This is a genomic window from Ruegeria sp. AF7, from assembly GCF_056541885.1.
Genome location: NZ_JBQFYX010000005.1, coordinates 1 through 56,636, shown reverse-complemented (window position 1 = coordinate 56,636; position 56,636 = coordinate 1). Strand labels below are relative to the sequence as shown.

The window sequence follows — 56,636 nt, the reverse complement described above, 5'->3', positions numbered from 1 at the left end:
GGTGTTTATACCGCGGATTGGGCCGAAACCGCCAATGGGCGCGACTTCCTGATGGCGATGACCCGCGCCCATACAGAGCTAGAGGCAAAGAACGCCCCCCATCCCCGCACAGCGCAATTCCGAAGCACACTGGTGCTGGCCTGGCCTGATGGGCATGATGAAGTGTTTGAAGGCATTGCCCCCGGTCATTTGGTCTGGCCCATCCGCGGCGAAGGTGGATTCGGCTATGACCCGATGTTTGTTCCCGAAGGATACGACATTACCTTTGCCGAGATGGATCGCTGGGAAAAGAACAAGATCAGCCATCGCGGTCGCGCGGTTGAGAAGTTCGTGAAAGGCTGCTTTGGCGGATGATTGGCGCAACGGGGGCTTTGGCCTGTACGTGCATTGGCCCTTTTGCGAGGCCAAATGCCCCTATTGCGACTTCAACAGCCATGTTTCCAAAACTATCGATCAAAAACAATGGCTTGACGCCTATCTGAGCGAATTGCGGCGCTCGGCCGTCGAAACCCCGGATCGGGTGCTGAACACGATCTTTTTCGGTGGTGGAACCCCGTCGCTGATGGACCCGGAAACCGTTGCCGCCGTAATTGAAACCGCCCGCGCCCTGTGGCGCCCCGCCAATGACATGGAAATCTCTCTCGAGGCCAATCCCGGTTCGGTCGAGGCCGGACGGTTCGCGGCCTATCGTGACGCAGGCGTCAACCGGATCTCGATGGGCGTGCAGGCGCTCAACGACGAAGACCTGCGCCGCTTGGGGCGGATTCACACTGTGGCCGAGGCCCGCGCTGCCTTTGACATCGCCCGTGATTGTTTTGAACGGGTCAGCTTTGACCTGATCTATGCCAGACAGCACCAAACGCTGGATGCCTGGCGGTCCGAGTTGAACGAAGCTCTGTCCATGGCTGTGGATCACCTGTCGCTGTATCAACTGACAATCGAAGATGGCACCGCTTTTGGCGACCGGTATGCTGTCGGAAAACTGCGCGGCTTGCCCGAAGATGACAGTGCGGCCGACATGTACCTTGCAACACAAGAGATTTGCGAGAAACACGGCCTGCCCGCCTATGAGGTGTCCAACCACGCCCGCCCCGGTGCAGAGTCGCAGCACAATCTGGTCTATTGGCGTTACGGGGATTATGTCGGCATTGGTCCCGGCGCTCATGGGCGGATTACTGTGGATGGTCAAAAACACGCGACCGAGACCCATCTGAACCCGCAACGTTGGCTTGACGCCGCCACGAAGGGTTGCGGAGAAAAGAAACGCTATGTCCTTTCGCTTGAAGATCAGGCGAGCGAATACCTTATGATGGGCATGAGGATTTCAGAAGGACTAGATGTAGATAGGTGGGAGGCCCTGTCGGGCCCTCCACTTCCAGACGAAACCGTGGACCATCTGGTCGGCATTAATATGATTGAACGTGAGAACAACAGACTCAGAGCAACACCAGCGGGGCGCGCCGTGCTGAATGCTGTAATCCGGGAATTGATGGGCTAGATATGCAGTATCTTTGGGCGGGGCTGGGATTGCTTTGCGTTGCGATGGCCGCGATTGGGGTTGTTCTGCCTCTTCTTCCAACGGTTCCATTTTTGTTGCTGGCAGCGTTTTTCTTTGCGCGATCCTCTTCACGGTTGCACAACTGGCTTCTGTCGCACCGGATTTTCGGGCCAATGATACTGGATTGGCAGAGTTCGGGCGCAATACGTCCGGCCGCAAAAAAGGCAGCAACCTTATCGGTCGCCGCCGTTTTAGGGGTGTCTTTGCTCCTATCCGTTCCGCCCTTCGTGCTGATCCTTCAGGTCATTGTTCTGGGCGGCGTCCTGATATTTATCTGGACGCGCCCTAACGGCTGAGCTTTGCACAAAGATCGTCAAGCTGATCCAGGTTTTCATATGTCAGAACAACCTGACCGGATTCCGTTCCCGCCTTGTGGTTGATTGATACTTTCATTGCCAGAATCGCAGACAGGTCTTTTTCCAGCGCGCGTGTATCAGCATCTTTTCCGGCATCCAGATTCCTGGATCTGGGAGCAGGTCGTGCAGTGTCGCCCTGCTGCTGTTTCTTGACCAGCGCCTCGGTAGCGCGCACAGACAGACCATCCTTGACGATCAGTTTTGCCAATTCCGAGGGATTTTCCGCCGTAATCAGCGCCCGCGCATGACCAGCCGATAATTTCCCTTCAATTACAAGAGTTTGCACGTCAATTGGCAGAGACAAAAGCCGCAACAGGTTCGCAATATGGCTGCGGCTTTTCCCCAAAGCCTCAGCAAGCTTTTCCTGCGTGTGGCCAAAGCGATCCATCAACTGCCTGTATCCGGCGGCCTCTTCCACTGCGTTCAGATCAGCGCGCTGGATGTTTTCGATGATCGCAACTTCCAGTACCTCGGTATCATCGAATTCGCGCACAATCACAGGGATCTCGTGCAGCTGCGCCATCTGAGCAGCCCGCCACCGGCGTTCACCAGCGACGATTTCGTATTCTCCAACCCCTGTTGGACGTACGATCAAGGGTTGGATGATACCTTTTTCCCGAACCGACGCGGCAAGCTCATCCAATTGTTCGGGCTGAAATGTGCGTCGCGGCTGATTTGGGTTTGCCTTCAGCTTTTCAATCGGAACCTTCAGATCAGGTCTGCGCACGTCAGATGGTACTCGGTTGCCCGCCTCTGGATTAACGTCCGCCATGAGTGCGGATAATCCGCGGCCCAACCCTCTGGATTTCGCTTTCCTGGTGCTCATGTCGGCCTCCTCTCCACCGCTCATGCTGCGGTCTTGTTGTTCTTATGCATGATCTCACGGGCCAGATGCCGATACGCCATCGCACCAAGTGATCCCGAGTCATACTGCAATACCGGCAGCGCATAGGATGGCGCCTCGCTGACCCGCACATTCCTGGGTATCTTTGTTTTAAAAACCATCTCGCCCAAATTGTCACGCGCATCCTTTTCGACCTGGCGGGACAAGTTGTTGCGGTTGTCATACATAGTTAACACAACACCTTCGATTCTCAGGTCTGGATTCGCGGTTTGCCGGACCTCCCGAATTGTCAGCATCAATTGCGAAAGACCCTCCAGCGCAAAGAACTCACTTTGCAGCGGTACTAGGACAGAATGGGCGGCAACCATCGCGTTTACCGTCAAGAGGTTCAGTGACGGCGGGCAATCTATCAGGATGAAATCCAGCTCAAACGCGTCCACCGCCGTCTGACGCAGCGCATCATGCAAAAGATAACTGCGTTTTTCGTTGGAAATCAGCTCGATATCCGCCGAGCTCAGGTCGACCGTTGCAGGGACAACCAAAAGGTTCTCGATCTCCGTCTCTTGAACCACTGCCTCCAAAGGCGCGTCGTCCAGAATGAGGTCATAAGTGGTCCAATCCCGATCTTCGACCCCTAATCCGGTGGATGCGTTCCCTTGTGGATCGAGGTCAACCACTAACACCCTGCAACCAGCTTCGGCCAGTCCTGCCGCCAGGTTGATCGCTGTGGTTGTTTTCCCTACTCCGCCCTTCTGATTGGCAACCGCAATTATCCGGGGTCCGGACGGTCGAGACAGATCAACCACGTGATACTCCTTTGATCTTAAGGATAACGGCCTGAGGTTCAGTTAAACTTGTAATGGCCTCAGCATCGAAATTCCATTCCCCGCGCGCTTCTTCCAGCTCTTTTTTCCAGTTTGCACCTTTGGGCAACAGCGCGGTCCCGTTTTCACCTAAATGTCTGTCACAAAACGATAACAATGTACGCAAATCCGCCAGCGCGCGCGCCGAAACGATGTTTGCACCCAGGGGTTCAACCACCTCAATCCGCTTGGTAATCACTTTACACGACACGCCACATTTACGGGCGACGTTACGAAGAAAAGCCGATTTTCTCTGGTCGCTCTCCACAAGAGAGAAACTGGCGGCCGGAACCTCCTCGGCAGCAATGATGGCGCACACCATTCCGGGGAACCCGCCGCCACTGCCAAGGTCCACCCAGGTGTCAAACGTTTCAACGCATCGAAAAACCTGGACAGAATCCAGAATATGTCGGTCCCAGATGAATTCCAGACTATTGCGTGAAACAAGATTTATCCTGGGGTTCCAGCGGTTCACCAGATCAACATAGATTTTCAGACGCTCAAATGTTTCACGTGAAACATTCAAGCCATCAAACTTGGAATAATCGACCGTCATGCCTGGCGTGCTCGTTGATCCCGGCGCAATTTCGCCAGAACAAGGGTCAGGGCAGCCGGAGTAACGCCTTCGACACGGCTTGCTTGCGCTATGTTTGATGGCTTGGCCTGCGACAATTTTTGCTTCATCTCAGAAGACAGCCCGTCCAAGCCAAAATAGTCAAACTCACGTGGGATAACATAGGATTCATCCCGCTTCATGGCCTCAACATCGCGCTTTTGCCGATCGATATAGTTTGCGTAAAGCGCGTCGCGTTCGATTTGAAGCCGGATCGCCACGTCTACATCTTGTAGATCAGGTATCAGAGGGATCAAGTCTTCGAAGGATGTATCCGGAAATGCCAGAATCGCCATTCCATCTCGGCGGTTTCCATCCTGGTTGACGTTGATCCCGGCTGAAAGAACTTCCTTGGGTGTGTATGTGCGTGCGGTCAGCTTGGATTTCGCCGCATCAAGCTGGCTCATTTTCATTTCAAAATGCGTCTGACGCTTCTCTCCGACGCAGCCAAGTTCCAACCCAATCGGCGTCAACCGTTGATCGGCATTGTCTGCGCGCAAAGACAGACGGAATTCAGCCCTTGAGGTAAACATTCGATAGGGCTCTGCCACACCACGAGTCGTCAGGTCGTCTATCATCACGCCAATATAGCTGTCTGATCTTGTGAAAAAGACCGGTTCGCGGCCCTGTACGTCCAGCGCCGCGTTGAGACCGGCAACCATCCCTTGTGCCGCTGCCTCCTCATATCCTGTGGTTCCGTTGATCTGCCCTGCCAGATATAGTCCCGGAACGTCGGGTAGCGACAAGGACGCGGTTAAGATACGAGGGTCCACATAATCATATTCAATCGCATAGCCCGGTTGCAGAATATCCGCTTTTTCAAGCCCTTTGATCGACCGAACATATTCCAATTGCACGTCCTGAGGCAGTGACGTTGAAATACCGTTGGGATAAATCGTGTGGTCATTTACGCCTTCGGGCTCAAGGAAAACCTGATGCGAGTCCTTATCTGCAAAGCGCACAATCTTGTCCTCGATCGAAGGGCAGTATCTTGGGCCTATGCCATCGATATGGCCACCATACATCGCCGATTTTGAGAGGTTTGCTTCGATGATTTCATGCGTCTTTTCATTGGTATGTGTAATACCGCAGGAGATCTGAGGCGCGACAACCGATGTTGACAGGAAAGAAAACAAGGTCGGGTCCTCATCCCCGTCTTGTTTTTCCAAACCCGACCAGTCGATCGTACGCCCATCCAGACGCGGCGGTGTGCCGGTTTTCAAGCGTCCCAGCGGAAGGTTAAAGCTATCCAACCTCTCGGCCAGTTTTATTGACGGGCGATCTCCCATCCGCCCACCAGCCCGTGACACGTCGCCGATATGGATGACGCCGCGCAGAAAGGTTCCGGAAGTCAGAACAACGGCTTTGGCGTGAATTTCCGACCCATCTCCGAGCACGACACCGGCGACACGGTGTCCATCCATCAGAAAATCTACAACCTCCCCAACGATAACGGACAGGTTTTCCTGATTGCTGATTTCGTTTTGCATCGCCGCCCGGTACAAGGCGCGATCAGCCTGCGTTCTGGGACCCTGAACAGCCGGACCTTTTCGCCGGTTTAACAGTCGAAACTGAATACCAGCCTGGTCAGCGACACGGCCCATTACACCATCTAGCGCGTCAATCTCTCGTACCAGATGTCCCTTCCCCAACCCGCCGATGGCCGGGTTGCAGGACATGACCCCGATATCGGTCGCGGATAATGTCACCAAAGCGGTTTTCGCACCCATCCTGGCAGCGGCGTGCGCAGCCTCCGTACCGGCATGACCAGCCCCAACCACGATGACATCAATGTTTGAATGTTTCACGTGAAACAATCCTTATTTTCCCAAACAAAAGCTGGAGAAGATTTCATCCAACAGTGTTTCGACATCTATTCTGCCAACCAGAGATTCAAGTCCCCGTATGGCGGTTCTTAACTCCTCCGCAGCGATATCATACAGGTCCGGGCCTGATTCCAGAACCGTGATCGCAGCAGCAAGTGAATCCGATGCCTTATTCATCGCAGCGCGGTGGCGCTCACGCGTGGCAATACCATGTGTTGTGGTTCTATCACTCAAGACCCACGAAATCTGGTCTACAAGCGCGTCAATCCCCTGTCCTGTCTTTCCTGAAACACCTTCAGCAGCGCCCTCTCGCAAGTCCGCTTTGGGTAGAACGTGGATATCGCCATCCTGCATGGCCACACCCAGATCTTCCGGTGCTTCAGCCAGGAAAACGCGCAGGTCCGCCGCATCTGCCCGTTTTCGAGCCAGCTCGATCCCAAGATTTTCGACATGATCTTCGGTATCCCGCAACCCGGCCGTATCCAGCAATGTCACCGGCAAACCAGCCAGATCCATTCGAACCTCGATCACGTCCCGGGTCGTGCCTGCGTATTCCGAAGTAATCGCAGCCTCGCGCCCCGCAAGCGCGTTCAGCAGGGTTGATTTTCCTGCATTGGGAAGACCGACAATAGCCACTTCAAATCCGGTACGAATACGCTCGGCGATCTTTACCCCATCAGCTTCTCGACGAAGATCTGCCAGAACACCGCTTGTCAAACTACGGACTTCCGGCGTGACGTCAGTGGGGACGTCTTCATCAGCGAAATCTATGACCGCTTCCAGCAACGATGCCGCGCGGATCAAATCGCGCCGCCAGCGCTCGGCCAGCGTGCCAAGCTCACCGGCCAGAATGGTTTGGGCCTGCTTACGCTGTGCCTCGGTTTCCGCGTCAATCAGATCTGCCAGGCCTTCGACCTGTGTCAGATCCATCTTGCCATTTTCAAGGGCCCGGCGTGTAAACTCACCCGGGTCCGCCAGTCGCAGCCCATCGGTGTTCGACAAACAACGCAGAACCGCATTGACCGAGGCCGTGCTGCCGTGGATCTGAAGTTCTGCCACGTCTTCACCGGTGAAACTTGCCGGTGCCTGAAATGTCAGAACCAGACCATCATCTAGATGTGATCCATCCTGATCCCGCAGGGTGCGCAAGACCATTCCCCGCTTGGGCAGTTCCGCGCCGCACAGATATGCGGCTGCGGAATGCGCTTCGGGGCCAGAGAGGCGAATGACCGCCACCCCTGCTTTGCCTTGCGCGCTGGCCAAGGCGAATATCGTATCCATTCGAAGGCCTCGCTGGGGTCTAAGACCTGTGTCAGGTGTTCATCGAATCGAAGAACTCGCCGTTTGTCTTCGTCTGTTTCAACTTCGACAACAAGAACTCGATTGCGTCGGTGGTGCCCATCGGATTGAGGATACGGCGCAGAACGAAGGTCTTGGCCAGATCGCCCTTGTCGACCAGCAGGTCCTCTTTCCGAGTACCGGATTTAAGGATGTCGATCGCCGGGAACACGCGTTTGTCTGCAATCTTGCGGTCCAGAACGATTTCCGAGTTACCAGTACCTTTGAATTCTTCAAAGATCACCTCGTCCATCCGGCTGCCGGTATCGATCAGCGCGGTGGCGATAATGGTCAGCGATCCACCCTCTTCAATATTCCGGGCCGCACCGAAGAAACGCTTGGGCCGCTGCAACGCATTCGCATCCACACCACCGGTCAGAACTTTACCCGAGGACGGAACAACGGTGTTAAACGCCCTACCAAGTCTTGTGATCGAGTCGAGAAGAATAACAACATCTCGTTTATGTTCGACCAAACGCTTGGCCTTTTCAATGACCATCTCCGACACGGCCACGTGACGCGTTGCGGGCTCATCGAAGGTTGACGACACAACCTCACCCTTAACCGAGCGCTGCATGTCGGTCACTTCTTCCGGGCGTTCGTCGATCAGCAGGACGATCAGATAACACTCCGGGTGGTTCTGTTCGATCGAATGCGCGATGTTCTGCAGGATCACGGTTTTACCGGTCCGCGGCGGTGCCACGATCAATGAACGCTGACCTTTACCGATCGGCGCAACCAGATCGATCACGCGCGCTGACTTATCCTTGATGGTGGGGTCTTCGATTTCCATCTTCAGACGCTCATCCGGGTACAGAGGCGTCAGGTTGTCGAACAGGATCTTGTGCTTGGCCTTTTCGGGATCTTCAAAGTTGATCATGGTGACTTTGGTTAGCGCGAAATAACGCTCATTCTCATCCGGCGCCTTGATCTCGCCTTCGACCGTGTCCCCGGTCCGCAATGAGTGCAGACGGATCATATCGGGCGAGACATAGATATCATCAGGGCCCGGCAGATAGTTCGCCTCGGGCGAGCGCAGAAAGCCGAACCCGTCCTGTAGCACTTCCAGTACGCCATCACCGCCGACGGTCCAGCCATCATCGGCACGTTCGCGCAGAATCTGGAACATCATTTCGCCCTTACGCATAGTCGAGGCGTTTTCGATCTCCAGCTCTTCGGCCATGGCCAGAAGGTCTTTGGGGCTTTTGGCTTTCAGGTCGGCCAGATTCAGGGATTCATTGGACATGATACATACCTTCACCGCTGAGAACGCGGCTTGAAGTGGAATTTCAGTACGGAAAATACGCCGCCCGGACGGGCGTGTTGTGATCTACATAAGCGCAGCGACGTTCGGAGTCAAACAGGCGTTCAGAACTTCAGAATGACCGCCAGAACGATGGCAACCATCAGAATGGTCGGAACCTCGTTCATCATGCGATACTGCCGCCCAGTGAGCTTATTCTGGCCTGCCAGGAAATCCTTCCTTCGGGCCATAAGCCAATGGTGGAACCAGGTCATCGCGATCACGCCCGCACCTTTGACCCAGGGCCATGCAAAATCCCATCCGACGATCCCCGGTGTGAACACCATGATCAGCCCGCATACCCAGGTTACAACCATCGCGGGGCGCATGATCACCCGCAGCAGCTTGTCTTCCATTTCAAAGAAGATGTCTTGCGCGCCCTCTACGGCCTGCGCTTTTTCGACGTGATAAACAAACAGCCGTGGTAAATAGAACAAGCCCGCCATCCATGAGATTACGGCCATGATATGTAATGACTTCACCCACGGGTAAATCGTGAAAAGAAGGTCTGTCATGCCGGCTCCGAACGTTGTTCGGAACTCTCCCTAATAAAAAAATATGAAAAGAAAAAGGATGATGGTTTTGTAGGGTGCCAAAAATCCGTGGATTACTTTTTTACCCTAGCGTTTTCCCCAAGGGGACAGAATATCTGAGATCGCCAGTGATTCTGTTAATAGTGGGAAATTAATATAAAGATCAAATATTTACAATGGTTCTACCATACTTGATCTGTGGATAACCCGATGGGTATCGCTGGATAGATCTGTTATCCCAAGAGTTGGAGTTATCCTTGTCCCAACAGGATGAGATTTGAGCGACTCGGGGATCTTTGCCACAAAATTCCCGGGGTTGCGTGTCAACCGGAAAACCATACAAAACACCCCAGAACTCTCATCGATTTGCACACGGGGTTTTCCACATGTCTGTCCCCATTCTTCTGGCTTCGGGATCCGTTATTCGCGCGCAGTTGCTCAGGAACGCAGGTGTGCCGTTTGTGGTTCAAACGGCGCGCGTGGATGAAGAGGCGGTCAAAAGGGCGTTGCTGGCAGAGGATGCCGCACCACGCGATATTGCCGACACGCTGGCCGAGATCAAAGCGCGTAAGGTCAGCGACAAGAACCCCGGCGCCATGGTGATCGGGTGTGATCAGGTGCTGGATTTCGAAGGGCAGCTGCTGTCAAAGCCCGAAACCCCGGAACAGGCGCTGGCCCAACTGAAAGCCATGCGCGGCAAGCGGCACATGCTTTTGTCCGCAGCTGTGATCTATCAGGACGGTGAGCCGATCTGGAGGCATGTAGGGCAAGTGCGTCTGCGGATGCGGGCCAGTTCCGATGCCTATCTGAAAGACTATGTTGCGCGGAACTGGGACAGCATTCGCCATGCCGTCGGAGCCTACAAGCTGGAAGAAGAAGGTGTCCGCCTGTTCGCCACCATTGACGGCGACTATTTTAACGTTTTGGGTATGCCCCTGTTAGAGCTTCTCAATTTTCTGGCTGTCAAAGGGATGATCGAGCAATGACGGACAATCGGGTTCCTTTGGCCGGAGTGATTGGGCATCCCATCGGGCATTCGCGCTCTCCTAAGCTGCACGGGCATTGGTTAAAGACCTATGGGCTTGCCGGGCATTATATCCCGATGGACGTCGCCTCTGCTGATCTGGAGACTGTGCTGCGAACCCTGCCCAAAGCGGGCTTTGTCGGGGCCAACGTGACCGTTCCGCACAAAGAAGCGGCGTTGAAGATCGCAGATCATGTTTCTGACCGTGCAACCGTGATTGGTGCTGCAAATACACTGGTGTTCCGAACTGATGGTTCGATACATGCAGATAACACCGACGGGTACGGGTTTATGGAAAACCTGCGCAGTGGCGCACCTGACTGGAATGCGAAAGATGGCCCGGCGGTTGTGTTTGGTGCCGGGGGTGCTGCCCGTGCCGTTTTGCAGGCCTTGTCTGATGCCGGGGTGCCGGAAATCCTGCTGACCAACCGAACCCGCGCCCGCGCGGATCATCTGAAGGAAGAGTTCGGCCAACGCATTCGCGTGGTCGATTGGGTTCAGGCGGGGAATGTCATCGAAAATGCCGAACTGGTGGTCAATACGACCTCACTGGGGATGCAGGGCCAGCCAGAGCTGCGCGTGCCGCTGGATGGGTTGCAGCCTGGTGCCGTGGTAACGGACCTGGTCTATGCCCCGTTGAAAACCCGCCTGCTGCAAACTGCCGAGGAGGCCGGATGCACCACAGTCGATGGTCTTGGGATGTTGCTGCATCAGGCCGTTCCCGGGTTTGAACGATGGTTTGGGGTCCGCCCCGAAGTAGACGCGGATACGCGCGCGGCGGCCCTGGCATGAGTTTTGCGCTTGGCCTGACAGGCTCAATCGGTATGGGGAAAAGCACCACGGCGCAGATGTTCGTTGAAGAAGGGTGCGCATTGTGGGATGCGGATGCGGCGGTGCATCGGCTGTATGCCATTGGTGGAGCAGCGGTTGAACCAATGCGGGCAGCCTTTCCTGATGCGATACTTGACGGGGCGGTTAGCCGAAACGCGTTGAAACGGATTATCGCGGATGACCCGACCACGTTGAAAACGATTGAGGCGATTGTGCATCCACTGGTCGCTGCTGACCGCGCAGAATTTCGCGAAAGCGCTACAAGCGACATCCTGGTGTTCGATATTCCGCTTTTGTTTGAAACGGGCGGTGATGCAGCAATGGATGCGGTGGCCTGTGTTTCTATCCCGGCCGAAGACCAAAAACGGCGCGTGATGGAACGGGGCACGATGACCGAGGCGCAGTTCGAGCAAATCCGCGCCAAGCAGATGCCGAACGATGAAAAATGCGCGCGGTCGGATTTTGTGATCGTGACCGATACTCTGGACCACGCCCGCGCGCAGGTGCAGGATGTGGTCAGGCAGATACGGGCGGGGATGGCACATGCGTGAGATTGTACTGGATACCGAAACCACCGGGTTTGACCCCGAAAGCGGGGATCGGATTGTGGAAATCGGCGCCGTTGAGCTGTGGAACCACGTTGCCACCGGTGAAACCTATCACGTCTATATCAACCCCGAACGCTCGATGCCGGAAGAGGCGTTTGGCGTGCATGGTATTGGTCCCGATCTGCTGGACACCCCGCGCCCGCCAGAAAAGGGCGAAGTGACACTGAAAGACAAGCCGGTCTTTGCAAAGGTTGGCCACGGGTTTCGCGAATTTGTTGGCGATGCGCGGTTGGTGATCCACAACGCCTCATTCGACATGAAGTTCCTGAATGCCGAGCTGAAATGGATGGGTGCCCCGCTTATCCCAATGGAGCAGGCGTTGGATACACTGGCAATTGCCCGCAAACGGTTCCCCGGTTCGCCAGCGTCACTGGATGCGCTGTGCCGTCGCTTTAATATCGACAACTCGAACCGTGTGCTGCACGGCGCGTTGCTCGACTCGGAAATTCTGGCCGAGGTTTACCTGGAATTGATCGGTGGACGGCAGCCTGATTTTGGTCTGTCGACATCCGCATCTTCTGTGGATGGTGGCAGCGATGATTGGCGAGCCACACCGCGCAGCACACCATTGCCATCTCGGATCACCGAGGATGAGCGCGCAGCACATGAAGCTTTCGTGGAAAAACTGGGCGAGAACGCCTTGTGGACCCGCGCCTGATCCGGACAGGCGCGGGTTAAAACCTTACGCGTCGGCTTTTTGGGCCTGTTCGGCCTGACGGCGCATCAATTCATTGCGATAGAGCGCAACGAAATCGATATTGTCCAGGTTGACCGGCGGGAAGCCGCCATCGCGGGTGATGTCGCTGACGATGCGGCGCAGGAACGGGAACAACATGCGCGGGCATTCGATCATCAGGAACGGGTGCAGCTGATCTTCTGGCACACCTTCCACGTGGAACATGCCGCAATAGTCCAGTTCGCACAGGAACAGAATGTCATCCATGCCTTTGGCTTTGGATGTCAGGTTCAGCTTGATCGAAACTTCGAACTGATGGTCCGCCGCGCGCTTCTTGGCGTCCAGGTTCACCTGAACGGCGATTTCGGGTTGTACGTCTCCGGAAACGCCTTTTTGCGCCATCACGTTTTCAAAGGACATATCGCGGATGAACTGCCCCAGAACACGCATCTGAACCTGCGGGGCGGCTTGGGCCGCAGTGTTTTCTGCAGCGTTTTCTTCGGCCATGGATCTACTCCAAAAATGAAATTCGCCACTGCTTAGCAAGTTGGGCGCGGCACCTCAATGCTGGTGGGGGCCTTCCACCCATTTCGAAGGCTTCGAGGGGTCTTTTTTTGGCCGAACTTCGGTGAATTCCCCATCGATGATATCGCCCTGATCGAACGGGTTCCCCCGGGTTTGATATCCGGGGCCCGGCCCCATCTGGAACTGGGTCACGGTAACCTTGGATTTCAGATACCGGAACACGGCGATGCGGACACCGGGAACTAACAACGCAAAACCAACGGCATCAGTGAAAAAGCCTGGTGTCAGCAACAAAGCGCCCGACAACAGGATCATTGCCCCATGGGCCAGCGGTTCGGTTGGATCGTCCAATTCGGCAAAGGACCGTTGCAGCTGTCCAAGCGCCATGCGACCTTGTGTCCGCACCAAAACCGTGCCCAGAACCGCGGTCAGCACTACGATGGCAAGTGTCGGCCACAACCCAATCAAACCACCAACCTGAATAAACAGCGCGATTTCGATTATGGGCACCAACAAAAATGCCAAGAACAGATACATTTGCGTTATCCTTTCCCTTAGGCCGGGCTGTGGACTTGCCACTCACTGTCACCTACATAGTGGCATGAGGCCGTGTATACAAAGTCGCGGCGTTGAAAAGAGAATGAAATGAGCGACAACCCTATGATCCAGCTCCTGGTCCTGGCCGGAATTGCCATTTTCCTGATCCTACGCCTCAAAAGCGTATTGGGCACGCGTGAAGGATTTGAAAAACCGCCTGTGCAGCAACAGCCTGAAGCCCATAAATCGCGCCGCGGTTTCGAGGTGATCGATGGCGGCCCGGATCATGACATTACCGACCATGTCGCCGAAGACAGCGAACAGGCGCAAACACTGGCTGCGATGAAACGGGTCGAGCCCGGTTTTTCGGTCAGTGAGTTCGTTCAGGGTGCGCGCGGTGCGTATGAGATGATTGTGATGGGGTTTGAAAGGGGTAATCTGGATGAAATCCAGCCTTTCCTGTCGGAAGAAGTGTTCGAGACTTTCGTTTCGGTCGTGGCAGCGCGTGAAGATCAGGGCCTGACCATCGAGGCTGAATTCATTGGCGTACGGGAAACCACCCTGACGGATGTGAAATTCGACAAGGATACGAACCAGGCCGAAATCACAATGAAGTTCGTGGGGGAGCTGACCTCGGTCGTTCGGGATCGCGGAGGCGATATCGTGGAAGGCAACCCGAATTCCGTGAAGCGCCAGAAAGACAGCTGGACCTTTGCTCGCGTCATGGGCAAGGACGATCCGAACTGGCTGCTTGTCGCCACGGACGCATGATTGCAACGCTTCGGTCGCTTTTACTGGTGGGTGCAATGACCATCGCCAGCGCTGCCGAAGCCGAGGCAACGCGATCCATACTGTCGTTTGACGATCTGCAGGGCTGGGCCGAGGACGACCACGGCGCGGCCCTTTCCGTATTTCTGAACACGTGCGGTGATCTGGATGATCCGGATTGGCGCGCCTTGTGTGGTGTGGCCAGAACATATGAACCGGATGCTGCCCGCGCCTTTTTCGAGTTATTCTTCCGCCCTGTTCTGGTCGAGGATGACAAAGAGGGCCTGTTTACCGGCTATTTTGAACCCGAGCTTGACGGCGCGCGCACCCGGACAGACCGTTTCAAATACCCGATCTACAAGATGCCACCCGAAGCCCGTGCGGAAGGACCATGGCTGAGCCGTCGTGACATCCTGACCGGCGATGTGATGCAGGGCCGCGGGCTAGAGATTGCCTGGGTCGACGACCCAGTTGAGCTGTTCTTTCTGCAAATTCAGGGCTCGGGGCGTATTCGATTGTCGGATGGCGGTGCGCTGCGGATTGGATATGGTGGTGCGAATGGTCACCCCTATCGGTCGATCGGTGTCGAGTTGGTGCGACGCGGGGTTCTGGGTGCGCATGAGGTCAGCGCCCAGATGATCCGCGCCTGGGTGCGCAAGAACCCCGAGGCCGGTGCCGAGTTGCTGTTTCACAACCCGTCATACGTGTTTTTTCGCGAAGTTTCACGCGTTGCCCCCGAAATTGGACCTTTGGGGGCGATGAACCGGTCGATCACGACAATGCGCTCGATTGCGGCGGACCCCGCCTATACACCATTGGGCGCACCTGTCTGGGTGGAAAAGGACGGTGAAAACCCGTTGCGACGGCTAATGATCGCGCAGGACACAGGCGCGGCCATCAAAGGCGCGCAACGGGCGGACATCTTTTTCGGTACCGGTGAAGAAGCCGGACAGGCTGCGGGCAGGCTGAAAGATCCGGGTCGGATGGTTCTGTTGTTGCCTATTCAGCGCGCCTATGCCCTGTTACCGGATGAATTCTGATGACCCGGCGCAAACTGACAACCGATGAGATCGAGCTTTGGCGCAAGGTCACCAAACAGGCCGAGCGTCTGCATCCGGACTGTCCTCAGACCGTCCATCCGACCACCCTGCCGAAACCCAGGCCCAGAAAAACACCAAAACCCCGGTTTGAGGTGTTTGAGCTTGGTCAGAACCTTCAGCCGAACTCGAAGCCAAACGATCTGAAACCATCGTTGACGGACGCGCTGCGTGCCGCGCCTGTTCAGATGGATATCAAGGCTTTTGGCCGGATGAAGCGCGGTAAGCTAAAGCCCGAAGGCAAGCTGGATCTTCACGGTATGCGGGTTGATACGGCCCATCCTGCGTTGATCCGTTTTATCCTGAGCGCGCAGGCACAAGGTAAACGACTGGTTCTGGTGGTAACCGGCAAGGGCAAGGACCGCGACGAACCCGGCCCAATCCCGACGCCGCGTGGCGTATTACGCAATCAAGTGCCGCATTGGCTGTCCATACCGCCGTTGGCGCAGGCGGTGATGCAGATCACGCCCGCGCATATCAGCCATGGCGGCGACGGCGCTTATTACGTCTATCTCAGGCGAATGCGCTAATAGTCCCGACGGGCGCGGGAAATTCCGGTTCGGACCAGAACGCATACCAGCACGAAAAACACCCCAACCCAGATGAACTGAGTGTTCAGCGAAACGCCAAGGTCAATCAGAACGCCGGTCAGGCCGGGGCCGATGGCCGATCCCAGAACCATGACAGCCGCGGCCATCGCCTTGATCGCACCGATATGTCGGGTTCCGTAGAATTCGGCCCAGAATGCGCTGGGCATCGTGCTGTTTGCCCCAACGGTCAAAGCCAGGAAAACCAGCCCAAGGGTTGCGCCGCCGATTGAATTGGTTGTGCCCAGAATGACAAACCCAAGTGCGATCGGAAGCTGATAGTAGGGCATGATCCGGGCGGTTCCCCATTTATCCAGCGCCCAGCCAGATGCAAACATGGATAGCAGGGATATTCCGGTAAAGATCGGAAATAGCGCCACCAGTTGGATATGCTGCCACCCCTTCACATCAGCCAGATAAACCTGATGAAAGAAAAACGCGGTGATAAATGCGGATGGCCCAAGCACTGATGGCACCATGAACCAGAACAGGGGATGGAACAGAGCGTCCCGGCGGGTCCAGTGTTTTCCCTGCATTCCCGATGCTGAAAACGCGTTGGCGAGGCATTGTGGAGTTCTCTCTTCTCGCAGCAGCCGCATCAGGATCGGAATACCCAACGCCGTGATGCCCGCCGCGGCAATCCACAGCCAACGCCAATCCAGATAAACCATGGCGCCAACAAAGATCAGCGGCAGCAACGCCTCGCCAAGCGCATAGCCGGTGGACGCTATGGAAAGCGCTTTGCCCCGCGTAACCGTGAACCAGCGGGCCATTGCGACCACGGCAAGATGCGTGCTCATCCCCTGCCCAAATAACCGCAACAAAAAAATCACCAACGGCAACAGCAGCAGCCAAGTGTTCAGCGCCATTGCAATCGCGGCCAACGCCAGTCCCGCCAGCACAACCGGGCCCAAAACCCGTACGCGGAAGATATCCGTCAACCCTCCGGCCCAGATCATCACGACGGCGGACAGGGTCGTGCCTAACGTGTACAGCCCACCCCATGCGCCGTGGCTGAGGCCAAATTCCGAGCGGATTTCACCAGCAAAGATCGAGATGAAAAAGGTCTGCCCGAAACTGGACAGAAATGTCAGCAGAACGCCGGCCCCAAGCCAGGTCGCGTTGTCCGCAAGAAACCGGTGCAGGGAAACCCGCGTCACGGATTACTTACCTGGGCCTGGCCGGTTTCAGTCAGCACGATTTCTGTGGCGCCAGCAGGATTGCGCTGGCTTGGCGGCACGAGAATGTCGATCCCGCGCCGGTCATCGCGCCCAAATGTTTCGCTGACCCGGCGCACAGAGCGGAGGATAGTCAATAAGGCCGGAGAAGTAGCAGCCACAAAGTGGGAGGATTCCGCATCGCTGTTGAAGGCAGTCGTATCCAGGATTTCAATCGGATAATCGGACAGCTTCTCGGCCGATCCGATATTGCCAAGCCTTTCACCATCGGCGGTTCCCCTCAACCGGCCGGAGACGTTCAGGACCTTGTCTTTCTTGGACACCATCAGGACAAAAGGATCAGGAGGATTTTTGATACTGTTCATCTGCGACCGAAAAACATCCACATCCAGATCGGGCGATATCAGAATAAGGCCTTCCAGATTTCGCTTTGCCCAGCCCGGCTGTTTCAGTTCGGTTTGCCGTATCATCTCCATTGCCAGCGCGCCGCCCATTGAATGCGCCACAAGGGCCACCCGCCTGATGCCCATCGACTTGAGAAGACGAATGGTTTCTTCCAGCCCATCACGGGCAAACAACATGCTGTCCAGATCATAGGCATAACCATAGCCCGTCGCGCGGCTGGGCCATGAATAGACAAGGATCTGACCGGGTAAACCGATATCATGCGACAGCTGAGCGGCCCGGAACAATGTCTCTGTCTGAGTGGAGTTATAGCCGTGCACAAAAATCGTAACTTCCTCGGCCCCACTCAGCCTGTCTTTCAGCTGTTGCGGCCCGCTTAGCTGATCTACCTCTGCCAGCACGAACTGTTTTCTCGGGTCAGGGTTTGCGTAGGAGAATTTAAGGCTTCCCGGTGAACGGCCCGGTGGTATCGACACGGTCGTTTCCAGAAATTGCAGGCGTTCTGCGCGGCGGAATCCATACGCGCCATCGGGCTCGCGCGCACGCGTCGTGGCCGCAAAAACCGTTTCGGGAGTTCCGATTTCCAATGCAGATGGAAGGGTTTCGGATACAGTCCGGTCAACACATGCCGCCAGCACGACCGGACACAGAATGAAGATTAAGAAACGCAGCACGGACAGCCCCCGGAACCAATTGCCGACACGCTATCTTATTCTAATCCCGCGTCCAGCACGGCGACGCGAAAAAGCGGCAGAAACCAGCCCGAGCGGTTACAATCTGTAACAGACCGTATCCGTACGAAACCGATCTCTGCCGGTGCTGTTGGACCTAGACCTCCGTATCCTCGTCCTGTTCCTTGTGCGGCATTTCTTCGATCAGGCGGGTTTCCAGCAATTGCCCGTTCCGATACAGGATCGGATAGGCCACCGCAGCGATGTGGCTGTTAAATTCACGGAACGCGCGCAGGGTTTCCAGGTGGATATCGCTGGTCTCAAAGCTTTCCGTACTGCCGTGCTGTAGGCGTTTGAGGTGGCGTTTGCGGCTGTCGCGCTCGGCCCGTTTGATTTCGGTTTTCTCAAGGCTCAGCAGACGGGCGCTTTCCAGATCGTCCGAGATCAGAACGTTTGAGGCCAGTTTGAGGTTGGCCAGGATGCCTTCGTGCATCTCAACCAGTTCCGACCAGCCCTCTTTCGAAAATGAAGCGCCCTTTTTCCGCATGTCGCCCGCCAGAACAGTCAGCCGCTTGGCAACAACGTCGCCCGCGGTTTCCAGCCGGATTGCGTATTCCATCAGGTCGCGCGCCACTTTTGCGTTTTGCTTTCCGAATGTCTCCTCGGGAATGGCGGCCACGAATTTTCGAATACCCGACAGGCAGTCGTTCACATCTTCGTCCATGTCCCTTACGGCGCGTATCTGTTCCTTGTCTCCGCTGCGATACAATTCCAGTGACGGGCGGAACATCGACTCGACCAGATCGCTCATCCGCAGCAGTTCACGCTTGAGGCTGGACAGCGCCTGAGACGGGCTGCCGGCAGTGCGCACGTCCAGCGCGCTGGCCGGGCGACCTGGCTGGGCCAGCGCGTTCGCAGATTTCGGATCCGGAAAAAACTGCTCCAAAGGTGCGCGCAAACGCCCGCAGAACGGCAGTGCCAGCAGCAGCAACGAGGCATTGAACGCAAGATGCGCATTGACCAGCATCTGCCCGCCCTGCAAATCCCCCAGAACACCGGCACGCAGTGCCGCAGTCGCCGCGAAAAGGGTGATTATCGCCCAGCTGCCGCGCAAGGCCAGGTTGGCAAAGGGTATGCGCCTGGCAGGCATTTCCATCCCCCTGCTCAGCCAAACAGGTATGAAGGCTGAACCGAAGTTGGCCCCCAATACCAGCGAGAGCCCGGCGGCAAACGGGATTGCGCCGATCTGAACCAGCGTCACACACATCAGGATCGCCGCGACCGAGGAATGCATGACAAAGGCCAGCGCGCCGCCAACCAGAAACGCTGTAATATAGTCGCGCGCCAGATACTCGGCGACGGCAGGCAAGAAGGCACTGTCCCGGATCGGGTCCATGGCTTCGCGCAAAAAGCGTAATGAGATCAGGATGAACGCAATCCCCATCAGGATGCGCCCCAATTGCCGGGGCTTCTTGGCCTCGGTCTTGACAAAGAGATACCCGCCAACCGCCAGTAGCAACGGTATCAGCCAACCCAGCTGGAATGACAAAACCTGAATGATCAGCGCCGAACCGAGATCAGCGCCCAGCACGATTGCAAGACCGGTGGGAAAGGTCAGGAACCCTCCGGCAGCAAAACCTGATGTCAAAAGGGCAACTGCCGCCGAGCTTTGTAGAACCACCGCCATTAAAATGCCGACCATTGACGCCTGCGCGTAATGGCTTTGGCCCGTCATGAGACGCTGGAACGAAGCCCCATAGCTGCGCTCGATCCCTGTGCGGACCATCCGCACTGCATAAAGCAGCAGCATCGTGGCTCCGGCCAGGCTGATGAGAAAGCTTACTATCGCCATGATCCTATCCGTTCACCAAGTCCAGCATTTCCCCGTGCAGCTCGGGTGTTGCCGCTGAAATCACCCGGCCGTCAGAATTCAGGTCAAGCGGCCGACCCTGCCAATCTGTCATCACCCCACCCGCCGCTTCAACCACGGCCAGCACTGGCAGGTAATCATAGGGCTGTAGATCATAGTCGATCACAGCATCCACATGGCCCGCCGCCAGCAGGGCATGGGGGTAGCAATCATAGGCGAGCCGTCTGGTCTGTCCAGAATGCATCAGCCTGTCGAATAACGTCGGATGATCGCGATAGATCTTGTCCCCTTCGTTTACGAAAAGAATGGACTGATCCAGCCGCGTCTGGGCCGAAGTCGTGATCTCACGGCCATTCAACGTGGCGCCCTGACCAGCGGCGCCGGTAAATACTTCATTTATCGCTGGCATGCCGATCACGCCGATATCCGGTTTGCCGTCAACCAGATGACCCAACAGAAACCCAAACAACGGATGCCCTGACAAAAATGACCGGGTTCCATCAATCGGGTCGATGATCCAAACCTCGCGGCAATCCCGCCCCTCGAACCCATGCTCTTCGCCAAAAATGCCGTGATCGGGGAAATGCTGCCCAAGATAGGAGCGTACCTGCGCTTCAACACCCCTGTCGGCCTGTGTCACCGGGCTTTCATCCGATTTGAACTCAACCCCCAGCGCGCCACGAAAATACCCCCGCGCCGCTTCGCTGGCCAAGTCGGCTATCTTTACCGCATGAGACAGCAGGTCGGTGCTTTCGTCAGCCTGTGAGGTCCTAGGATTCAGCATTCGATTCTATCCTGTGTGGTGATGATTTTGACTCCAGGGTGGTTACAAAATGAAACTACCCTTTGGCGGTCCCGCCTCGATCTTATCCCAATACATTCCCACAAAATAGCCCACTCATAAACAAAAAAAACTCAAATATCCACGTTTTCACAGAGAAATGTGGATTTTGAAACATGGCACAGTTTTCGGCGAATGTTGGTAACACGGCCCTACACATTTGAAGACAAGGACGTAGCTTTTCTGGAAAACAAGTGTCCGAGCACTGTTCCGCCTTATGCGGCATCCGGGTCACGTGCAATATCATGAGCATCGAAAACCACGTTCCTGAAAACCGGCAGCGAGCAACCAAATACGTCGGAACCTACTTGATGAATTTTCAGGGAATACACCGATAGGTAGCGGGACCTAGGTGTGTGACCGAGTGCTGAGGGTTCCAACGTTAGACAAACCTCTACATTTCGCTTTGCCACTGATCACTGTATAGCGAGACCAGCTTTCGGATAGTCAGCATCTCGTTTGACGAAAGATCGATAACAGGTGCACCCAAAATAATCTTCGTATGATCGGGTCCGCGGACAAATGACGCTTCCATAATCTCATCCTGGGAATCCCGGTGCCGAGAGGGCCACGCGCGACAGGCGTGAATCATCGTCGCGCGACTACCAAATTGGCTTACCAGCTCCGCAACCTCTTTCCTCCTGTCAATGCCTCAAGCGCAACTTTGGTCTTGAACTCCGGCGAATGGCTCATTCGTTTCGACATCTCTGATCTCTTCGTCGCCAAAGACCAGCAGTCAACAAATTGTAAACTACGTCAGTGTCCGATTTTCAACGAGTTGCTCACTAAGCACCTTAACCAGCAGCTTGAACAAGGCCCCATTAGAGATGAAATCCGGAAGCAACCCCATTCGTTCTGCCAGGAACCCATTGTGCTGGCAACCTGGCTGGTTCAGGTCATCCCTTCAGCATCCATTTCAGAGTATTTTCCAGTGAGTGACGGATGCCGACCGGGATCAGGTTTTCCAGATGTGAGGGATCGCCCATCAGAACCTTGATTTCTTGTGCGCGCATAAAGGCAGGATTAGACACCACCTCGATCTCATGGCCGGTTATGGTTCGACACATGTCCAGAATCTCCGCCAGCGCGGTTGCTTTACCGGAGCAGACGTTCACGGTTTCACCTTCGGGTGCGTTTTCCAGAAGCAACCTGTACACTCGCGCAACATCGCGTACATCGGAAAAGTCCCGCGCGACATCCAAGTTTCCCAATTCTATCTGTGGCTGCTTACGCCGGAAATGAGAAACGATCTTGGGAACAAGAAACTTGGGGTCCTGGCCAAGACCGGTATAATTGAATGGTCGGGCAATAACGACAGGAAGACGGTCGTTATACAGCCGGGCCATGTGCTCCATTGCAAGTTTTGAAACCGCGTAATCGTTAACAGGTGCCGGGGGGGTAGATTCCCCTATGGATGGCACGGCGGCGTTACCATAGATATTCGCGCTACTGGCCAGAACGACGGCTTTGCGGCCATGTCCGGTGTTGGAAAGCGCTTCTAGTAAGCACCGCGTCCCCATCAGATTGACTTGATAAAAGCTCTCGGCGGTTCCGTGTGCCACAAATGCGACCCCTGCCAAATGCAGCACCGCGTCCGGAGCGACATGGGTAATAACCTGCTCTAGACCCGATGAATCTGTCAAATCTGCTTCCAGATATTGGGAATCAGGCATGGGGGCCGGATTTGTTCCGATGCCCCAAACGTCCCACCCTGCTTCTGCAAGCTCTATTGCAGCATAGTGTCCGGTAAAGCCATAGCGTCCGGTAATCAGAACTCGGGGTGCCGGCATCAAAAGGACACACCCTTTTCGTTACGTGCAAGATCCGCCTCAACCATCATCTGGCAGAGTTCCTCCAAAGATGTTGTCGCCTCCCAACCAAGCTCTTGTTTTGCCTTGCTCGCGTCGCCAATCAGCAAATCCACTTCAGCAGGGCGATAGAATTTGGGGCTAATCCTCACAAGAACACGGTTGCCCTCGGCGTCCACCGCCACTTCTTTCTCACCTTCACCTTCAAAACGCAGTTCGATACCCGCGCTCTTGAAAGCCATGGAGACAAAATCCCGCACTGTCTCGGTGCGACCGGTCGCCAGTACAAATGTATCGGGTTCATCAGCTTGCAGCATACGCCACATGCCATCCACGTAATCCCGGGCAAACCCCCAATCGCGCTTTGCGTCAAGATTGCCCAGCTCAATGCAATCAAGTTGACCCAGTTTGATTTTGGCAACCGCGTCAGTGATTTTGCGTGTTACGAACTCCAACCCCCGCAAAGGGCTTTCGTGGTTGAACAGAATGCCTGAGCTGCCGAATATATCGTAGCTTTCTCGATAATTGATGGTCATCCAATGCGCGTATAGTTTGGCAACACCGTAGGGGCTGCGCGGCCAGAACGGAGTCGTCTCGCGCTGCGGCACTTCCTGAACCTTGCCGAACATTTCGGAAGTGGAAGCCTGGTAGAACCGGATTTTGGGGTTCACTATTCTGATAGCTTCCAGCAAATAAAGTGCGCCAACGCCGGTGATCTGCGCGGTTGTGTGCGGTTGTTCAAACGAGACGCCCACAAAGCTTTGAGCCGCCAAGTTATAGATCTCATCCGGTTCCACCTTCTGAATAAGCCGGATCATCGTCCCCATGTCAGTCAGATCAAGTTCTGACAGAACCAGATTGGGATGGTTGCGTATTCCCAGTTCTTCAATGCGCCAGAAATTCGTGGAAACAACACGACGGAAGGTCCCCACGACGTTATAACCCTTATTCAGCAAAAGCTGAGCGAGATAGGCGCCATCCTGCCCGGTGATACCTGTGACGATTGCAGTTTTTGTCACTCTTAATCCCTTTCTGTTTTGTCTCTTGCCTGTAGGAAGAGCCCTGCCGACATGAGCAATGCTTTTTTGTCAACCTAGTCGTGTGTCCAAGCCCGCTATAGTATTTATTTTGCGCGCAGGGGCCATTAAACAGGTCAATTCAAAGCTCGCTATTGGAGTTGAAACCTGAGAACCCGGCAATTGGACAATAAGCGCGGACTTTCTGATGAAAAACTGGGCCTGCGCTAAGTCTTCACACACATCACTATGCATCGGTTTATTTGGGTGCATACATAGCCTGCCCCATGTCCCGAGCTACATCTGACCAACCGCGCAGAGGCGCGGTTTTGATTTTTTCTTCCAAAACCGAGCGGTGATTGGAGTCATTGAGCCTTAGAACAGCCTCTCCGATGCTTTGAATGCTCATTGCATCACAATATTCAACAAGGTCCATTCCAACTTCAACTAGCGAGCTGTTCTGGGCGACGACAGCTGTTTTACCATAAGCTAGTGCCTCGCCCACGGGCAGGCCCCATCCCTCGTATACACTCGGCATCAATACAAACTGGCAATTCTTGTAAAGGACACCAAGCTCTTCATCTGTAGGCCCCTCAACCATGCTTACATAGCCGTAAATATCACCAGTTCCCTCCATCAGGCTATCGAACTCGTCTGTCAGCCAACCTTTTTGCCCTGCAAATACCAACTTTGGAATATCAATATGACCTTGGTCAATCAGGTATTTCCACGCCATCGCCGTGCGCCAGACATTCTTGCGTGGCTCGATTGTGCCAACACAAAGAGCGTATCGTTCGCCGGCAATTTTCCGCAGATCGGCACCAATTTGGCCGGCGTCTTCAAGCTGAGGGTATGCATCAAACGAAATCCGCGAAGACACAGGGCCTTGCTTTTTGGCTTCGTCATATGCGGGTTCCGTTTTGGTTAGTCCAGCCTGAGCTAAGGATACGGTAGTTGCGGTGTGTCGAATATCATGCACCTGAAAAAACTGCAAAAGATCTCGCCGCGTGGCTTCGGAGATTGTCATATAGCGGCTCGTATATTCCTTAGAAGTCAAAAGCCAATCATAGAATATGTGGGGTAAAGTCCCGGCCGTAAACTGTGGCGCTACGATTGGGATCAGATCGTAAACAAGAGTATGTACCTGCATTCCATACGCCCTAGCCTCACTGAACGCCTGGCTTTGGTGCGCTTGCCAACTGCTGTCCAGAAGCACAAGATGGTCACCTTTGGTTGCCACATTGAATAGTGGTTGCTCCGAGCGGCGAGACCCCGAGGCTTTTTGTGGTGCTTTTTTCCATCTCTGCGCTCGCCATGCCTTTGATGACATGTCTTTTTTTCGAAATGAAGCGTCCGTACCCAGTAAACTCAAAACATCTAGCTTAGTACGATGAAAAAAATATTTGGCAGGACTGTTTTTGTATTTGTCGAGAGCTGGCAGATTAGAACGTGCTGCCTTCCAAGGATGGAAGAGTTGTCGCAGTTTCACCGGTGAGGCTAGTGTATCAATTCCAATTTCACTGAGTGGCACACAGCGTAGAATCCCAGAACTCGGTTCACACCAACTCAGGTAGATGAGTTTCGGGTCGCTGAGTTTAGAAAATTCGCTGATCAATTCCACTATTACACGTTGAATGCCAGAATAGCGGTCAATCTTCTTTATATATATGATCAATCCAGAGATATCGAAGAATACCTTTTTGCCATCTTCGTTAAACGTGGGGGCGTTCATAGATTACTCTCCGTGCAGTCAGCCAGATGAAGTTGTTTCATCTTTTTTGGGTCGCGTCGAAATACTACCGAATTGAACTGGTTTTAAGGGCTTTATGCGACTGATCCGAGATTCTGAGTATGCAGTCGCGATTTTCAGTAACTTTAGGTTTCAAACAATAAATGAGGCAGATTCCGACGGTTTCGAAGGAGTCCGCCTGCCAGGATGTTGGATTTTGCAAAAGCGCACGCATCGCGCAATGGTCGGTTGGGCCGAAAGCCCGTGACATTCTGGGGATAAAGTGCAAGGCATGACAGTCCTTTCGAAGATTATGAGCGCGTTTGACGGGGTGAGCAACGGTCCCATTAGTACAGTTTTTGCAAAACCTTTCGCACATCCATTGCAACGTTCGACCATGTGCGAAGCTGCGGCTTATGCGCGGCAATGCGTGCGCGCAAGTTTCGGCCGTGTTCCGGATCTACCAGTAACTTAGTGATATGATCTGCAAGTTGATCGGGCCGGTCCGGATCGAAATAGACACCAAGATCGCCGCATACTTCTTTCAATACCGCCGCAGTGGAGCAAAGCGCTGGCGTACCAAACCACAAGGCTTCACCGGCGGGTAATCCCCAACCCTCCATTCGGCTGGGCATCACAAGCGCCACAGCATTCTTGTACAGATTTACCAGATCCGTTTGATTAGGGTTCTCGCGGAAAACGACGTGTTCGCGGATTGTTTTACAGTCATCCGATTGTAGATAAGTGCTTGTTTTATGGCGCAACGCCCCTGCCAGTACCAACGTGGGTACGCCTTTCCCGTCACGCTTCAGAACGCGTAGTGCTTCGAATACAACATCCAGGTTTTTGCGGCCAAGCATGGACCCCACTGTCAGGATATAAGGTTGTTCCGGAATATCTTGCTCGGCCTGCTCTGTTCCCTCAGGGCATTCATGTACCAAAGGTATAGCATAGACCTCTGGTGCTTCCGGCAGAATCCCTTTTTCGGAGAAATCCAGAACTTCCTGCCGTGTGAACTCCGAATTCGTCAACAGCGCTTTGGCTCGTGAGACCAGCAGCTGGTTATCCCCGATGAAGTTGCGCGGAAAGCTTGCCAGCTGGTGTTCAAAATCGTGCATAGGGATCATGTCGTGGAGCAAAGGAATGATATCGCAAGACACCCCTTTACGATCCAGAGTGCACAGGATTTCAACGATCAACTTGGGCCGCCCACAACTCACCAATGTCTTTCCAGACATGTCGATGTACGACATGTCTGGGGCTATCTCCTCCCAGGCTTTGCGGTTTCTACGTCCGACCAGCGGCCGGACAGCCGCCAGCACAAGATCCCTAATAATTGACTTGGTGTAGTGGTGACTGCGCACGCGCAATTGCCGGATACCGATTGGAACGTTCAGGTCTACGCCACCATCTGCTCGAATAGTTGGGAATACTTCCAAAAGCTCATTATGGCCCTGTGAGAAAACAGCGAATCTGACGGACGCGTCCTGTTTTCTAAGTTCAGCGCCGATCTCGGCAACGACCCTGGCGATCCCGTAATAACGCAGCTTACCGGTTGAGGCCAAAAGGACCTCGGTCAGGTCATAGACAACCTGCCGCTTCTTGGCTGCATTGAGATCGTTTTCCATTTCCGTATTCCTTCGGCCACCCGGTCAGTCTAAAGTGGTCTTGCAACCTTGTCTTAGACCCTGGAATAGACGTCCTCATAGCGGATGATGTCATCTTCACCCAGATAGCTTCCGGTTTGCACTTCGATCAGCACCATTGGAACCTTGCCCGGGTTTTCCATGCGATGCACAGCGCCAAGAGGAATGTAAACGGACTGGTTTTCAGTGACCAGCTTGACCTCGTCATCGACAGTCACCTTCGCGGTTCCCTCAACAACAATCCAGTGTTCGGACCGGTGATGATGGCTTTGTAGCGATAGTGCTGCGCCGGGGTGTACATGAATACGTTTGACCTGGAAACGTCCACCAACGACAAGGCTTTCAAACCAACCCCATGGTCGGTAATCCTTGGGAAAAATGGTGGCTTGGTTTGCGCCTTTGACTTTGAGCGCCTCGACAGCCTTCTTCACGTCCTGAGCCCTGGATTTATCTGCAACCAGAACCGCATCAGAAGTTGCCACGGCGATAATGTCCTTCAGACCAATGCCGACAATTTCCAAATTGCCGACCTCCGAACGCAAAAGTGTGTCACTGCATTCAATTGCAGTGGCGCTGCCTGAAGCCACAACCCCGTTGTCATCTGGTCCCGCCTCTCGCCAAACCGAACTCCAGTCACCCAAGTCGGACCAGCCAGCAGAAAATGGAACAACGCTCAGGTTGTCGGCCTTTTCCATCACTGCATAGTCGATTGAGATATCTTCGGCCTGTTTCCAGGCCTCTGGGTCCAGCCGTAGAAAACCCAAGTCCGTTTTGGCAGCTTCGCAAGCGGCTCGGACTGGGCTCATCAGCGTCGGGGCGTGGGTTTCAAAAGCGGCGATGATGTCACAGGCCCTGAAAAGAAAGATGCCACCATTCCACAGATGCTTGCCGTCGGCTAGCATAGCGGTGGCGGTTTCTACATCTGGCTTCTCGACAAAGCTGTCGAGTTTGACGGGAGCTGTGCCCTCCGGTGCTCCAGCCAGCTTAAGATAACCATAACCGGTTTCGGGCCGATCGGGTGTTATTCCAAAGGTTACCAGCTGCCCGGTGCGGGCCGCTGGAATACCCGCAGCCACGGCTGCACGAAAAGCGCCCGCATCAGGTACAACATGGTCGGAGGGTTGGACCAGCAATAGGGCTTCGGGGTCGGACTTCGCCACGTGCAAGGCGGCCGCCAAAACCGCAGGCGCAGTGTTGCGCCCATCAGGTTCAATCAGAATAGTACCCGGATCAATGCCAGCCGCCTGTAACTGTTCAGTCACGATAAACCGGAAATCTGAGCCGGTCACAACGACTGGCGCGTAATAATCCGCCCCCGTCACGCGCCGGGCTGAGGACTGAAACAGGGTCTTTTCCCCGGTAATGGCTGCGAACTGCTTGGGATAGGATTTTCTGGACAGCGGCCAAAGGCGGGTGCCAGACCCACCGCAAAGAAGAATAGGAGTTATGGACACGATCAGATAACCTTTGCCATTAAATGCAACTGCCTAGTGTCAACTTATGGACGCATTTTCAAGGTAGTTCCGCTGCTATTGGATCAGTTTTGGCAATAAAACGCTAAACGCTGGCCCCCCAAAGCGGCATCGGCGAAGTATCTCGGCTTCACTTTTCCAGCTGGGCCTCGATCAATGCAGATCGCCAGCGCAACCAGACACAAACAAGTCGCCATGGGTCTGGCCGGGCAAGCGGGGGTTCCAGCCAGAGCTGCTAAAGTACATACCGGCTCAGGTCCGCTGATTTGGTCAATTCACCCAGATTTTCGTCCACGAATTGTGCGTCGACAGTTATTTCTGTTCCGGCCTGGTCTGGTGCAGTGAATGACAGCTCTTCGAAGACCCGCTCCATGACGGTGTAAAGTCGCCGCGCACCAATGTTTTCAATGCTCTGGTTCACCTCGGCTGCGATCCGTGCCAAGGCGGCAATACCATCTTCAGTAAACCCAACAGTGACCTCTTCGGTGGCCATAAGGGCCGTATACTGACGGGTCAGTGCGTTGTCGGTTTCGGTCAGGATGCGCACGAAATCCTCCTCGGTCAGCGCGCGCAGCTCTACCCGAATGGGCAGACGGCCCTGCAACTCGGGCAGGAGGTCTGACGGTTTGGCGATATGGAACGCACCGGATGCGATGAACAGGATGTGGTCGGTTTTCACCGGACCGTGTTTTGTCGAGACGGTTGTGCCTTCGATCAGGGGCAGCAGGTCGCGCTGTACACCTTCGCGACTTACATCACCACCACGCGCTTCTGTGCGGGCGCAGACCTTGTCAATCTCGTCCAGAAAAACGATGCCATTCTGTTCCACCGATTCCAATGCGGTGCGGGTGACCGTCTCATCGTCCAGCAGCTTGTCGGCCTCTTCCCCAATCAGCACGTCATAGCTTTCGGCGACAGTAAGACGTTTCCTGACAGAACGCCCGGCAAACGCCTTACCGAAGATATCACCCAGATTCATCATCCCCATCTGACTGCCTGGCTGTCCCGGAATGTCGAACATCGGCATCGGGTTTGAACTGTCCGCGACGTCCAGTTCGATGACCGTCTCATCCAGTTCACCCGCCTTGAGCTTTTTGCGGAACATCTCTCGTGTGCCTTCACGGGCATCCGTACCAGCGATGGCGTCAATCACGCGGTCTTCGGCGGCTTGATAGGCTTTGGCCTTGACGTCTTCGCGCATGAATTCCCGTGTTTGTAGAATGGCGGCATCGGCCAGATCGCGAATGATTTGTTCCACGTCGCGACCGACATAGCCAACCTCTGTGAACTTCGTGGCTTCGACTTTGATAAAGGGTGCGCGCGCCAGCTTGGCCAGACGGCGGCTGATCTCGGTCTTGCCAACACCGGTGGGGCCGATCATCAGGATGTTCTTTGGATACACCTCTTCGCGAATATCGTCCGGCAACTGCTTGCGGCGCCAGCGGTTGCGCAGGGCAACGGCCACAGCGCGCTTGGCATCCTTTTGCCCGATAATGAATCGATCCAGTTCCGAGACAATCTCGCGCGGGGTCAGGTCGGTCAAAGGGCAATCCTCTCGGTCGTATTTGCGTGATGCGGTCTAGGTAATCATGGCTTTGATGAAAACAAGCAAACCGCGGGTCTTGGCCGCGTTGGTTAACAATGCCTCATGCGGTTTGCAAATCCTTTGCTTGGGGAAAACACGAACCCTCTGTTACGGTTGCGTCAGGGTTACGAGCGTCAGGAGCATACAGAATGACGAAGATTGCCAAGATTACCCTGTTGTTTGTGGTGTTTGTGGATCTGATTGGGCAAGGTCTGGTCTTTCCCATCATCAATTCGTTGATCATGGAAACGAGCTCGGGTTTTCTGCCGGAAAGCACGCCAGTGGGCCGTAGGCATTTTTACTATGGTCTGGTGATCGGATGCTTTTTCCTGTCGTGGTTTCTGGGTGTTGTTTATGTCTCGAAAGTGTCTGACTCGATCGGGCGAAAGAATGCGCTGCTGGTCTGCCTTGGGGGGGCGTTGGCCGGATATGCGCTGACCATTGTGGCGCTTTATCTCAATAACCTGCTTCTGCTGATCGTCGGCCGTTCGATTACCGGGTTCACTGCGGGCAATCAGCCCATCGCGCAGGCAGCGATGATCGATGGCAGCACTGACGCGTCTGACCGGGACCGAAACATGGGCTACATCGTGACAGGTGTCAGCTTTGGCCTTGTCGGCGGGCCGATCATCGGCGCGGTTTTGTCGGATTCGGCGCTGTTTGGCGGCTTTGCCACGCTGAAAACCCCGTTCTATGGCGCGTTCGTGTTGGTGTTGATCGCGATTCTTCTGGTGCTTCTGTTTTTCAAGGACACCCGAACCAAGCGCGAGCCCTTTGTGTTTCGTCCCCGCGATATTCCCGACAGTCTGATCGCAGTTGGCGAACACCCTTTGGTTCTGAAAATCTTGCCGGTCTATTCGTTTTTCATGATCGCCAATGTCACATTCTACGTGTTTGTCGACAATTTCCTGACCAGCGCATTCGGGTATGGGGTCATCGGGGGCAGCGTGGCGATGGTTGTCATCGGTGTGGCGTTGGCCTTTTCCAGTACGTTCCTGGTGAAGCCTGCCCAGGAAAGGTTCAGCAAACACGCGATCATTTACACGTCGCTTGTGGTGATGGTCATTTGCGGGTTTGCCTTTGCCTTCAGCCCAAGCGGTGTATTCAGCTATGTCCCCGTGTTTTTCTTCTATTTCCTGTTCGGCATCGCCTATCCAACGCTGTTGGGCCTGTTCTCCTCAAGCGTCAGCGAGGCGGATCAGGGCTGGGCCATGGGCGTGGCCACCGCCGTGTTCTGTCTTGCGGGGGGGATCATGTCACTGATCGGTGGCGGGTTGATGAGCATCGATATCCGCGTTCCCTATTACATCGTGGTCGTAGCGGCGGTCCTGGGGCTGGTCGGCATGCACCGTCGATGGAAAGGCAAAGAGATCAAGGCGCTTTTAGCCTGAGATCGTCTCAACCGTCAGGTTGCCATTGGTGTAGACACAGATATCTGCTGCGATGGCCATGGATTGCCGGGCGATGTCTTCTGCGGATTTGTCGCTGTCCATCATGGCACGCGCGGCGGCCAGAGCGAAGTTGCCTCCCGACCCGATGGCAGCCACATTGTGTTCGGGCTCCAGTACGTCCCCTGCCCCGGTGATGACCAGCAGATCCCTGCCGTCTGTCACGATCAGCATCGCCTCAAGCTTTTGCAGATACTTGTCGGTGCGCCAGTCCTTGGCGAGTTCAACCGAGGCGCGGGCCAGTTGGCCGGGCGTAGCCTCAAGCTTGGCTTCGAGCCGTTCCAGCAATGTGAAGGCATCCGCTGTCGATCCGGCAAAACCTGCCACGACCTCGAACCCTCCGGGAGACAGGCGGCGCACCTTGCGCGCAGTGCCCTTGATCACGGTTTGACCCAGACTCACCTGACCGTCGCCGGCAATGACGACATGACCGTCCTTCTTGACGCCGATAATCGTTGTGCCGTGCCAACCGGGAAAGTCGTTATCTGCCATGATCGTCTCCGCTTTTGCTGGCGGTATATATGGGCCGGACCGGTTGTTGGCGCAACCCATTGCCAAACTGCCCAAAAGATATGCAAAAAATGCAATTCGGGGTTACCGGACCAGCAATTGTGAGTCCGGCCAAGCGGTACTAGATGAGGCTCACAACCGACGACGGGTCGGCTGTTTCTTCAATAAGGACTGCGCACATGGCAACTACAGCTAATATTCATGCGCCGCTCGGAGCAGCTACCATCCTGCACGTGGCGGACGTTTTCATCAATGCATTCGACAGTGTTGTCGCATGGAATGAAGCCCGTAAAACACGGAACCTTCTGTCGGAACTCAGCGACACGCAGCTGGACGATATCGGTCTGAGCCGCGCGGATATCGCTAAACTCTGATCCAACCGACAGATCGTCAAACCGAACCAGCCGCCCGGATTTCCGAGCGGCTTTTTCGTTGCTCAGCCCTGGACGTATTGCCCGGCAAGGTCGGGTAAAAAGGCTTCGACCGCGGCAGTTGCAATGACGTGCAGAGTGCCAGCTTCTTCATCGGCGACATCCATACCACCTTTAACCGCGCGAACCTCGGCCCGGCCTCGCGGCAAGTCGACAGCAACCAACTCGCAATTCACCTGTTCCGGATTCTGAACGCCGATTGTCACGCGCACGCGCATTTCGTTGTGATCGATCCCCAGCTTTGAAAACAGCGTGATGGATGAATGATGCAGCGCGTCCTGAACCGCGCGGCGGGCTGCTTTGGTATAATCCTGACCATAAAGGTCATTGCCGGTGCCCATTTCCAGGATGATCCGCTTTTCACTCATTGCGCAGGGTCCATGTCGAAAGAAACGATCAGTGCGGCGTTGGCGATGACCGTGTGGCCGTCGCCATGCGGTTTTTCGATGTCCAGCCCACCCTTTGTGACAGTAATGTTGGGCTGGCCATAAGGGAAAACGGCTTTGAGGGCGTCTGTATCCACTTGATCCGGCTGCTGCACGCCGATCTCGGCATCGATGATCATCACCTCTTTCGGGAAACCAAACAGCTCGGCCATATTGACCGAGTTGTGCCACAGCGCGTCTCTGATCGCCCGCAGCGACGCCTCGGTATAGTCCATCCGGCGCAGGGATGTGCCCATCCCGAACTCTACAAGAACGCGCGTTTTTGCCATTGGCTTCCCCGCTGCTTCAACAAAAAAGGCGCCCCGATCTGAGACGCCTTTTGAACAATCTGTTATCGCCAGATCAGATGGATTCGTCGATCCAGCTTTGCAGCGCGGCTTTGGGGGCAGCGCCTGCGCGATTCGATACAACCTGACCGTCCTTGAAGATGAACAGCGCCGGGATGCCGCGCACGCCCATGGCGGCGGCAGAGTTCGGGTTGTTGTCCACGTCCACCTTTGCGATCTTGACCTTGCCGCCATATTCGGCGGCCAGCTCTTCCAGTGCCGGACCAATCTGCTTACAGGGTCCGCACCATTCGGCCCAGAAATCCACTACAACTGGAACGTCCGAGTTCTTGACTTCGGCGTCAAAGGTTTCGTCGGTGACGGCTACGGTCGACATATTATGTCTCCTGAATGATATGCGCTTGGGCTGTGAAGGTAGGGGTGGCAGTAGGTAAGGTCAAGATATCTGGGTGCAGGCCACGGCATCCGTCACAAGATCGTGTGGCAGCCACATAAGATTTGCCGTTCTTGTCCAGAGGATTGCGGTGCGTATCTTATGGTTTGGATAGATCTGCGACAGGGCCTGCGCATACGCGCCCATTTGGCGAAGCAACCCTTCGGGGCAATCTTCGACCCGGTTCGGAACGGTGGCATTTGATTTGAAATCAATCACATGGACTTCGGTGTCTGTCACGATCAGGCGGTCGATAATCCCATACATTCGCTGCCCGTTCAGGTCGGCAGTAACAGGTATTTCGGCCAATGTGTCCTGCGTGAAAATGTGTCGCAGGCTTTCGGATGCCAGTACGCCTGTGACTTCGGTCAGCAATGCGCCCTGATCCTCTTGCCTCACCTCGGGCAGCAGGCGGGCACAAAGCTCTGGCCAGTGGTTCTGCGTGACTTTGGGCAGATGCTCAAGCAGCAGGTGCACGCGGGTTCCGCGCAGTTTGGCAGCGTCTTCATCCAGACCAGCGTCACCCGGCAACGCCTTGGCACCACCCAGATCCGAAGGGCTGATAGAGGCCGCCGGTACAACTGGTTCTGGTGCGGGGTGCAGGAACATGTCGGGCAGTTCTGAATGTTTGGCCAATGCAACTGACTGCTCGACCAATGGCAACCCATCCCAGTCGCCATGGGACAGCCGACGTTTATCTGAACCAGGCAGTTGCGTTGCCCCGGCCTTTTCCATCGCCGCTTCTACCATCTGGTACCAGCTGTTGCCATCTTTACCCAAATCACCCGCCGCCGCCACGATCAGCCACTTTTCGGCCCGTGTTAGAGCCACATATAGCAGGCGAAGCCGTTCGTTTTCCTCGCGGGTGCGCGCCTCTGACCGGGCGTGAGTGATCAGGTTTGGCGATTGGTCTGCCGAAACCTTCCACAGCGGTGTCCCGTCTGCCACCATGATTTCGGCGTCGCGTGGCGGCTGACGTTTGCCGGTATCCGGCAGAATGACGATCGGAGCCTCCAGACCTTTCGAGCCGTGCACCGTCATCACCCGGATCATATTGCCGACCCCGCTCATCTGTCGTTTGATTTCCAGATCGTCGGTCTGCATCCAGACCAGAAATCCCGTCAGGCTGGGGATATCCGTCCGCTCGTAGGCCAACGCCTGCGACAGCAGGGCATTGATACCGTCTTCTGCCTCGGGTCCCAGTCGGCCCAACAGGTTTCGCCGCCCGTCATGTCGGGTCAGAATGCGTTCGATCAGGTCATAGGGGCGCAGAAAGTCGATCTGACTGCGCAGATCGTTCAGCACGGCCAGGGTTTTGGGGAAATCGTCGGCACGTCTGCGCAAAGCAGCCCACAGGAATTGCTCCTCCCGCCGATGGGCCAGATCGAAAAGCTGCTGCTCGGACCATCCGAACAGCGGGGATTTCAGAACCGTTGCCAGAGACAGGCTGTCTTCGGGCGTGGCCAGAAAGCTAAGCAGCGCAGCCAGATCCTTGACCGCAAGTTCGGCACCCACTTTCAGCCGGTCCGCCCCGGCGATGGGAAGCCCGGCAACCTTGCAGGCGCGAATGATTTCGGCAAACAAGTCGGACCGGCGTTGCACAAGGATCAGAAAATCACCCGGTTGCACTTTGCGTCGAACAAACTGGCCCTGCGTGTCCCCGTCTTCAGGGATCGTTTCGCCGCCATCGATCATTTTTTTGATCGACGCAGCCACCCGTTCGGCCAGAATAACGGTATGATGCCGTGATCCGGGTCGGTCCACCGGATCAGTCCAGTCCCCCTCCTCCGCGTCTTCGACTTTTTCGACAACGGGCCAAAGATCAACCCGACCGGGCAAATCGGATTTGAAGGCGCGGTGCTGGCTTTCCTTCTGAAATCCTGCATCGGTTCGGTTATAAAAAAGCGTGTCGACCAGAGACAAGATCGCGCTGGAGGATCGGAAGGAATATTCCAGCGTCGAACCCCACAGTTTAGAGCCTGATTCAGTGAGTTTTCGGTCAAACTCCTCCTGCATCCGGTCAAAAGCCTGCGGATCGGCACCCTGAAAGGAATAGATCGATTGTTTTTTGTCGCCGACCACAAAAATCGTGCGCTCGACCCCTGATCGGGCCCCCTCCCCACTGGTGAATTCCTGAGCCAGTTTTTCGACCACATCCCATTGATCGGGGCTGGTGTCCTGCGCTTCGTCGACAAGTATGTGGTCGATACCCCCGTCCAGACGGTACAACACCCATTCGGCCACCGCCGGGTCATTCAGAACCTGACGTGCGCGCAGAATCAGATCGTCGAAATCCAGCCACCCCCGCAACTGCTTGCGGCGTTCATATTCCGGTAGGAATGCAGCGGCAAAGCGGTGCAATACAGCGGTTTTCTGGGCTGCAACAAGCGCCAGTCGGCGTTCGCGTGCAGCTTCAACCCGCAGCATGAGAGCTTCGAGTTGAGGCATCCGGTCCGCCAGCGCACCTTCGCGAAGGGGTTTGGTGGGAAAGCCGTTGATCTTGGCGGTGAACGGTTCTTTTGCGCCTTTTCCTGTCAGCAGCACGTCTTCCAGCATGGGCAAGTGAGCCAATCGTGCTTCGGTGAAGCCTGCCAGCTTTGCCGCTGCCTTGGCATTATTGCCGCCACTTTCGAGTAACAGGGGCAAAATTGACTGGATCAGCTCAACCTCACCACCCAGAAAAACGCTTTGGAACAACGCATTATCGTCGAAATGCGAGGGCAGTTCGAAGCGTTGCAACAGATCAGGCCAATCCAGTTGCTGCGCGAATAGGTTGCGCTTTTGGGTGATCGCCGCAGTCAGCTTGTCAAAGCCTGTATCGGTGATAAACCGGGCCACGTCTTCGATCAGCTTGGTCTGCGGGCCTTCTGCGAAATCTTCAACAATTTCTTCCCTCAGCAAAGCTGCCGCACGGTCTTCCATTTCCGAAAACTGCGGGCTGACCCCGGCCTCGAGCGGGAAACGACGCAGCAACGAGGCGCAGAACGAGTGAATTGTCTGAATCTTCAAGCCGCCCGGCGTCTCAATGGCGCGGGCAAACAGGGTGCGCGCTTGTGCCAACCGGTCTGAATCGATGGCGCCGGTCACGCCCAGTTCGGCCAGGTCCTTTTGCAGCCTGGCATCTTCCAGCATTGCCCATTTGCCAAGACGGTCAAACAACCGGTTCTGCATCTCGCTGGCAGCAGCTTTGGTATAGGTCAGGCAAAGAATGTGTTGTGGCTGGACGCCACCCAACAGCAGGCGCGCCACCCGATCGGTCAGAACCCGTGTCTTTCCTGACCCCGCATTGGCGGCCAGCCAGGTCGAGGCATCGGGTCGCGCGGCTTGCACCTGCCGTTCGGTGGCTTCGTTGCGCGCGCTCATGTCAGGTCCTCGGGGCGCGTTTCGGCTGTCCGGTCCCACTCGCCGAACCGGGCCAGATGATCATAGTCACCGATATCCGTATCCTTGTGCAGCATTCGGCGGGATGAATATCCCTGATCAGGCTCTAAATAGGCTGAAATCAGCTCTTTTAGTTCGGCCAGAACCTTGTCGGCGGGTTCTTTCAGCAGCGGCGCGGGCACCTCTTTATAGGTACCGCCCATCCCGATGAAGATCGCCTCTGCCACCGCCATCGGGTCAAGCCCTTCGATACCGCCCTGCTCGGCCATTGCGGCCTCGATCAGCAATTGCTTGTCGAATTTGGACTGCTGGCTTTCTGTCGGAGGCGCGCCAGTTTTATAGTCGATGATCCGCAAGGCCCCCCGGCTGTTGTGATCGAGCCGGTCAGCGCGCCCCGTGAGGGTGAAATCCAGCGGGTTCAGCACCAGCTTCATCGCTGCTTCAAAGGCCACTGGCCCACCGTCACCCCGGCGCGAAAGTTCGGCGCTGATAAAGTCGTCTGCGATCCGTTCCAGTCGCGCCAGCCACAGGTGCCGCGCCGTGGGCCAGGCGACATGCTGCTCCAGCAATGCGTGCGCGCGCTTCAGGAAATTCTCACGCGTCAGCAAGGCGTTGTCGAGCACGCTATCCTTGACGAAATGCTCGAGGATTTCGTGGATCACGATCCCCCGCAACAACGCGTCGGGAGCCTGGACAAGCGGGTCGAGAGGTTTCAAACGCAGCACATGCTTGGCATAGATGGCATAAGGATCGCGGATTAGCCGCTTGATTTCCGTTACTGACAGGTGACGTGGACGCGCGGCAACTGGCGGGCGCGGGGATGGGCGCGGCGCGGGGTCAATGCGCGGCGCGTCTTCCAGAGCCTCGGACCAATTCAGCCAGTTTTGGCCACGGGCGCGCATTCCGGCCAGCGCTTGGGGGCCACCCTGCTCAGGCAGGCCTTGCAACAGGTTCGTCAGCCGGTTCACCCAACGGGATGGCACCGTTTCCGCATCGTCCGAGCGGGTTGCGCGGGTTAGCCAGACCTCGGGCGCGCCGATGGCCTGTTGAAAATCATGCGCCGACAGGCCAATCCGCCGTTCGGGCAACAACAACCCCGCTTTGTCACGCATCTGCCGGTTCAGCCAGGGGTCAGGAGCCGGGGCTTCTGGCCAACTGCCTTCGTTCAATCCGCCAAGGATCAACAGGTCTGCACCCTGTACCCGCGCTTCGAGTGTGCCCCAGATCATAATATGCGGATGTGGCGCGTCGCGGTCGCGGACCTCTTCCCCTGCTAGCAATGCGCCCAGAAGATCGGCAAAATCATGGGCCATCATAGGCCCGCCATGTTGCGCCTCATCCCTGAGGGAATTCAGCACTGCCAGTGCCTTTTGACCCGCGTTCTTGTCCCACAACGTGCCGGTTTCACCTGCACTGCCAGCCGAGATCGCCTCGGCCAGTGTTGTGACCTGATCTACCCAGTCGGAAAGCGCCAACTCGCCACCGATCTGTTGATCGCAGAAGTGGTGAACAACCCATTGAACCCAGGCCTCGGGGGCTTCTTTGCGTACTGCAAATGCGGTGAGGCTGGTGCCATCCGGAAATGGCGGGCCATTGCGGCGCAGGTCCAGTTCCAGATCACGCGTGTGCAGCAAATGGTTACCGCGTTCACTGCCGTCATGGCACAAAGGGTGTTTTAGCAAGGTAAGCAGCGCCTCGCCCTCCAGACGGCGCGTGAACAGACCAGCCACATGTCGCAGAAACCGGCCCGGAGGAGAGAGTTGCAGCGGCAAACCGGCGCTGTCATCCGCCAGAATGTTCCACCGATCCAGCGCGGCGCTGACCTGACGGGTCAACATGCGATCGGGCGTGATCAGGGCGGCGGTCTGACCGGTTTCAGCAGCCTTTCGCAGGCGCAGGGCAATGGCCAAAGCCTCGTCCCGCGGTGATTGCGCCTCGACCAGTGTCAGGTCTTTGGTTGCGCCGAGTAGATCAGCCAGTTTCGGGCCTTCGCTCATCCAGGCATTGGTGATCGGGGCCGGGCGCAAAGCCAGGGAAACCAGACGGTTACGGGCAGGCGAGGGGGCGTTCAGGTCTGTCCAGGGGGTGATCTGGCCGGGTGACAGGCCCAGCCCGTGCATCAGCTTGCGAAACCGGTATTGCGGATGATCTTCCGAAGTCAACGCATCATCCAACCCTTCCCAAACGCGATCCGGCTGGTCGAAATCGTATCCGGGCAGTACCAGCGCCCCTTGCGGCAAGCGCGCGACGGCGTCCATCAGCATCAGCGTGGTGCCGCGCGAACCGGTCGACCCGGCCAGTATAACCGGATGCAGGGGGGGATCGGTTTGCCAGCGGGCGATCAGGTTTTCGACCACGCGGCGTTGGCGGGCCTGCGCGTCCATCACCTGCGAGCCCGTGTCAATGAAATGATCTGCGATACCAATAAAGGTCTGAGCCCGCGCCCAATGGCCGGACATGTCGCTGACATCCAGCCCCCGGATTGTGTCCGGCGACACACCTTCACCCTGCATTTCGTCAATCAGCGCCGCCAGACTGTCGGACAGGTCAAAAACCGACGACCGCGCGGCCAGATCCGGTTGTTGTTCCAACAATTTGGCGACCAGCTGTGTCAACTCCAGACGCCGCCGAAGGGGCGGAATGGCAGGTGGAATATGCGCCAGATCAGCACTGTCCCCCAGATCGGTAACCAGAGAGATGCGGGGCAGCAGGCAAGGCGGCCCCTGATTGAACAGGTCACGTACGCGCCGTTCCATACGCCGCGTGTTCAACACCAGTTCCACCCGCGCCATAGCTTCGGGCGGGCCTGAACAACGCCGCCTCAGGCCGTCGACCAACGCCTTGGGGAAATCCGTACCGGGCGGGACGGCGAAGACGCGGGGCAGGGGTCCGGGGTCAAACATCTGCCAGCAAATCCTCGGCCAGAGCGATCCCATCGGGGTGACCCACATCACACCAGCGACCGGGATACTCGATGCCGAACAAACGCCCCTGATCCTGCATCTGGTTCCAAAGCAGGTTCAACGAAAACGCTGGCTGCGAGAAGGCGTGCAACCCTTGTGTCTTGAGAATCTGTGCACCCCCGTAAACCAATCCGGGTCCACGCGTGATCCGCCCCAACCGATCAGCGGTAAAATCACCCGGCCCGTTGTGACCAATGGCCTGCGCAGTCGGAACACACATCAAAAGCGCATCCATGCGGGACGGGTCCCATGCGTTTTGCAGCAGTTTCAATGGATTTGGGCCGGACCAGATTGCATCGGTATTCAGGGTGAACACAGGGTCGGTGCCCAGCAATGGCAGGGCTGCGCGCAACCCGCCGCCGGTTTCCAGGATATCCGGCTCCTCCCGCGATATCAGAATGCCTTTAGGCCCGAGATGCGCGTCGAGCTGATCGGCGTGGTAATGCACGTTTGCCACTGTGCGAACAGGGCCAAGGTTGTCGACAAGGTCCAGCGCATGGTCGATCAGGGGGCACCCGGACACTTCGATCAGCGGTTTGGGTCGGTCCTTGGTCAACGCGCCCATACGGGTGCCAAACCCGGCGGCAAACAACATTACGGCAAAGGGCGATCCGGTCATTGCGGCCACAGCCTGGCCAAATTCTGAGGTGTTGGTCGGGGCAGAGCGTCGTGCAACAGCGAGGCCACCGAAACAAGGGCAGGGTGTTCCAGATCCCGCATGAGGTGCGACCAGACCGCCGGGATCATGTCCAGATATTGCGGCTTGCCGTAATCGGTTGCCAGCCGCGAAAAACCGCCCAGGATGCGAAGATTTCGCTGCGCACCCAATACGCTGTACGCGGTCCGAAACTCGTGATCGTCCATACCTGATCCTGCAATATAGCGGTTGATCATCTGCATTTCTGTCCCGACCGAAACATCGCGGCGAATGTCCTGAAGCAAGGACACCAGATCATAGGCGGGGTGCCCCAGCATGGCCAATTGGAAATCCAGCAATCCGACGCGCCTTATGCCGTCGCGCTCGGGCAGCCAAAGAAGGTTTTCTGCGTGATAGTCCCTTTGAATGACAACTTTGTCCCCAGAGGTTTCACGGTGCAAAATATCAGCAAACCGAAGTTCGAACCGGTCCAGAACGTCCTGATCAACATTGCCCTGAATGCCCGCGGCATATTTCGTAAGCGCCAGCGCCGCCAGGTCCGTCATCAGGGCCGGGTCGTAGGACGGTAGCGACAATACTGGGGCCTGATGCAAGTGAAGCAACACGTCTGTTGCGGCCTCGTACAAAAGGCGTTCTTTGGACGGGTCTTTTTTCAGGACGCGTGCAAACAGATCATCACCCAGATCTTCCAGCAGCAGAAATCCATATTCAGCGTCTTCTGCGTAAATCTCGGGCGCACTCAGGCCAATTGAACGCAGATACTCGGCAACACGCACAAACGATTCGACGCTTTCGCCCTTGTCAGGTGGTGCATCCATCAGGACAGCCGTTCGCCCACTGAACGGATCGGTCACGCGTTCGTACCTGCGGTTCGATGCGTCGCCGGCCAGTGGTGCACGCGTTGCACCGGCCCAAGGAGTTTGCGCAATAAGGGCCTCTGCCAGGATTGTCCTGTTTGTCATCCTGCACTCTCCAGCTTTTCTACCCATTTCGGATCGGTCCATGACAAGGACACGTGGCGGGTTTCTTCTGTGTCAGGGTCTGTTTCGAAGGCCAGCTTTAACGAAGCGGCAGGGGCTAGTGCGCCCAGCTTTTCCGGCCATTCCACAAGGCAGATTGCTGTGTCAAAGGCGTCGACCAAACCCAGTTCATCCACTTCCTCTAACGCGTTCAGCCGATAAAGATCGCAGTGCCAGATCTCACCGGCAGGGGTGTCATAGGTCTGAACCAAAGTGAATGTGGGTGACGGCACATCTTCCGGTTCAGGCATGAGTGATTGAATGAGGCTGCGTGCGAAATGCGTCTTGCCGCTGCCGATTGCACCACTAAGCAACAGGACATCCCCGGCATCAAGCGAAGACCCGACACGGGTCGCAAAATCTGCGGTTTCATCGGGCGATCTGAAGGTCAGGGTTTGGGGGGGCGTCGTCATGGCGCCACAATGACGTTCTGCCCAATCGGCTGCAACCCCGGTTCAGGCGCTGATCTGTTCCAACGGGGTGGTTTTTGTCAGAAGATCCACGGGTGCAAACCGCACGATCGTCGCACCGTTATGAACCGGTGAAACCGTGCAGTCCAAAGTAATTCCCGACCGCATCCGGATTTCAGCCGTCCATTCCGCCCGGTTATCCCGCATTTCGACGAAATCCCGGATCTCTCCGAGGATCGGCGTAGCAACACAATGGTCCTGCCACCGCCGTGTGACATCGGTGACCGTGTCTGTCTGAAAGCCGATTTCCTGTGCGTCGCCCCAAAGCTTTTCGTAGGCGTAGTTGGTAAGGGCCAGGGTGCCATCATCGGCAAATACAGCGATTGCATCGGCCAGCTTGTCCAGTATGGATTGCATCAGATCCATCTCGGACCGGAAGCGGCGCGTCAACGTGATTTCGGCCGTAATATCTTCGAACAGAAACGCAACAGCCCCGTCGGGATGCGGCCTGCCGCTTACAGAATAAACCGAGCCAGAGGGAAGCGACCATGTTTCGTGGTAATTGCCGCCCTCGGCCGCTTCGAGCAGGTCGTTCATCTGACGCCGCCATGTACGGTAGTTCTTGGGCTCTGGCATCATATGCTGATCCCTTAGTCGGTCGAAGAAACTGCTGATATTCGGGCGGCAGCTGAGGAAATCCGGCGGCAACGTGGTCAGATCGATCAGGGCCGGGTTGAACAGCGCCAGTTGCCGGTTGCGGTCAAAAATGGCCAGGCCAATCGAAAGTTGAGCAAAGGTCTTGGTCATGGTCTGCACGAACTTGCGTTGCGCAGTTTCCGCTTCGACAATGGCGTTGATGTCTGTGGCGTAACATAACCGCCCGCCGTCCTGCCCGATCTGCGTCAGGTCGAACCACAACTTGCTGTTGGTTCCTGTCACATCCACCGCCACCCTTGATTTTCCGAGCGACGGCGCATCAGAGGAGTCCGGAAAAAGCGGGGCAGTCAGATCGGCATCCTGACCACGGGCCCGGCGAACAAGCGTGACATAAGCTGCATTGCACCATTGCACTTGGCTGTTGTGATCCAGCAACCATACCGGATAGGGGGCCTGTTCCATGGCCAGACGGCTCGGTTCACTCAGCGCGCTTGACCCGGTCGGAGCGATTCTGGCCGGTTCGTGCAGACGCACGCGGACAATACCGTCGATCCATTCACACACCACTTCGCGTTCGACTGTGCAATCAATGGCCGAGATTACCATTACATTTTGATCGCGAACCTTTTCGGGTGTTTCGGGGAAGGTGGGGAAATCCCTTTGCAGCAGGCAACGCAAGCCCTGCCAGCTTCCAACATGTTCGAACCCGGCAAGCGCGATATCGGAATGGCTGATCAGGCGATCACCATCAAACAGGAATACCGCATCGAACAGGGATGTTGTCGAAAACAAGCCAAAGACATCGTCGCGTCGCGTCTGGCGTGGCAATAACCATTGCACGGCAAAGCATCCCGATACCAGGCTGATCGCGGCCAAAATGATCCAGTCGGCCATTAATATCCCCAAGGTAGAACCAAACCCCGGCTGACTATGGGCAGGATTAGTTAACGGCTCCTTAACTCATACCTGAATGCGCTTGTTGGAACCGGATGGAACCGGCGTGTCACCCTTTTGCGCGTCAATTAGATTGCGCGGCCACGAGACCTTGACGATCGCACCTGTCCGGTCTTTTTGATCGGTCAGGTGCTGATACGGGTCCGTGCCATTTGCGAATTTCAGTTCGGCCCCGCTGCGTTCCAGCAACGTTTTTGCGATGAACAGTCCCAGTCCCATGCCTTCGTATTCCGGGCGGGTTCGCAGGTCGGCTTCGGCCCGTCTGCGGCGCATGAAGGGGTCACCGATGCGTCCAATCATGTGCGACGGGTAGCCTCGCCCGTCATCCATGATGCTGACGGTGATCCTGCTGTCTGTCCATTCGGCTTCGACCCAGACATTCGCGCGGGCAAAGTCCACGGCATTCTGGATCAGGTTGCGAAGCCCGTGAATAATCTCGGGCTTTCGCAGGATCGAGGGTTGCAGCACGTCTCCGTCCTGCACCGGGCCTTCCGAAAAATGAACGACCTTGCCCCGGTCAACATGTGGCTCGGCGGCTTCGTTCACCACCGTCGAAAGCGGAGCCTGCCGCAAATGCAGGTCATCTTTTCCGGCACGACCCATATCGCGTAGAATGTCGCGGCACCGATCGGCTTGTTCGCGGATCAAGGCGGCATCTTCCTTGAGGTCGGGACGGTCATCCAGCTCTTCGATCAGTTCCGCACTCGTCAGTTTGATCGTGGCCAAAGGGGTGCCCAGCTCGTGCGCGGCGGCGGCGACCACGCCGCCAAGATCGGTCAGCTTTTGCTCGCGCGCCAGTGCCATATGGGTGGCAGCCAGCGCTTCGGACATGGACTGAACCTCGGAACTGACGCGGTGAGAATAAGCACCGATAAAGACGATGGCGATAATGATAGCAGCCCAGTTGCCAAACAGCAGGATTTCCGGAATGTCCAGAACCACCCCGACGTTGGTTCGCAGCGGCAGGTGGAATTCCGCCAGCAAAGTGGTCAGAACAATCGCAACAGCCCCGACAATCAAGGTCGACCGTGTGCTCATCACATTGGCGGAAATCGTGACCGGCCCCAAAAGCAGAAGCGCAAAGGGGTTGTTCAGACCGCCCGTCAGATACAACAAGATCGACAGTTGCAGCAGATCGAACAGAACCATCAGGAAGTTTTCGAACTCGGACATCCGCTTGTTCTGTGGAAACAACAGAATGGCAGTCAGGTTACCCATGACCGAGATCCCGATGGCCAGATAGCACAGGCCCAGTTCCAGCTGCACGTGATAGTATTGCTGGGCCACGGTGATGGCGGTGATCTGACCAAAAATGGCAACCCATCGCAACAGGATCAGGGTGCGCAGGCGGATCCAGCTGCTGCGTTCCTGGCCGCGCCAAAAAGTCTGATTGGAATCTGCCATCGGTCGCTTATGTCCTGTTGCAAAGGCTGGTCATCTTGATAGGTGTCCCGGCCGGAACGATCAACAACCCCTTGCGACCGGAAAACCGAAATGACCCGCCTATACGCAATTCTTGCAACTCTCGTTCTGGCTATTGGCCTAGGTGCGATGTGGCTTTTGACGCGTGGGGGCGGATCCGGCGACCAGTTTGCACAGTGCCGATCCGGGCAGATCGCCGGGGGGACCGCTGCTATCGGCGGGCCGTTTGAACTGGTGAATGGCAAAGGTGAGACGGTGACCGACAAAGACGTGATCACCGAACCCACACTTGTCTATTTCGGATACACATTCTGCCCCGATGTCTGCCCGTTTGACATGTCCCGCAATGTTGAGGCCGTGGATATCCTGAACCAGCGCGGACAGTCGGCCACTGCGCTGTTCATCTCGATCGATCCCGAACGGGACACGCCCGAGGTTGTGGATGATTATGCCTTTAACTTAGGCGGCAAAACGATTGCCTTGACCGGTTCACCCGAACAGGTCAGGGCGGCGAGCAAGGCTTACAAGACCTATTACAAGGCACAGGATAAAAGCGACGAATTCTACCTTGTTGACCATTCCACCTTCACATATCTGGTGACGCCCGAACATGGTTTCCTTGAATTCTTCAAGCGCGATGACACGGCCGAACAGATGGCGGACAGGGTCGGGTGCTTTCTGGACCAGGCAGCGCATTAACAAGGTTGTTTGACCTTTGTTTCTGCGCTGCTATTACTCATGTTTAAGCCAAAGGCATGAAATAGCGGAAAGACCTAACATATGGCAGACAGTTCTCAGCTTGATATCGGCCCTGACAAATCCTTGCTTTTGGTGGATGATGACGAGCCGTTCCTGAGACGTTTGGCCAAGGCCATGGAAAAGCGTGGGTTCGAGGTTGAAACCGCAGGATCCGTCGCCGCAGGCCGCGCCATTTCCACCGCCCGCCCGCCGGCCTATGCGGTGGTTGATCTGCGACTGGAGGATGGCAATGGTCTGGATGTGGTTGAGGTTCTGCGCGAAAAGCGCCCCGACAGCCGGGTCGTGGTTCTGACCGGGTACGGGGCGATTGCGACCGCAGTCGCCGCCGTAAAAATCGGCGCAACCGATTATCTGTCGAAACCCGCCGACGCCACCGACATCACCAATGCGCTGCTGGCCAAGGGTGACGAACTGCCGCCGCCGCCGGAAAACCCCATGAGCGCGGACCGCGTGCGTTGGGAGCACATCCAGCGGGTTTATGAGCTGTGCGACCGGAATGTCAGTGAGACCGCACGGCGGCTGAACATGCACCGCCGGACCTTGCAGCGGATACTAGCGAAACGCAGCCCGCGTTGAGACTATAACCTAATCACCGCAAAAAACCCCACTCAGCGTCACTGAAGGGAACACTTTATTTCAGCGCAAAGCTGCTGTGTCAGGTGACGATAACCGATTGGATTGGGGTGTAGGCCGTCCGATGTCCACTTGTCGATGTTATCACTATACCCGGGAGGGGAGTTGAGAAACGTGCAGTTTCCCATCTCCAAGCAAGCTTGTTGTGCTGCAATGTTGTAGGTGGTTCGAAACGTTTCGTTTTCGATAGTCCAAGTTTCGCTTGCGACAGGCAGAACGGCACGCCAGATCAATCTGTCTACGGAGGTGAACACATCCGCTAACTGCTTAACATATTTCGGAACCTCCTCCAGAGGTGTGTCGTTCAGGGCGTCATTAACCCCAACACCCAAGTACCAGACCGGAACATGAGTGATGAGCTCCGGGTGTACCCTTGCTATTAAGCCTTGGGTTGTGTCCCGACTGATTCCCAGATTCAATGCGTTTGAAACGATGTTGCTGGTTAGCCATCCCTCGATGATGGAATCACCAATAAATGCGATTTGAATATTCGGTGACGCTAGAACTTGGGAAATCGGTCGTTTGTGCAGCCACACCATTGTCTGATAGTGTTTAGTTTCTGTGACGGGAGTATGCGCTCCGGTAAGCTTGCGTACTGTCTTCGCCAGATACCCAGTTCTGATCAACACGGCTGCTAGCGCCAGGATCAGCACCAAATTTGTTGCAAGCAAGATCCGGTTCCCAATCGGTCGTTTCGCGCTCATTTCACCATTACCTTTAGCTGTTCAGGTTGCACGTCGCTAAAGTAGCGCGAGAAGCACTGTGTGCCGATCTGTGTAGGCTTTCCTTACTTCGACCGGTGGTCTCAGCGTAATCTCCAATCCCTCCATCACCGCTTTATCCGGGCGACCAAAGAATTTCGTTGCCTCAGCGTCAGAAAACCCTGCGATTTGGGTGGCCTCCATCCAGGCGCTGATCTTGTCGGCTTTCTTGATCTGCCGTTTCACCGCTTTTGGCACCTCAGCGGGCAGACCGAACCGGATGTGGATCGCCGCCGCCAGCCGGTCGTCCAAGGCGCCGTAACCGGGGCCCACAGCGGATTTGACCGGCGAAATCATGTCGCCGATCACGTATTCCGGCGCGTCATGTAACAGGGCTGCCAACCGCCACTTGACGGGTGTCTTGGGGGCAATTCTGCCAAAGAGCTCCTCAACCAACAGGGAGTGCTCGGCGACTGAATAGGCGAAATCGCCGCGTGTCTGCCCGTTCCAACGTGCCACAAAAGCAAGCCCATGCGCGATATCTTCGATCTCGATATCCACCGGGGTCGGATCCAGCAGGTCCAGCCGACGCCCCGATAACATGCGCTGCCATGCTCTGGGTTGTGTTGCCATTTTGCTATGCCTCGTCTGACCGGACGCGATTGCGCCATATTTTTGTGCTATGATGTACCTGTCTGGATCACTTGCTGCCAACAGTTTCTTGAGCATATGTGCTTTGAAACGGCGCGCCATGATCCCGACATCAAAACCGAGGGGGGCACATGCTTCTCCCGGTGTGCTCCTCTCGACCGTGAAACGCGAAACGATAGGAGTTTGTCATGTTCAAGCGTTTGTTTGCCATTGCCCTGACCTTTGGAATGGCCGCGACTGCCCCACCAGCTTTTGCCCGGAGTTGTGCAGAACGCGACGATATTGTCGCCAAATTGCAGGAAAACTACGCCGAAGAATTGGCCTTTGGCGGTTTGCAAAAGACACGCAGCGCACAGTCGGTGATGGAGGTCTGGGCCTCGAAGGAAACGGGCAGTTATACCGTTTTGGTAACCAATGCGAACGGAATCAGCTGTATTGTTGCCGTTGGCACAGATTTTTTTGAAGCGATACCAAAGATAAAAATCGAAGGCACGCCAAGCTGAAAGCGGCCACCAGGCTTCCGGTAACAGTCTTCAAAGTTGCCACCTGCCCCAAGGAATGCTAGGGGCAGCCGGGACTATGACTTACCGAAAATGGAGCGCCTGATGGCCGTGGACTATATCGTTAAAGACATTTCGCTGGCCGGGTTCGGCCGCAAGGAATTGGACATTGCCGAAACCGAGATGCCGGGGCTGATGTCCCTGCGTGCGGAATATGGGGACAGCAAGCCTCTGACAGGTGCGCGTATCGTTGGGTCGCTGCACATGACCATCCAGACCGGCGTTCTGATTGAAACACTGGTTGCGCTGGGTGCGGACGTGCGCTGGGCGTCGTGCAACATCTTCTCGACGCAGGACCATGCCGCTGCCGCGATTGCCGAGGCGGGCATTCCTGTCTTCGCGATCAAGGGTCAAACACTGGAAGAGCATTGGGATTACCTGGATAAATCCTTCCTGTTCGAAGACGGTCCGAACATGATCCTTGACGATGGTGGTGACGCGACCCTGTACATCCTGCTGGGCGCACGTGCCGAAGCGGGCGAAGACATCATCCCAGTTCCGGGTTCGGAAGAGGAAGAGGTGATCAAGAAGCAGATCGCCAAGCGCATGGCGGCCAGCCCCGGTTGGTTCACCAAGATGCGCGACCAGATTCAGGGCGTGTCCGAGGAAACCACCACCGGCGTGAACCGTCTGTATCAGCTGGTGAAAGACGGCCACCTGCCGTTCCCGGCGATCAACGTGAATGACTCGGTCACAAAATCGAAATTCGACAATAAATACGGATGCAAGGAATCGCTGGTTGACGGTATTCGCCGCGCCACCGACACCATGATGGCCGGTAAGGTTGCCGTGGTTTGCGGCTATGGCGACGTGGGCAAGGGCTCGGCCGCCAGCCTGCGCGGCGCGGGTGCGCGCGTGAAGGTGACCGAAGTTGACCCGATTTGCGCGCTGCAGGCTGCGATGGATGGGTTCGAAGTGACCTTGCTGGAAGACGAAGTTGCCAGCGCGGATATCTTCATCACCACCACCGGCAACAAGGACGTGATCCGCATCGAGCATATGCGCGAGATGAAGGACATGGCCATCGTTGGCAATATCGGTCACTTCGACAACGAGATTCAGGTGGCTAGCCTGAAGAACCACAAGTGGACCAACATCAAGGAGCAGGTGGACATGATCGAGATGCCTTCGGGCAACCGTCTGATCCTGCTGTCTGAAGGCCGTCTGCTGAATCTTGGCAATGCCACAGGTCACCCGTCTTTCGTGATGTCGGCTTCGTTCACCAACCAGGTTCTGGCACAGATCGAGCTGTTCACCAAAGGTGACCAGTACGAGAACAAGGTCTACATCCTGCCCAAGCATCTGGACGAAAAAGTGGCCCGCCTGCATCTGGATCGCATCGGTGTGAAGCTGACCCAGATGGATGCGGATCAGGCCGCTTATATTGGCGTCAAGCCAGAAGGTCCGTACAAGCCGGAACACTACCGCTACTGATTGTCGTCTGACGATGACGCAGAACAACGGACGCCGCCGGTTTCTTTACTCGGCGGCGTTCTTCGTTTTCAGAGTTTTGGTTGTGATGATCGTGCTGGGCTGCGGCGGCTGGGTGCTGTTGGCGCATCCAAAGACACCGGTGCCATCACACTGGAACCCTTTGCGCGACCTGAAGGTCAGCGCACCGGTGACGCCGGTCACCCGATATCAACTGAACCGCACCGTGGCGGATGAAACCCAGTGTCGGGCTACGTTGGCCGAAGCGGGTGTTCATTTCGAGGCGATGGAGGATCTGGTCGTTGATCAGAATTGTGGCATTGCCGCACGCGGCCTTCTGACCCGACTGGCCACTTCGCATATCGAAGCCGTTGAAACCAGTTGCGCCACAACATTGCGGCTGGCGATGTGGGAACACCATGTCGTGCTGCCGGCCGCGCACGAACTGCTTGGAACCGGTATTGCCCGATTGCGCCATGTTGGAAGTTACAACTGCAGGCGCATGCGCACCCTGCAGGGTGAAAACAATGGATGGAGCAGCCATGCCCGTGCAGACTCGATCGATATCATCGGTGTGGTGACGAGCGATGGCCGCGTGCTGACCCCGTTAAATGACTGGCAAGGCACCGGACCCGAACCCGCATTTCTGCGGCAAATCTGGCGGGGCGCGTGCGACTGGTTTCGTGTGGTTCTGGGCCCGGACTTCAATCGCTTGCACGCGGATCATTTCCACCTGCAAGGTTCTGGCTGGGGGTACTGCAGATAGGTCTTGCATCCTGTGAATTCCAGTCCCGGTTAAGGGGGAGGAAACGCAGTTTTTTATCCTTTTTGGCAGACCTGTGAAACGTCTAATCTCGGCTATCGGTGATTGGTGCCGGATTAACGGATTAAGGAGATTAGGACATGGGCAAGCGCGACGAGCTGATCGCCAAATACGCTGAAGATCTGAAAAACAAGTGTGGGATGAACCCCGATATGGACCTGCTGACCAAGGTCACAATCGGTTGCGGCCCGGCGATTTATGACGCAGATGCGGCAACTGTTGCAGCCAGCCAGGAGTCCGAATTGGAAACCGTCAAGAACAACTTCCTGATCAAGAAACTGGGCCTGTCCGATGGTCCCGAGCTGATGGCAGCGATCAACAAAGCCATGGAAACCTATGGCATGTCCGAGCGCAACAAATACCGCGCCGTGGTCTATTACATGCTGACCAAGCATTTCGGAAAAGAAGCCGTTTACGGCTGATCTAACCGCGCATTCCTGAAACGCCTGTCGTCTACCCGGCAGGCGTTTTGTATTTGAATTGTTTTTTAAGGACTTGGCGTTTGAAACGCCGGGCGCGGTTAGGCTAAAGTCAAACCGTGACCAGGACGGTCAGAACCAGACATTTCCATACGCGTGTGGTGAGTAGGGAGCACGCGGGGGTAGGGAAGGCTCTGTATCGTCAGAACCTTCCCTCATTTATCATCTGAACTCTCTCAAAATACGCGCGATGAGGCTTTCTGCGTTGTCAGGTTGAACCGTAGAATTGTCGTCCACATTTCCGCCGCTGCCTTCCAGATAAACCTCGATCCGCCCGGGCCGCGTCTTGCTGCCCGAGTTTGTGAAATCCCGTGCGACACCCCCAAGTGCATCGGCGGCCATGGCAGCGTTTTCGGCGTCATCGGGATGGTAAAACCGGACCTGGGTTTCTCGGACCCGGTATCCCACCCGAGCTGTTGCCACCACCGTTGCCTGACTTCGGGCAAGCAGTTCCAACGCCCGGTTGCTGGTCTCTTGCGAAACTCTCGACGGTACAAAAAGCGAGACCTCAAGATCAATGCCCGGAGTCGCAGGCAGCGGTTTCACCTCGGTGTAGGGCCGATTAGCGGGTGTATCGATCCCTGGCGGAATAGGATCATGGGCTATCAGCGACACTTGCGATAATCCGCCCTTGTTCAGCGGATTGGGATTGCGAAGTCGCGAATCATACCAGGCCGGAATCGCGGCATGAATGTCTGACGCAGTTGTGACGGCCAACGTGGGCTCCAATTGGGCCGGAATGAAAATCCTGGGCGGTGTTAAGGAAATCTCCGGCTTCTCCGTTGCCGCTTCAGGATTCGGGCCGGTTGTAAACTCGCTTTCCGGCATGACAGCGCTTTCCGTCTCCTCGGAAGGGGTTACATCGGAGTGATCCAAAATTACCGGATCGACGGACTCGCTATTAGGCTCGTCCAGGGGTTCGCTGACGTCGGCGGGGATTGAGAGAGGCTCAGGCTCAGGGGCCCCTGAAACCAACAGACCCTCTGGCGTAGGAGTGTCTATTGCGTCCGGCAGGCTGGTGGTTGCAGCCTCAGGCTGTTCTTCGGGGACCAGAAAGGTTTCAGAAAGCGCATTCAGAACGGCCAGGTCTTCTGCATCTGCGGGCGGCCACTCATCTAAAAGATTTGCAATGACCCATTGCAAGGCGGCCCCACACAAAAGGGCAACCAGTACTAACGCGACCCAAGTTTTCCGTTTTTTTCTGACGCGCGGTTTGTCCAGATTTAGCGAGCGGACCCGCTCGGAAACGATCTGCTCTGTATCTGTATCATCCGGCGGGGGTGGTTCGTCTGTCTGGACAGATGTCGAAACAGGTTCTTCCGACGTCTCTTCTTGCGCCTTCGCAAGCACTGACGCGCGTTTTTCCCGCGCTTCTTTCAGGCGCGCTTCCCAGGTTTTCGTGCTTTTCGCAGCAACGGTGTTATCGAGCGTCCCGTTGCCGTTTTCGTTGTCAGACACGGGGTTCAAACTTTCAAAACATATCGAATTTATCCGAACAACACCAAGCGGTTACGACCAGAGCAATCATAACCTTCAGGTCCCCACCCGGCGTAACCCTTGGAAACATAACACCTTGCCGGACGTTTGAGAAGTTTTGCACTTGATACGGGTCGGCAGGTTAATCCGGCTGCGTTTCACCCAAGGCGCAGATCGCCTTCCATTGATCGTCAGTTACCGGCTGCACCGACAAACGAGAGTTTTTCACCAGCACCATGTCGGCAAGCCGTTCGTCGGCCTTGATCTGGTCCAGTGTCACGGGCTTGGAAAAGGACCGGACGGCCTTGATATCCACGCATTCCCAGCGCTCGTCATCGGTGGAACTGTCGGGATGTGCCTCGGCGCATACCTCGACAATACCCACAACCGATTTGTCCTTTTGAGAGTGGTAGAAGAATCCCCAATCCCCAATGGCCATCTGACGCATGAAATTGCGCGCCTGATAGTTGCGCACACCGTCCCATTCCTCGCCCGTGTCCCCCTTGGCCATTTGCTGGTCCCAGCTCCAGGTCGAAGGTTCGGACTTGAAAAGCCAATATGCCATCAGCCGATCACCTTTTTCCAGGGAATCAGCTCAACCGACTGGAACAATCCCGCCTTCGCATAGGGGTCATTATCTGCCCAGTTTTGCGCGGCAGCCAGATCTTCGACGTCGAGCACAACCAGCGAACCGATCATAGCGTCGCCATCCAGCAGCGGCCCTGCCTGCGATACAACACCCGTTTCTTCGATATAGGCTAGATGGGCCGCGCGATTGTCCAATCGGGTTTGCAGCGCCCCGGCTTTGTCACGGGCGATGAGTGCGATCAGCATGTTATTCCTCCTTGAGTGGGCGATTGAGCAGGTTTTGGATGGCCTCGGTCACACTGTAGGCACCATGGCTCAGATCCGCCACAGTTGTACTGATGGGCATGTCCAGCCCCTCTTTGACGGCAATCTCTGACATAGCTCGCGCGGTGGCAACGCCTTCGACGGTTGTATGTTGGTCAAATGGTTGGTTCAGACCCAAACTATGGCCAAAACGGTAGTTTCGGGACAGCTCTGAGGAACAGGTCAACACCAGATCCCCAAGCCCGGACAAGCCCATCAGGGTGTCAGGACGCGCGCCACGCAGGGTGGCAAAGCGCTGCATTTCCGCAAAACCGCGAGTCATCAACGCGGCCCGGGCGCTGTCCCCCAACCCCGCGCCGATTGCTGCGCCGCAACCGATGGCCATGATGTTCTTCAGCGCCCCGCCAAGTTCAGCACCTATGGTGTCAGTGGTCCGATAGAGGCGCAGATTCGCAGTGGCCAGCTCGGTCTGCAAAGCTTTGCCAAGATTCGTATCACCGCAAGCCAGTGTCAACGCAGTGGGCAAACCGCGCGCTATGTCATCTGCAAAGCTGGGTCCTGTCAGCAAAGCGATCGGGGCGTCGGGGACAACATCCCTGATGACCGCAACGGGCCCGAGGCCAGAATCCAACTCTATCCCCTTACAGCAAGCGACCAATGTCTTGCCGCGCAGCACCGGGGAGTGATCCTGCAAGGCGCTGCGCAATTGCTGCATAGGAACGGCTAAAAGCAGAATGTCAGCCTTCGACGCCTCAGCGATATTTGCGGTTACGGCGATGTTCGTGGGTAAGGAAACCCCAGGCAGCCGGGTGGAGTTTTCGCGCGTCTCGTGCATCTGCCGCGCCTGATCGGCGTTTCTGGACCACAGAGTTACCGGCCCGTTGCCTGACAGCGAGATCGCCAAAGCGGTACCAAACGCACCGGATCCCAGGACAGATACGTTCATGCCTTGGCCCCTTTCTTACCGCTGCCCAGCATGGCCGGGCTGCGTTGATCCAGCGGCCAGCGGGGGCGGGCAGTCAGGTCCAGACCGTCGCGCGCGCCGGTGCGAAAGCGCTCAAGACCCGCATAGGCAATCATCGCGGCATTGTCCGTGCACAAAGCCAGCGGAGGTGCCGTAAACCGGGCGCCTTGCTGGGCGCAAACAGACTCTAACGCTGTCCGAATAGCCGAATTCGCTGCTACCCCCCCTGCGACCGCGACAACGGGATCAACAGGGTTGTGATCAAGGTACAGATCAATCGCGCGGCGGGTTTTCTCGGCCAATGTGTCCACTATGGCCTGCTGGAATCCTGTGCACAGATCAGCACGGTCCTGACGGGTCAGCCCACCCTTGTCGGCTACGATCTGGTCGCGCATCCGCATCAACGCTGTTTTCAGCCCCGAAAAAGACAAGTCACAGCCGGGCCGGTCGAGCAGTGGCCTGGGAAAGCGGAACCGCTGGGGATTACCATCACAGGACTCAGCCTCGACAGACGGGCCGCCGGGTTGCGGCAGGCCCAGCAGGCGAGCGGTCTTGTCAAAGGCTTCCCCTGGCGCATCGTCGATGGTGCCGCCCAGGCGGGTAAACTGCTCGGGGCTATGGGCGATTAGGTATTGGCAATGGCCGCCCGACACCAGAAGCATGAGGTAAGGGAAGGCGACGCCGTCCGTCAGGCGGGGTGTCAGGGCGTGACCCGCAAGATGATTGACGCCAATCAGCGGCAGGCCCGTGGCGGCGCTCAGCCCTTTGGCACACATGACACCGGACATGACCCCTCCGATCAGACCGGGCCCGGCGGTGACGGCAATGGCGTCCATGTCGCGCAGCGACAGACCGGTGGCCTCCAGCGCCTGCACGACGCAGACATCCAGCTTTTCGGCATGCGCACGGGCTGCAATCTCGGGCACGACACCGCCAAAGGCGCTGTGCAGATCGGTTTGACCGTGCACCACAGAAGACAGGATTTCGGCTTTGGCACCTTCGGTCTGGCGCACGACGGCTGCGGCTGTGTCGTCACAGCTGCTTTCCAAACCCAATACGGTAAGTGTTTGCACCATCACCCTGATCCGTTGCATCATGTATATACGGCGGGGTATCACCCTGCGCGGATGCAAACAATCCTGAAGGGTCAAGGCGCCACACGTTGTTTTTGTTGATGACCCGCCCTCGCTCCGCCTCGGAAAGGTTTGTCGAGCAGCTGCCAACCCGCGTCAGATCCCGGATTCAGGTCCTCTATTCGCCGATCATGGAAATCCGGCCTCTGCCAGTTGCGGTGGATACCAAAGGTGTAAAGGGATTGATCTTTACATCGGCCAATGCGGTGAATGCGGCGGTCTCGAAAGGTGTTGACCGCACTCTGCCGGCCTATTGCGTGGGACCCGCAACAACCGGTACCGCGAAAGGGTACGGGTGGCAGGCCAAGATGGTTGGAACCACGGCAGAAGAATTGGTCGGGCATCTGCTCAAGCATCGGCCCAAAAGCCCCCTTTTGCACCTGCGAGGTGAGCATACACGGGGCAATGTCGCTGGCCGCCTGACCGAATCTGGTCTGACCGTTCGGGAACAGCCGGTCTATCAGCAGCGATTGTTGCCGCTAACACCCGAGGCAACCGAGGCCGCCAGAGGAGATCTGCCTATTATTGCTCCGCTTTTCTCGCCGCGTACGGCGCGACATTTTGCCGATATCTGGGCCGGATCAGCCCCCCTTTGGCTGGTTGCGATCAGCCAGGCTACGGCTGATCCCCTTTATTCCTTGGGCTATGAGCACCTGAAGATCGCAAAACATCCGACACCCAAGAAAATGCGTAAAGCTGTTAAAAAGCTTGTGAAACATGTGTTGCGGGTTGAGGGTGGCGAGGTCCCCGATTAACTTAACCTGGGCTGTTATTCATCTGAATTTGGATTCGATAAGGGGAATATTGCGGTGGCTGGTAAGAAGAAATCCGATCAAAAGCCGGTGGAACCCCTCGTAGCGGATGATGCAGTTGAAACTGATCTGCGGCAGGAAGATACGCCTGTTGACCCGGCTGAACCCGTAGAAGAAGACCTGTCCGAAGCCGAAGCCGAAGCCGAAGCCGAAGCCGAAGCCGAAGCCGAAGCCGAAGCCGAAGCCGAAGCCGAAGCCGAAGCCGAAGCCGAAGCCGAAGCCGAAGCCGAAGCCG

Annotated in this window: 57 protein-coding genes (1 of these 57 running past the window's edge); 20 read left to right on the top strand and 37 right to left on the bottom strand. The window is 56.2% G+C overall.

What is annotated here, in order from left to right; translation table 11 throughout:
• The 3 genes in view from rdgB to ACR0AP_RS11545 are tightly spaced (at most 2 nt apart) and all read left to right on the top strand, a layout consistent with a single transcriptional unit that may run on beyond the window.
• Window positions 1-354, top strand: the 3' portion of a protein-coding gene (gene rdgB, locus ACR0AP_RS11555; protein WP_480482522.1) for an RdgB/HAM1 family non-canonical purine NTP pyrophosphatase. It extends 261 nt beyond the left edge of the window; only the last 354 of its 615 coding nucleotides appear in the window; its start codon lies beyond the left edge, outside the window; the stop codon is at window positions 352-354.
• Complete coding sequence (gene hemW, locus ACR0AP_RS11550; RefSeq protein WP_480506862.1) at window positions 344-1,498, top strand: radical SAM family heme chaperone HemW; 1,155 nt, start codon at window positions 344-346, stop codon at window positions 1,496-1,498. The genes rdgB and hemW overlap by 11 nt, the downstream gene beginning before the upstream one ends.
• Window positions 1,499-1,500: 2 nt before the next feature.
• The gene (locus tag ACR0AP_RS11545; RefSeq protein WP_480482526.1) at window positions 1,501-1,854 is read left to right on the top strand and encodes a YbaN family protein; all 354 of its coding nucleotides are present in this window, start codon (window positions 1,501-1,503) and stop codon (window positions 1,852-1,854) included.
• Here the strand turns inward: ACR0AP_RS11545 and ACR0AP_RS11540 are convergent.
• From ACR0AP_RS11540 to ACR0AP_RS11510, 7 genes are all read right to left on the bottom strand, one after another.
• Complete coding sequence (locus ACR0AP_RS11540; protein ID WP_480486918.1) at window positions 1,844-2,740, bottom strand: ParB/RepB/Spo0J family partition protein; 897 nt, start codon at window positions 2,738-2,740, stop codon at window positions 1,844-1,846. The two genes, ACR0AP_RS11545 and ACR0AP_RS11540, sit on opposite strands and share 11 nt — an antisense overlap.
• Before the next feature lie 20 nt (window positions 2,741-2,760).
• Entirely contained in the window at window positions 2,761-3,564 is an 804-nt protein-coding gene (locus tag ACR0AP_RS11535) for a ParA family protein (RefSeq protein ID WP_209506882.1), read from the bottom strand.
• On the bottom strand, window positions 3,557-4,177 hold the full coding sequence (gene rsmG, locus ACR0AP_RS11530; RefSeq protein WP_480506861.1) for a 16S rRNA (guanine(527)-N(7))-methyltransferase RsmG: 621 nt from the start codon (window positions 4,175-4,177) through the stop codon (window positions 3,557-3,559). The genes ACR0AP_RS11535 and rsmG overlap by 8 nt, the downstream gene beginning before the upstream one ends.
• The gene (gene mnmG / locus ACR0AP_RS11525) at window positions 4,174-6,042 is read right to left on the bottom strand and encodes a tRNA uridine-5-carboxymethylaminomethyl(34) synthesis enzyme MnmG (RefSeq protein ID WP_480506860.1); all 1,869 of its coding nucleotides are present in this window, start codon (window positions 6,040-6,042) and stop codon (window positions 4,174-4,176) included. Before mnmG ends, rsmG begins: the two co-directional genes overlap by 4 nt.
• Window positions 6,043-6,054: 12 nt before the next feature.
• Window positions 6,055-7,341 carry a tRNA uridine-5-carboxymethylaminomethyl(34) synthesis GTPase MnmE gene (gene mnmE / locus ACR0AP_RS11520; protein ID WP_480506859.1) on the bottom strand — a complete coding sequence of 429 codons (1,287 nt, stop codon included), beginning with the start codon at window positions 7,339-7,341 and terminating at the stop codon, window positions 6,055-6,057.
• Window positions 7,342-7,372: 31 nt separating this feature from the next.
• Window positions 7,373-8,644 carry a transcription termination factor Rho gene (rho, locus tag ACR0AP_RS11515; protein WP_267364726.1) on the bottom strand — a complete coding sequence of 424 codons (1,272 nt, stop codon included), beginning with the start codon at window positions 8,642-8,644 and terminating at the stop codon, window positions 7,373-7,375.
• A 122-nt stretch (window positions 8,645-8,766) separates the two neighbouring features.
• Complete coding sequence (locus ACR0AP_RS11510) at window positions 8,767-9,216, bottom strand: CopD family protein (protein WP_209506877.1); 450 nt, start codon at window positions 9,214-9,216, stop codon at window positions 8,767-8,769.
• Between the two features lie 404 nt (window positions 9,217-9,620).
• Between ACR0AP_RS11510 and ACR0AP_RS11505 the strand changes: the two genes are divergently transcribed.
• From ACR0AP_RS11505 to dnaQ, 4 genes are read left to right on the top strand one after another with little or no spacing between them, the layout of a single operon-like run.
• Window positions 9,621-10,220, top strand: coding sequence for a Maf family protein (locus tag ACR0AP_RS11505; RefSeq protein ID WP_480506858.1), 600 nt, complete (start codon window positions 9,621-9,623; stop codon window positions 10,218-10,220).
• Window positions 10,217-11,050 carry a shikimate dehydrogenase gene (locus ACR0AP_RS11500; protein WP_267364724.1) on the top strand — a complete coding sequence of 278 codons (834 nt, stop codon included), beginning with the start codon at window positions 10,217-10,219 and terminating at the stop codon, window positions 11,048-11,050. Before ACR0AP_RS11505 ends, ACR0AP_RS11500 begins: the two co-directional genes overlap by 4 nt.
• Entirely contained in the window at window positions 11,047-11,640 is a 594-nt protein-coding gene (coaE, locus tag ACR0AP_RS11495) for a dephospho-CoA kinase (protein WP_480506857.1), read from the top strand. The genes ACR0AP_RS11500 and coaE overlap by 4 nt, the downstream gene beginning before the upstream one ends.
• Complete coding sequence (gene dnaQ / locus ACR0AP_RS11490; RefSeq protein WP_480506856.1) at window positions 11,633-12,355, top strand: DNA polymerase III subunit epsilon; 723 nt, start codon at window positions 11,633-11,635, stop codon at window positions 12,353-12,355. Before coaE ends, dnaQ begins: the two co-directional genes overlap by 8 nt.
• A 24-nt stretch (window positions 12,356-12,379) precedes the next feature.
• On the opposite strand, the gene secB is transcribed toward dnaQ, so the two are convergent.
• Together secB and ACR0AP_RS11480 are read right to left on the bottom strand one after the other, a co-directional pair.
• The gene (gene secB / locus ACR0AP_RS11485; protein ID WP_209506872.1) at window positions 12,380-12,880 is read right to left on the bottom strand and encodes a protein-export chaperone SecB; all 501 of its coding nucleotides are present in this window, start codon (window positions 12,878-12,880) and stop codon (window positions 12,380-12,382) included.
• A 54-nt stretch (window positions 12,881-12,934) separates the two neighbouring features.
• Entirely contained in the window at window positions 12,935-13,435 is a 501-nt protein-coding gene (locus ACR0AP_RS11480) for an FxsA family protein (protein ID WP_267364719.1), read from the bottom strand.
• Window positions 13,436-13,543: 108 nt separating this feature from the next.
• Here ACR0AP_RS11480 and ACR0AP_RS11475 point away from each other — a divergent pair, with 108 nt between their 5' ends.
• The 3 genes from ACR0AP_RS11475 to ACR0AP_RS11465 are packed head-to-tail and all read left to right on the top strand — an operon-like array spanning window position 13,544 to window position 15,830.
• On the top strand, window positions 13,544-14,206 hold the full coding sequence (locus tag ACR0AP_RS11475) for a Tim44/TimA family putative adaptor protein (RefSeq protein ID WP_209506870.1): 663 nt from the start codon (window positions 13,544-13,546) through the stop codon (window positions 14,204-14,206).
• On the top strand, window positions 14,203-15,243 hold the full coding sequence (gene mltA, locus ACR0AP_RS11470; RefSeq protein ID WP_480506855.1) for a murein transglycosylase A: 1,041 nt from the start codon (window positions 14,203-14,205) through the stop codon (window positions 15,241-15,243). The genes ACR0AP_RS11475 and mltA overlap by 4 nt, the downstream gene beginning before the upstream one ends.
• Window positions 15,243-15,830 (top strand): Smr/MutS family protein, encoded by a 588-nt coding sequence (locus tag ACR0AP_RS11465; RefSeq protein ID WP_480506854.1) that lies wholly within the window; start codon window positions 15,243-15,245, stop codon window positions 15,828-15,830. Before mltA ends, ACR0AP_RS11465 begins: the two co-directional genes overlap by 1 nt.
• Here ACR0AP_RS11465 and ACR0AP_RS11460 read toward each other — a convergent pair.
• The 10 genes from ACR0AP_RS11460 to hslU form a co-directional block, all read right to left on the bottom strand.
• The gene (locus ACR0AP_RS11460) at window positions 15,827-17,047 is read right to left on the bottom strand and encodes an MFS transporter (RefSeq protein ID WP_480506853.1); all 1,221 of its coding nucleotides are present in this window, start codon (window positions 17,045-17,047) and stop codon (window positions 15,827-15,829) included. The two genes, ACR0AP_RS11465 and ACR0AP_RS11460, sit on opposite strands and share 4 nt — an antisense overlap.
• Entirely contained in the window at window positions 17,044-18,144 is a 1,101-nt protein-coding gene (locus tag ACR0AP_RS11455) for an alpha/beta hydrolase (protein ID WP_480506852.1), read from the bottom strand. The genes ACR0AP_RS11460 and ACR0AP_RS11455 overlap by 4 nt, the downstream gene beginning before the upstream one ends.
• A 154-nt stretch (window positions 18,145-18,298) precedes the next feature.
• Window positions 18,299-19,993, bottom strand: a complete 1,695-nt coding sequence (locus ACR0AP_RS11450; RefSeq protein WP_480506851.1) for a Na/Pi cotransporter family protein — start codon at window positions 19,991-19,993, stop codon at window positions 18,299-18,301.
• A gap of 4 nt (window positions 19,994-19,997) precedes the next feature.
• Window positions 19,998-20,795: an inositol monophosphatase family protein gene (locus tag ACR0AP_RS11445; RefSeq protein WP_480506850.1), complete on the bottom strand. Its 798-nt coding sequence runs from the start codon at window positions 20,793-20,795 to the stop codon at window positions 19,998-20,000.
• 953 nt (window positions 20,796-21,748) lie between these two features.
• Window positions 21,749-22,642, bottom strand: coding sequence for an NAD-dependent epimerase/dehydratase family protein (locus tag ACR0AP_RS11440; RefSeq protein WP_480506849.1), 894 nt, complete (start codon window positions 22,640-22,642; stop codon window positions 21,749-21,751).
• Window positions 22,642-23,679 (bottom strand): GDP-mannose 4,6-dehydratase, encoded by a 1,038-nt coding sequence (gene gmd, locus ACR0AP_RS11435; protein ID WP_480506848.1) that lies wholly within the window; start codon window positions 23,677-23,679, stop codon window positions 22,642-22,644. Before gmd ends, ACR0AP_RS11440 begins: the two co-directional genes overlap by 1 nt.
• 256 nt (window positions 23,680-23,935) lie before the next feature.
• Complete coding sequence (locus tag ACR0AP_RS11430; RefSeq protein WP_480506847.1) at window positions 23,936-25,408, bottom strand: glycosyltransferase; 1,473 nt, start codon at window positions 25,406-25,408, stop codon at window positions 23,936-23,938.
• A 344-nt stretch (window positions 25,409-25,752) separates the two neighbouring features.
• The gene (locus ACR0AP_RS11425; RefSeq protein ID WP_480506846.1) at window positions 25,753-27,033 is read right to left on the bottom strand and encodes a glycosyltransferase family 4 protein; all 1,281 of its coding nucleotides are present in this window, start codon (window positions 27,031-27,033) and stop codon (window positions 25,753-25,755) included.
• Between the two features lie 53 nt (window positions 27,034-27,086).
• Window positions 27,087-28,505, bottom strand: coding sequence for a mannose-1-phosphate guanylyltransferase/mannose-6-phosphate isomerase (locus tag ACR0AP_RS11420; protein ID WP_480506845.1), 1,419 nt, complete (start codon window positions 28,503-28,505; stop codon window positions 27,087-27,089).
• Between the two features lie 253 nt (window positions 28,506-28,758).
• Complete coding sequence (gene hslU, locus ACR0AP_RS11415; protein WP_480506844.1) at window positions 28,759-30,066, bottom strand: ATP-dependent protease ATPase subunit HslU; 1,308 nt, start codon at window positions 30,064-30,066, stop codon at window positions 28,759-28,761.
• A 191-nt stretch (window positions 30,067-30,257) separates the two neighbouring features.
• Here hslU and ACR0AP_RS11410 point away from each other — a divergent pair, with 191 nt between their 5' ends.
• A complete protein-coding gene (locus tag ACR0AP_RS11410) occupies window positions 30,258-31,499 on the top strand; it encodes an MFS transporter (RefSeq protein WP_480506843.1) in 1,242 nt (413 codons plus the stop codon).
• On the opposite strand, the gene hslV is transcribed toward ACR0AP_RS11410, so the two are convergent.
• The gene (gene hslV / locus ACR0AP_RS11405) at window positions 31,491-32,048 is read right to left on the bottom strand and encodes an ATP-dependent protease subunit HslV (RefSeq protein ID WP_480474424.1); all 558 of its coding nucleotides are present in this window, start codon (window positions 32,046-32,048) and stop codon (window positions 31,491-31,493) included. The genes ACR0AP_RS11410 and hslV overlap by 9 nt on opposite strands.
• A gap of 197 nt (window positions 32,049-32,245) precedes the next feature.
• Between hslV and ACR0AP_RS11400 the strand changes: the two genes are divergently transcribed.
• Window positions 32,246-32,440: a DUF1127 domain-containing protein gene (locus ACR0AP_RS11400; RefSeq protein WP_209598523.1), complete on the top strand. Its 195-nt coding sequence runs from the start codon at window positions 32,246-32,248 to the stop codon at window positions 32,438-32,440.
• 62 nt (window positions 32,441-32,502) lie between these two features.
• Here the strand turns inward: ACR0AP_RS11400 and ACR0AP_RS11395 are convergent, their stop codons facing one another.
• The 10 genes from ACR0AP_RS11395 to regB form a co-directional block, all read right to left on the bottom strand.
• Window positions 32,503-32,865 (bottom strand): Lin0512 family protein, encoded by a 363-nt coding sequence (locus ACR0AP_RS11395; protein WP_480506842.1) that lies wholly within the window; start codon window positions 32,863-32,865, stop codon window positions 32,503-32,505.
• Entirely contained in the window at window positions 32,862-33,212 is a 351-nt protein-coding gene (locus ACR0AP_RS11390; protein WP_480506841.1) for a Lin0512 family protein, read from the bottom strand. The genes ACR0AP_RS11395 and ACR0AP_RS11390 overlap by 4 nt, the downstream gene beginning before the upstream one ends.
• 73 nt (window positions 33,213-33,285) lie before the next feature.
• Window positions 33,286-33,606: a thioredoxin gene (trxA, locus tag ACR0AP_RS11385; RefSeq protein WP_209505247.1), complete on the bottom strand. Its 321-nt coding sequence runs from the start codon at window positions 33,604-33,606 to the stop codon at window positions 33,286-33,288.
• A 60-nt stretch (window positions 33,607-33,666) separates the two neighbouring features.
• Entirely contained in the window at window positions 33,667-37,026 is a 3,360-nt protein-coding gene (gene addA, locus ACR0AP_RS11380; protein WP_480506840.1) for a double-strand break repair helicase AddA, read from the bottom strand.
• Window positions 37,023-39,947, bottom strand: a complete 2,925-nt coding sequence (addB, locus tag ACR0AP_RS11375; protein WP_480506839.1) for a double-strand break repair protein AddB — start codon at window positions 39,945-39,947, stop codon at window positions 37,023-37,025. The genes addA and addB overlap by 4 nt, the downstream gene beginning before the upstream one ends.
• Window positions 39,940-40,626, bottom strand: coding sequence for a nucleotidyltransferase family protein (locus ACR0AP_RS11370; RefSeq protein WP_480482593.1), 687 nt, complete (start codon window positions 40,624-40,626; stop codon window positions 39,940-39,942). Before ACR0AP_RS11370 ends, addB begins: the two co-directional genes overlap by 8 nt.
• Window positions 40,623-41,627: an aminoglycoside phosphotransferase family protein gene (locus ACR0AP_RS11365; RefSeq protein ID WP_480506838.1), complete on the bottom strand. Its 1,005-nt coding sequence runs from the start codon at window positions 41,625-41,627 to the stop codon at window positions 40,623-40,625. Before ACR0AP_RS11365 ends, ACR0AP_RS11370 begins: the two co-directional genes overlap by 4 nt.
• Window positions 41,624-42,097 (bottom strand): tRNA (adenosine(37)-N6)-threonylcarbamoyltransferase complex ATPase subunit type 1 TsaE, encoded by a 474-nt coding sequence (tsaE, locus tag ACR0AP_RS11360; protein ID WP_480506837.1) that lies wholly within the window; start codon window positions 42,095-42,097, stop codon window positions 41,624-41,626. The genes ACR0AP_RS11365 and tsaE overlap by 4 nt, the downstream gene beginning before the upstream one ends.
• 42 nt (window positions 42,098-42,139) lie before the next feature.
• A complete protein-coding gene (locus ACR0AP_RS11355) occupies window positions 42,140-43,645 on the bottom strand; it encodes a PAS-domain containing protein (RefSeq protein ID WP_480506836.1) in 1,506 nt (501 codons plus the stop codon).
• Window positions 43,646-43,711: 66 nt separating this feature from the next.
• Window positions 43,712-45,109: a sensor histidine kinase RegB gene (gene regB, locus ACR0AP_RS11350; protein WP_480506835.1), complete on the bottom strand. Its 1,398-nt coding sequence runs from the start codon at window positions 45,107-45,109 to the stop codon at window positions 43,712-43,714.
• A gap of 90 nt (window positions 45,110-45,199) precedes the next feature.
• On the opposite strand from regB, the gene ACR0AP_RS11345 reads away from it, so the two are divergent.
• Window positions 45,200-45,826 (top strand): SCO family protein, encoded by a 627-nt coding sequence (locus ACR0AP_RS11345; protein ID WP_267366429.1) that lies wholly within the window; start codon window positions 45,200-45,202, stop codon window positions 45,824-45,826.
• An 81-nt stretch (window positions 45,827-45,907) separates the two neighbouring features.
• Window positions 45,908-46,462: an ActR/PrrA/RegA family redox response regulator transcription factor gene (locus ACR0AP_RS11340; RefSeq protein ID WP_050604676.1), complete on the top strand. Its 555-nt coding sequence runs from the start codon at window positions 45,908-45,910 to the stop codon at window positions 46,460-46,462.
• A 38-nt stretch (window positions 46,463-46,500) separates the two neighbouring features.
• Here ACR0AP_RS11340 and ACR0AP_RS11335 read toward each other — a convergent pair whose 3' ends face one another.
• Window positions 46,501-47,223, bottom strand: a complete 723-nt coding sequence (locus ACR0AP_RS11335) for an SGNH/GDSL hydrolase family protein (protein WP_480506834.1) — start codon at window positions 47,221-47,223, stop codon at window positions 46,501-46,503.
• A 36-nt stretch (window positions 47,224-47,259) separates the two neighbouring features.
• Window positions 47,260-47,853, bottom strand: a complete 594-nt coding sequence (locus ACR0AP_RS11330) for an HD domain-containing protein (protein WP_480506833.1) — start codon at window positions 47,851-47,853, stop codon at window positions 47,260-47,262.
• Between the two features lie 206 nt (window positions 47,854-48,059).
• Here ACR0AP_RS11330 and ACR0AP_RS11325 point away from each other — a divergent pair, with 206 nt between their 5' ends.
• From ACR0AP_RS11325 to ACR0AP_RS11310, 4 genes are all read left to right on the top strand, one after another.
• Window positions 48,060-48,374 carry a hypothetical protein gene (locus ACR0AP_RS11325; protein ID WP_480506832.1) on the top strand — a complete coding sequence of 105 codons (315 nt, stop codon included), beginning with the start codon at window positions 48,060-48,062 and terminating at the stop codon, window positions 48,372-48,374.
• A 102-nt stretch (window positions 48,375-48,476) separates the two neighbouring features.
• Window positions 48,477-49,865 (top strand): adenosylhomocysteinase, encoded by a 1,389-nt coding sequence (ahcY, locus tag ACR0AP_RS11320; protein WP_480506831.1) that lies wholly within the window; start codon window positions 48,477-48,479, stop codon window positions 49,863-49,865.
• Between the two features lie 13 nt (window positions 49,866-49,878).
• The gene (locus ACR0AP_RS11315) at window positions 49,879-50,628 is read left to right on the top strand and encodes an extensin-like domain-containing protein (RefSeq protein ID WP_480506830.1); all 750 of its coding nucleotides are present in this window, start codon (window positions 49,879-49,881) and stop codon (window positions 50,626-50,628) included.
• A 137-nt stretch (window positions 50,629-50,765) separates the two neighbouring features.
• Window positions 50,766-51,107 (top strand): DUF2853 family protein, encoded by a 342-nt coding sequence (locus ACR0AP_RS11310; protein ID WP_267366309.1) that lies wholly within the window; start codon window positions 50,766-50,768, stop codon window positions 51,105-51,107.
• A 219-nt stretch (window positions 51,108-51,326) separates the two neighbouring features.
• Here ACR0AP_RS11310 and ACR0AP_RS11305 read toward each other — a convergent pair whose 3' ends face one another.
• The 5 genes from ACR0AP_RS11305 to tsaD all read right to left on the bottom strand — a co-directional run bounded on the left by ACR0AP_RS11305 (window position 51,327) and on the right by tsaD (window position 55,532).
• The gene (locus tag ACR0AP_RS11305) at window positions 51,327-52,622 is read right to left on the bottom strand and encodes a hypothetical protein (protein WP_480506829.1); all 1,296 of its coding nucleotides are present in this window, start codon (window positions 52,620-52,622) and stop codon (window positions 51,327-51,329) included.
• A gap of 160 nt (window positions 52,623-52,782) precedes the next feature.
• A complete protein-coding gene (locus tag ACR0AP_RS11300) occupies window positions 52,783-53,205 on the bottom strand; it encodes an EVE domain-containing protein (RefSeq protein ID WP_480506828.1) in 423 nt (140 codons plus the stop codon).
• Window positions 53,205-53,474, bottom strand: a complete 270-nt coding sequence (locus ACR0AP_RS11295) for a YciI family protein (RefSeq protein ID WP_480482615.1) — start codon at window positions 53,472-53,474, stop codon at window positions 53,205-53,207. The genes ACR0AP_RS11300 and ACR0AP_RS11295 overlap by 1 nt, the downstream gene beginning before the upstream one ends.
• Before the next feature lies 1 nt (window position 53,475).
• Window positions 53,476-54,438, bottom strand: coding sequence for an NAD(P)H-dependent glycerol-3-phosphate dehydrogenase (locus ACR0AP_RS11290; RefSeq protein WP_480506827.1), 963 nt, complete (start codon window positions 54,436-54,438; stop codon window positions 53,476-53,478).
• Window positions 54,435-55,532: a tRNA (adenosine(37)-N6)-threonylcarbamoyltransferase complex transferase subunit TsaD gene (gene tsaD, locus ACR0AP_RS11285; protein WP_480506826.1), complete on the bottom strand. Its 1,098-nt coding sequence runs from the start codon at window positions 55,530-55,532 to the stop codon at window positions 54,435-54,437. The genes ACR0AP_RS11290 and tsaD overlap by 4 nt, the downstream gene beginning before the upstream one ends.
• Before the next feature lie 98 nt (window positions 55,533-55,630).
• On the opposite strand from tsaD, the gene ACR0AP_RS11280 reads away from it, so the two are divergent.
• Both ACR0AP_RS11280 and ACR0AP_RS11275 read left to right on the top strand, forming a co-directional pair.
• Window positions 55,631-56,344 carry a uroporphyrinogen-III synthase gene (locus tag ACR0AP_RS11280; RefSeq protein ID WP_480506825.1) on the top strand — a complete coding sequence of 238 codons (714 nt, stop codon included), beginning with the start codon at window positions 55,631-55,633 and terminating at the stop codon, window positions 56,342-56,344.
• 54 nt (window positions 56,345-56,398) lie between these two features.
• The coding region (locus ACR0AP_RS11275) for a hypothetical protein (RefSeq protein WP_480506824.1) at window positions 56,399-56,636 on the top strand (238 nt) is incomplete at its 3' end.

Coding starts and splice junctions, on each gene's coding strand:
- ACR0AP_RS11365 (WP_480506838.1), bottom strand. CDS start 41,627: ATGACAAACAGGACAATCCTGGCAGAGGCCCTTATTGCGCAAACTCCT.
- ACR0AP_RS11370 (WP_480482593.1), bottom strand. CDS start 40,626: ATGACCGGATCGCCCTTTGCCGTAATGTTGTTTGCCGCCGGGTTTGGC.
- secB (WP_209506872.1), bottom strand. CDS start 12,880: ATGGCCGAAGAAAACGCTGCAGAAAACACTGCGGCCCAAGCCGCCCCG.
- ACR0AP_RS11445 (WP_480506850.1), bottom strand. CDS start 20,795: ATGCTGAATCCTAGGACCTCACAGGCTGACGAAAGCACCGACCTGCTG.
- addA (WP_480506840.1), bottom strand. CDS start 37,026: ATGAGCGCGCGCAACGAAGCCACCGAACGGCAGGTGCAAGCCGCGCGA.
- regB (WP_480506835.1), bottom strand. CDS start 45,109: ATGGCAGATTCCAATCAGACTTTTTGGCGCGGCCAGGAACGCAGCAGC.
- ACR0AP_RS11390 (WP_480506841.1), bottom strand. CDS start 33,212: ATGGCAAAAACGCGCGTTCTTGTAGAGTTCGGGATGGGCACATCCCTG.
- mnmE (WP_480506859.1), bottom strand. CDS start 7,341: ATGGATACGATATTCGCCTTGGCCAGCGCGCAAGGCAAAGCAGGGGTG.
- ACR0AP_RS11395 (WP_480506842.1), bottom strand. CDS start 32,865: ATGAGTGAAAAGCGGATCATCCTGGAAATGGGCACCGGCAATGACCTT.
- dnaQ (WP_480506856.1), top strand. CDS start 11,633: ATGCGTGAGATTGTACTGGATACCGAAACCACCGGGTTTGACCCCGAA.
- ACR0AP_RS11475 (WP_209506870.1), top strand. CDS start 13,544: ATGAGCGACAACCCTATGATCCAGCTCCTGGTCCTGGCCGGAATTGCC.
- ACR0AP_RS11425 (WP_480506846.1), bottom strand. CDS start 27,033: ATGGAAAACGATCTCAATGCAGCCAAGAAGCGGCAGGTTGTCTATGAC.
- ACR0AP_RS11505 (WP_480506858.1), top strand. CDS start 9,621: ATGTCTGTCCCCATTCTTCTGGCTTCGGGATCCGTTATTCGCGCGCAG.
- ACR0AP_RS11355 (WP_480506836.1), bottom strand. CDS start 43,645: ATGGCCGACTGGATCATTTTGGCCGCGATCAGCCTGGTATCGGGATGC.
- hslV (WP_480474424.1), bottom strand. CDS start 32,048: ATGGCAGATAACGACTTTCCCGGTTGGCACGGCACAACGATTATCGGC.
- trxA (WP_209505247.1), bottom strand. CDS start 33,606: ATGTCGACCGTAGCCGTCACCGACGAAACCTTTGACGCCGAAGTCAAG.
- ACR0AP_RS11545 (WP_480482526.1), top strand. CDS start 1,501: ATGCAGTATCTTTGGGCGGGGCTGGGATTGCTTTGCGTTGCGATGGCC.
- ACR0AP_RS11290 (WP_480506827.1), bottom strand. CDS start 54,438: ATGAACGTATCTGTCCTGGGATCCGGTGCGTTTGGTACCGCTTTGGCG.
- ACR0AP_RS11315 (WP_480506830.1), top strand. CDS start 49,879: ATGACGCAGAACAACGGACGCCGCCGGTTTCTTTACTCGGCGGCGTTC.
- ACR0AP_RS11330 (WP_480506833.1), bottom strand. CDS start 47,853: ATGGCAACACAACCCAGAGCATGGCAGCGCATGTTATCGGGGCGTCGG.
- ACR0AP_RS11410 (WP_480506843.1), top strand. CDS start 30,258: ATGACGAAGATTGCCAAGATTACCCTGTTGTTTGTGGTGTTTGTGGAT.
- rsmG (WP_480506861.1), bottom strand. CDS start 4,177: ATGACGGTCGATTATTCCAAGTTTGATGGCTTGAATGTTTCACGTGAA.
- ACR0AP_RS11400 (WP_209598523.1), top strand. CDS start 32,246: ATGGCAACTACAGCTAATATTCATGCGCCGCTCGGAGCAGCTACCATC.
- ACR0AP_RS11295 (WP_480482615.1), bottom strand. CDS start 53,474: ATGCTGATCGCACTCATCGCCCGTGACAAAGCCGGGGCGCTGCAAACC.
- ACR0AP_RS11310 (WP_267366309.1), top strand. CDS start 50,766: ATGGGCAAGCGCGACGAGCTGATCGCCAAATACGCTGAAGATCTGAAA.
- ACR0AP_RS11335 (WP_480506834.1), bottom strand. CDS start 47,223: ATGAGCGCGAAACGACCGATTGGGAACCGGATCTTGCTTGCAACAAAT.
- ACR0AP_RS11465 (WP_480506854.1), top strand. CDS start 15,243: ATGACCCGGCGCAAACTGACAACCGATGAGATCGAGCTTTGGCGCAAG.
- ACR0AP_RS11340 (WP_050604676.1), top strand. CDS start 45,908: ATGGCAGACAGTTCTCAGCTTGATATCGGCCCTGACAAATCCTTGCTT.
- mltA (WP_480506855.1), top strand. CDS start 14,203: ATGATTGCAACGCTTCGGTCGCTTTTACTGGTGGGTGCAATGACCATC.
- ahcY (WP_480506831.1), top strand. CDS start 48,477: ATGGCCGTGGACTATATCGTTAAAGACATTTCGCTGGCCGGGTTCGGC.
- ACR0AP_RS11540 (WP_480486918.1), bottom strand. CDS start 2,740: ATGAGCACCAGGAAAGCGAAATCCAGAGGGTTGGGCCGCGGATTATCC.
- ACR0AP_RS11430 (WP_480506847.1), bottom strand. CDS start 25,408: ATGAACGCCCCCACGTTTAACGAAGATGGCAAAAAGGTATTCTTCGAT.
- ACR0AP_RS11480 (WP_267364719.1), bottom strand. CDS start 13,435: ATGTATCTGTTCTTGGCATTTTTGTTGGTGCCCATAATCGAAATCGCG.
- tsaE (WP_480506837.1), bottom strand. CDS start 42,097: ATGACGACGCCCCCCCAAACCCTGACCTTCAGATCGCCCGATGAAACC.
- tsaD (WP_480506826.1), bottom strand. CDS start 55,532: ATGGTGCAAACACTTACCGTATTGGGTTTGGAAAGCAGCTGTGACGAC.
- ACR0AP_RS11450 (WP_480506851.1), bottom strand. CDS start 19,993: ATGGCGATAGTAAGCTTTCTCATCAGCCTGGCCGGAGCCACGATGCTG.
- coaE (WP_480506857.1), top strand. CDS start 11,047: ATGAGTTTTGCGCTTGGCCTGACAGGCTCAATCGGTATGGGGAAAAGC.
- rho (WP_267364726.1), bottom strand. CDS start 8,644: ATGTCCAATGAATCCCTGAATCTGGCCGACCTGAAAGCCAAAAGCCCC.
- ACR0AP_RS11510 (WP_209506877.1), bottom strand. CDS start 9,216: ATGACAGACCTTCTTTTCACGATTTACCCGTGGGTGAAGTCATTACAT.
- ACR0AP_RS11345 (WP_267366429.1), top strand. CDS start 45,200: ATGACCCGCCTATACGCAATTCTTGCAACTCTCGTTCTGGCTATTGGC.
- ACR0AP_RS11280 (WP_480506825.1), top strand. CDS start 55,631: ATGACCCGCCCTCGCTCCGCCTCGGAAAGGTTTGTCGAGCAGCTGCCA.
- ACR0AP_RS11300 (WP_480506828.1), bottom strand. CDS start 53,205: ATGGCATATTGGCTTTTCAAGTCCGAACCTTCGACCTGGAGCTGGGAC.
- addB (WP_480506839.1), bottom strand. CDS start 39,947: ATGTTTGACCCCGGACCCCTGCCCCGCGTCTTCGCCGTCCCGCCCGGT.
- ACR0AP_RS11325 (WP_480506832.1), top strand. CDS start 48,060: ATGTTCAAGCGTTTGTTTGCCATTGCCCTGACCTTTGGAATGGCCGCG.
- ACR0AP_RS11500 (WP_267364724.1), top strand. CDS start 10,217: ATGACGGACAATCGGGTTCCTTTGGCCGGAGTGATTGGGCATCCCATC.
- ACR0AP_RS11440 (WP_480506849.1), bottom strand. CDS start 22,642: ATGCCGGCACCCCGAGTTCTGATTACCGGACGCTATGGCTTTACCGGA.